This window comes from Kosakonia sp. (assembly GCF_032104925.1).
Taxonomy (GTDB): Bacteria; Pseudomonadota; Gammaproteobacteria; order Enterobacterales; family Enterobacteriaceae; genus Kosakonia.
This window is the reverse complement of record NZ_DAMCGF010000001.1, coordinates 532,387-590,057: the sequence shown is the minus strand read 5'-3', so window position 1 is coordinate 590,057 and position 57,671 is coordinate 532,387. Positions and strand designations below refer to the sequence as shown.

At 53.9% G+C, this 57,671-nt stretch carries 52 protein-coding genes and 1 pseudogene (2 of these 53 only partly in view); 28 read left to right on the top strand and 25 right to left on the bottom strand.

The features are described 5' to 3' along the window. Positions 1-441 carry the 3' portion of a transcriptional regulator TyrR gene (tyrR, locus tag RT644_RS02765; RefSeq protein ID WP_097405919.1) on the top strand. It extends 1,101 nt beyond the left edge of the window, so only the last 441 of its 1,542 coding nucleotides appear in the window; the start codon falls outside the window, past its left edge; the stop codon is at positions 439-441. Positions 442-490: 49 nt separating this feature from the next. Here the strand turns inward: tyrR and tpx are convergent, their stop codons facing one another. Then, positions 491-997, bottom strand: coding sequence for a thiol peroxidase (gene tpx, locus RT644_RS02760; protein ID WP_017457215.1), 507 nt, complete (start codon positions 995-997; stop codon positions 491-493). Between the two features lie 117 nt (positions 998-1,114). On the opposite strand from tpx, the gene ycjG reads away from it, so the two are divergent. Next, positions 1,115-2,080 carry an L-Ala-D/L-Glu epimerase gene (gene ycjG, locus RT644_RS02755; RefSeq protein WP_097405920.1) on the top strand — a complete coding sequence of 322 codons (966 nt, stop codon included), beginning with the start codon at positions 1,115-1,117 and terminating at the stop codon, positions 2,078-2,080. Here ycjG and mpaA read toward each other — a convergent pair. After that, positions 2,071-2,784, bottom strand: coding sequence for a murein tripeptide amidase MpaA (mpaA, locus tag RT644_RS02750; protein WP_160270072.1), 714 nt, complete (start codon positions 2,782-2,784; stop codon positions 2,071-2,073). The genes ycjG and mpaA overlap by 10 nt on opposite strands. 188 nt (positions 2,785-2,972) lie before the next feature. Between mpaA and RT644_RS02745 the strand changes: the two genes are divergently transcribed. Next, on the top strand, positions 2,973-4,589 hold the full coding sequence (locus tag RT644_RS02745) for a peptide ABC transporter substrate-binding protein (RefSeq protein WP_313625519.1): 1,617 nt from the start codon (positions 2,973-2,975) through the stop codon (positions 4,587-4,589). A gap of 410 nt (positions 4,590-4,999) precedes the next feature. After that, positions 5,000-5,188: a YdiH family protein gene (locus RT644_RS02740; RefSeq protein ID WP_044489640.1), complete on the top strand. Its 189-nt coding sequence runs from the start codon at positions 5,000-5,002 to the stop codon at positions 5,186-5,188. Positions 5,189-5,243: 55 nt separating this feature from the next. On the opposite strand, the gene RT644_RS02735 is transcribed toward RT644_RS02740, so the two are convergent. Both RT644_RS02735 and RT644_RS02730 read right to left on the bottom strand, forming a co-directional pair. Further along, the gene (locus RT644_RS02735) at positions 5,244-6,464 is read right to left on the bottom strand and encodes a sensor domain-containing diguanylate cyclase (RefSeq protein ID WP_045508101.1); all 1,221 of its coding nucleotides are present in this window, start codon (positions 6,462-6,464) and stop codon (positions 5,244-5,246) included. Positions 6,465-6,562: 98 nt separating this feature from the next. Then, positions 6,563-8,698: a putative bifunctional diguanylate cyclase/phosphodiesterase gene (locus RT644_RS02730; protein ID WP_313625590.1), complete on the bottom strand. Its 2,136-nt coding sequence runs from the start codon at positions 8,696-8,698 to the stop codon at positions 6,563-6,565. A gap of 457 nt (positions 8,699-9,155) precedes the next feature. Here RT644_RS02730 and RT644_RS02725 point away from each other — a divergent pair, with 457 nt between their 5' ends. From RT644_RS02725 to dbpA, 4 genes are all read left to right on the top strand, one after another. Further along, a complete protein-coding gene (locus tag RT644_RS02725) occupies positions 9,156-10,331 on the top strand; it encodes a methyl-accepting chemotaxis protein (RefSeq protein ID WP_313625515.1) in 1,176 nt (391 codons plus the stop codon). A gap of 145 nt (positions 10,332-10,476) precedes the next feature. After that, a complete protein-coding gene (gene zntB / locus RT644_RS02720; RefSeq protein WP_016495909.1) occupies positions 10,477-11,460 on the top strand; it encodes a zinc transporter ZntB in 984 nt (327 codons plus the stop codon). Between the two features lie 271 nt (positions 11,461-11,731). Continuing rightward, a complete protein-coding gene (locus tag RT644_RS02715) occupies positions 11,732-11,905 on the top strand; it encodes a hypothetical protein (RefSeq protein WP_016495910.1) in 174 nt (57 codons plus the stop codon). A 30-nt stretch (positions 11,906-11,935) separates the two neighbouring features. Then, positions 11,936-13,309, top strand: coding sequence for an ATP-dependent RNA helicase DbpA (dbpA, locus tag RT644_RS02710; protein WP_313625510.1), 1,374 nt, complete (start codon positions 11,936-11,938; stop codon positions 13,307-13,309). 38 nt (positions 13,310-13,347) lie between these two features. Here the strand turns inward: dbpA and ttcA are convergent, their stop codons facing one another. Further along, positions 13,348-14,283, bottom strand: coding sequence for a tRNA 2-thiocytidine(32) synthetase TtcA (gene ttcA, locus RT644_RS02705; protein ID WP_016495912.1), 936 nt, complete (start codon positions 14,281-14,283; stop codon positions 13,348-13,350). Then, a pseudogene (locus tag RT644_RS02700) lies at positions 14,283-14,539 on the bottom strand (hypothetical protein); the annotation flags it as partial. The pseudogene RT644_RS02700 and the gene ttcA, both read right to left, overlap by 1 nt. A gap of 173 nt (positions 14,540-14,712) precedes the next feature. Here RT644_RS02700 and RT644_RS02695 point away from each other — a divergent pair. Continuing rightward, the gene (locus tag RT644_RS02695; RefSeq protein WP_313625508.1) at positions 14,713-15,999 is read left to right on the top strand and encodes an AppA family phytase/histidine-type acid phosphatase; all 1,287 of its coding nucleotides are present in this window, start codon (positions 14,713-14,715) and stop codon (positions 15,997-15,999) included. A 124-nt stretch (positions 16,000-16,123) separates the two neighbouring features. Here the strand turns inward: RT644_RS02695 and RT644_RS02690 are convergent, their stop codons facing one another. From RT644_RS02690 to nifJ, 5 genes are all read right to left on the bottom strand, one after another. Next, entirely contained in the window at positions 16,124-16,966 is an 843-nt protein-coding gene (locus tag RT644_RS02690; protein ID WP_313625506.1) for a helix-turn-helix transcriptional regulator, read from the bottom strand. Positions 16,967-17,016: 50 nt separating this feature from the next. Continuing rightward, on the bottom strand, positions 17,017-17,880 hold the full coding sequence (locus RT644_RS02685) for an MBL fold metallo-hydrolase (protein WP_313625505.1): 864 nt from the start codon (positions 17,878-17,880) through the stop codon (positions 17,017-17,019). A gap of 123 nt (positions 17,881-18,003) precedes the next feature. Then, positions 18,004-18,330, bottom strand: a complete 327-nt coding sequence (locus tag RT644_RS02680; protein ID WP_313625504.1) for an antibiotic biosynthesis monooxygenase — start codon at positions 18,328-18,330, stop codon at positions 18,004-18,006. Between the two features lie 68 nt (positions 18,331-18,398). Continuing rightward, complete coding sequence (locus tag RT644_RS02675; protein ID WP_016495918.1) at positions 18,399-18,611, bottom strand: KTSC domain-containing protein; 213 nt, start codon at positions 18,609-18,611, stop codon at positions 18,399-18,401. A gap of 123 nt (positions 18,612-18,734) precedes the next feature. After that, positions 18,735-22,259, bottom strand: a complete 3,525-nt coding sequence (gene nifJ / locus RT644_RS02670) for a pyruvate:ferredoxin (flavodoxin) oxidoreductase (RefSeq protein WP_313625503.1) — start codon at positions 22,257-22,259, stop codon at positions 18,735-18,737. A gap of 235 nt (positions 22,260-22,494) precedes the next feature. Here nifJ and RT644_RS02665 point away from each other — a divergent pair, with 235 nt between their 5' ends. The 3 genes from RT644_RS02665 (at position 22,495) to RT644_RS02655 (ending at position 25,019) form a co-directional block, all read left to right on the top strand. After that, positions 22,495-22,689 carry a CPCC family cysteine-rich protein gene (locus RT644_RS02665; RefSeq protein WP_072051622.1) on the top strand — a complete coding sequence of 65 codons (195 nt, stop codon included), beginning with the start codon at positions 22,495-22,497 and terminating at the stop codon, positions 22,687-22,689. A 298-nt stretch (positions 22,690-22,987) separates the two neighbouring features. Further along, complete coding sequence (locus tag RT644_RS02660) at positions 22,988-24,505, top strand: sensor domain-containing diguanylate cyclase (protein WP_313625500.1); 1,518 nt, start codon at positions 22,988-22,990, stop codon at positions 24,503-24,505. A 247-nt stretch (positions 24,506-24,752) separates the two neighbouring features. Then, entirely contained in the window at positions 24,753-25,019 is a 267-nt protein-coding gene (locus tag RT644_RS02655) for a DUF333 domain-containing protein (RefSeq protein ID WP_313625498.1), read from the top strand. Here the strand turns inward: RT644_RS02655 and hslJ are convergent. The 3 genes from hslJ to RT644_RS02640 all read right to left on the bottom strand — a co-directional run bounded on the left by hslJ (position 25,013) and on the right by RT644_RS02640 (position 26,841). Further along, on the bottom strand, positions 25,013-25,435 hold the full coding sequence (hslJ, locus tag RT644_RS02650) for a heat shock protein HslJ (protein WP_313625496.1): 423 nt from the start codon (positions 25,433-25,435) through the stop codon (positions 25,013-25,015). The two genes, RT644_RS02655 and hslJ, sit on opposite strands and share 7 nt — an antisense overlap. Positions 25,436-25,545: 110 nt before the next feature. Then, positions 25,546-26,535: a 2-hydroxyacid dehydrogenase gene (locus tag RT644_RS02645; protein WP_313625494.1), complete on the bottom strand. Its 990-nt coding sequence runs from the start codon at positions 26,533-26,535 to the stop codon at positions 25,546-25,548. A gap of 120 nt (positions 26,536-26,655) precedes the next feature. Further along, complete coding sequence (locus RT644_RS02640; protein ID WP_016495924.1) at positions 26,656-26,841, bottom strand: hypothetical protein; 186 nt, start codon at positions 26,839-26,841, stop codon at positions 26,656-26,658. Positions 26,842-27,012: 171 nt separating this feature from the next. On the opposite strand from RT644_RS02640, the gene RT644_RS02635 reads away from it, so the two are divergent. Genes RT644_RS02635 through RT644_RS02625 form a run of 3 tightly spaced genes read left to right on the top strand, consistent with a single transcriptional unit; the run spans position 27,013 to position 30,174 of the window. Further along, on the top strand, positions 27,013-29,652 hold the full coding sequence (locus RT644_RS02635; RefSeq protein ID WP_313625492.1) for a YdbH family protein: 2,640 nt from the start codon (positions 27,013-27,015) through the stop codon (positions 29,650-29,652). Then, on the top strand, positions 29,649-29,840 hold the full coding sequence (locus RT644_RS02630) for a YnbE family lipoprotein (protein WP_045508132.1): 192 nt from the start codon (positions 29,649-29,651) through the stop codon (positions 29,838-29,840). The genes RT644_RS02635 and RT644_RS02630 overlap by 4 nt, the downstream gene beginning before the upstream one ends. 7 nt (positions 29,841-29,847) lie before the next feature. Beyond that, positions 29,848-30,174: a YdbL family protein gene (locus RT644_RS02625; protein ID WP_016495927.1), complete on the top strand. Its 327-nt coding sequence runs from the start codon at positions 29,848-29,850 to the stop codon at positions 30,172-30,174. A gap of 217 nt (positions 30,175-30,391) precedes the next feature. Here RT644_RS02625 and azoR read toward each other — a convergent pair whose 3' ends face one another. Then, a complete protein-coding gene (gene azoR, locus RT644_RS02620) occupies positions 30,392-30,997 on the bottom strand; it encodes an FMN-dependent NADH-azoreductase (RefSeq protein ID WP_313625489.1) in 606 nt (201 codons plus the stop codon). A gap of 201 nt (positions 30,998-31,198) precedes the next feature. Here azoR and hrpA point away from each other — a divergent pair, with 201 nt between their 5' ends. Further along, positions 31,199-35,101: an ATP-dependent RNA helicase HrpA gene (gene hrpA, locus RT644_RS02615; RefSeq protein ID WP_313625487.1), complete on the top strand. Its 3,903-nt coding sequence runs from the start codon at positions 31,199-31,201 to the stop codon at positions 35,099-35,101. A 105-nt stretch (positions 35,102-35,206) separates the two neighbouring features. Here the strand turns inward: hrpA and RT644_RS02610 are convergent, their stop codons facing one another. Genes RT644_RS02610 through RT644_RS02595 form a run of 4 tightly spaced genes read right to left on the bottom strand, consistent with a single transcriptional unit; the run spans position 35,207 to position 40,020 of the window. Further along, complete coding sequence (locus RT644_RS02610) at positions 35,207-35,866, bottom strand: O-methyltransferase (RefSeq protein ID WP_016495931.1); 660 nt, start codon at positions 35,864-35,866, stop codon at positions 35,207-35,209. A gap of 26 nt (positions 35,867-35,892) precedes the next feature. Next, on the bottom strand, positions 35,893-37,269 hold the full coding sequence (locus RT644_RS02605) for an efflux transporter outer membrane subunit (protein ID WP_313625485.1): 1,377 nt from the start codon (positions 37,267-37,269) through the stop codon (positions 35,893-35,895). Continuing rightward, the gene (locus RT644_RS02600; protein ID WP_016495933.1) at positions 37,266-38,348 is read right to left on the bottom strand and encodes an HlyD family secretion protein; all 1,083 of its coding nucleotides are present in this window, start codon (positions 38,346-38,348) and stop codon (positions 37,266-37,268) included. The genes RT644_RS02605 and RT644_RS02600 overlap by 4 nt, the downstream gene beginning before the upstream one ends. A 19-nt stretch (positions 38,349-38,367) precedes the next feature. Next, complete coding sequence (locus RT644_RS02595) at positions 38,368-40,020, bottom strand: MFS transporter (protein WP_016495934.1); 1,653 nt, start codon at positions 40,018-40,020, stop codon at positions 38,368-38,370. A 241-nt stretch (positions 40,021-40,261) separates the two neighbouring features. On the opposite strand from RT644_RS02595, the gene RT644_RS02590 reads away from it, so the two are divergent. The 3 genes from RT644_RS02590 (at position 40,262) to aldA (ending at position 43,406) form a co-directional block, all read left to right on the top strand. Continuing rightward, positions 40,262-40,711, top strand: coding sequence for a GNAT family N-acetyltransferase (locus RT644_RS02590; RefSeq protein ID WP_313625482.1), 450 nt, complete (start codon positions 40,262-40,264; stop codon positions 40,709-40,711). 254 nt (positions 40,712-40,965) lie between these two features. Continuing rightward, positions 40,966-41,766, top strand: a complete 801-nt coding sequence (locus RT644_RS02585) for a YdcF family protein (RefSeq protein WP_160270118.1) — start codon at positions 40,966-40,968, stop codon at positions 41,764-41,766. 200 nt (positions 41,767-41,966) lie between these two features. Continuing rightward, the gene (gene aldA / locus RT644_RS02580; RefSeq protein ID WP_313625479.1) at positions 41,967-43,406 is read left to right on the top strand and encodes an aldehyde dehydrogenase; all 1,440 of its coding nucleotides are present in this window, start codon (positions 41,967-41,969) and stop codon (positions 43,404-43,406) included. A gap of 34 nt (positions 43,407-43,440) precedes the next feature. Here the strand turns inward: aldA and RT644_RS02575 are convergent, their stop codons facing one another. Both RT644_RS02575 and gap read right to left on the bottom strand, forming a co-directional pair. After that, a complete protein-coding gene (locus tag RT644_RS02575) occupies positions 43,441-44,367 on the bottom strand; it encodes an alpha/beta hydrolase (protein WP_016495938.1) in 927 nt (308 codons plus the stop codon). Between the two features lie 51 nt (positions 44,368-44,418). Continuing rightward, entirely contained in the window at positions 44,419-45,420 is a 1,002-nt protein-coding gene (gap, locus tag RT644_RS02570) for a type I glyceraldehyde-3-phosphate dehydrogenase (RefSeq protein WP_045508149.1), read from the bottom strand. Between the two features lie 190 nt (positions 45,421-45,610). Between gap and cybB the strand changes: the two genes are divergently transcribed. Beyond that, complete coding sequence (cybB, locus tag RT644_RS02565) at positions 45,611-46,141, top strand: cytochrome b561 (protein WP_160270126.1); 531 nt, start codon at positions 45,611-45,613, stop codon at positions 46,139-46,141. Positions 46,142-46,333: 192 nt separating this feature from the next. Next, complete coding sequence (locus RT644_RS02560) at positions 46,334-47,659, top strand: MFS transporter (protein WP_370447795.1); 1,326 nt, start codon at positions 46,334-46,336, stop codon at positions 47,657-47,659. 179 nt (positions 47,660-47,838) lie between these two features. Here the strand turns inward: RT644_RS02560 and RT644_RS02555 are convergent, their stop codons facing one another. Beyond that, positions 47,839-48,180 carry an anti-adapter protein iraM gene (locus tag RT644_RS02555; protein ID WP_313625473.1) on the bottom strand — a complete coding sequence of 114 codons (342 nt, stop codon included), beginning with the start codon at positions 48,178-48,180 and terminating at the stop codon, positions 47,839-47,841. 273 nt (positions 48,181-48,453) lie between these two features. Here RT644_RS02555 and RT644_RS02550 point away from each other — a divergent pair, with 273 nt between their 5' ends. From RT644_RS02550 to RT644_RS02535, 4 genes are all read left to right on the top strand, one after another. Next, a complete protein-coding gene (locus RT644_RS02550) occupies positions 48,454-49,083 on the top strand; it encodes a LysE family translocator (protein WP_313625471.1) in 630 nt (209 codons plus the stop codon). Positions 49,084-50,126: 1,043 nt separating this feature from the next. Then, on the top strand, positions 50,127-50,402 hold the full coding sequence (locus RT644_RS02545; protein ID WP_016495945.1) for a metal/formaldehyde-sensitive transcriptional repressor: 276 nt from the start codon (positions 50,127-50,129) through the stop codon (positions 50,400-50,402). 32 nt (positions 50,403-50,434) lie between these two features. After that, on the top strand, positions 50,435-51,553 hold the full coding sequence (locus RT644_RS02540; RefSeq protein ID WP_016495946.1) for an S-(hydroxymethyl)glutathione dehydrogenase/class III alcohol dehydrogenase: 1,119 nt from the start codon (positions 50,435-50,437) through the stop codon (positions 51,551-51,553). A 154-nt stretch (positions 51,554-51,707) separates the two neighbouring features. Beyond that, positions 51,708-53,402 carry a methyl-accepting chemotaxis protein gene (locus tag RT644_RS02535; protein WP_044489349.1) on the top strand — a complete coding sequence of 565 codons (1,695 nt, stop codon included), beginning with the start codon at positions 51,708-51,710 and terminating at the stop codon, positions 53,400-53,402. Positions 53,403-53,456: 54 nt separating this feature from the next. On the opposite strand, the gene RT644_RS02530 is transcribed toward RT644_RS02535, so the two are convergent. Together RT644_RS02530 and RT644_RS02525 are read right to left on the bottom strand one after the other, a co-directional pair. After that, positions 53,457-54,419 (bottom strand): DUF3829 domain-containing protein, encoded by a 963-nt coding sequence (locus RT644_RS02530; protein ID WP_097406661.1) that lies wholly within the window; start codon positions 54,417-54,419, stop codon positions 53,457-53,459. Between the two features lie 176 nt (positions 54,420-54,595). Continuing rightward, positions 54,596-55,270 carry a DUF2076 domain-containing protein gene (locus RT644_RS02525; protein WP_269231052.1) on the bottom strand — a complete coding sequence of 225 codons (675 nt, stop codon included), beginning with the start codon at positions 55,268-55,270 and terminating at the stop codon, positions 54,596-54,598. Between the two features lie 214 nt (positions 55,271-55,484). Here RT644_RS02525 and RT644_RS02520 point away from each other — a divergent pair, with 214 nt between their 5' ends. Genes RT644_RS02520 through arsC form a run of 3 tightly spaced genes read left to right on the top strand, consistent with a single transcriptional unit; the run spans position 55,485 to position 57,577 of the window. Beyond that, the gene (locus tag RT644_RS02520; RefSeq protein WP_313625465.1) at positions 55,485-55,805 is read left to right on the top strand and encodes a metalloregulator ArsR/SmtB family transcription factor; all 321 of its coding nucleotides are present in this window, start codon (positions 55,485-55,487) and stop codon (positions 55,803-55,805) included. Positions 55,806-55,847: 42 nt separating this feature from the next. Continuing rightward, entirely contained in the window at positions 55,848-57,140 is a 1,293-nt protein-coding gene (locus RT644_RS02515) for an arsenic transporter (RefSeq protein ID WP_313625463.1), read from the top strand. Positions 57,141-57,148: 8 nt separating this feature from the next. Then, positions 57,149-57,577, top strand: coding sequence for a glutaredoxin-dependent arsenate reductase (gene arsC / locus RT644_RS02510; protein WP_313625461.1), 429 nt, complete (start codon positions 57,149-57,151; stop codon positions 57,575-57,577). 65 nt (positions 57,578-57,642) lie between these two features. Here arsC and RT644_RS02505 read toward each other — a convergent pair whose 3' ends face one another. Beyond that, on the bottom strand, positions 57,643-57,671 hold the end of the coding sequence (locus tag RT644_RS02505) for an FdhF/YdeP family oxidoreductase (protein ID WP_313625459.1). It continues 2,269 nt past the right edge of the window; 29 of the gene's 2,298 nt are visible here — the last part of the coding sequence; the start codon falls outside the window, past its right edge; its stop codon occupies positions 57,643-57,645.

Here is a 57,671-nt window from a genome sequence, read left to right as displayed (position 1 = left end):
CCGCCACTGCGCGATCGTCCGCAGGACATCATGCCGCTGACAGAGCTTTTTGTGGCCCGTTTTGCCGATGAGCAGGGCGTTCCACGACCAAAACTGTCGCAGGATGTGCATCAATTGCTCAACCGCTATGGCTGGCCGGGTAACGTGCGCCAGTTGAAAAACGCCATTTACCGGGCGCTAACGCAGCTGGAAGGCTACGAGCTGCGCGCTCAGGATATTCAACTGCCGGATTATGACGCCGCCACGGTGCCGGTGGGTGAAGATGTCATGGAGGGATCGCTGGATGAGATCACCAGCCGTTTTGAGCGCTCGGTGCTGATCCAGCTTTATCGCAACTATCCCAGCACGCGTAAACTGGCGAAGCGGCTCGGCGTTTCGCACACCGCGATTGCCAATAAACTGCGGGAATATGGCTTGAGCCAGAAGAAGGGCGACGAGTAGAAAAGAAAAAGCCTCCATTGCGGAGGCTTTTTTGTTGTAGTCAGGTTAATTAACCTTTCAGCACGTCCAGCGCGGCGGTGTAATCCGGCTCGTTGGTGATCTCATTCACCAGTTGGCTGAAAACAACAGTGTCGTTTTCGTCAATCACCACCACAGCACGCGCCGCAAGGCCTTTCAGTGCGCCATCAGAGATGCCAACACCGTAATTTTCGAGGAAGTCAGCACTGCGCAGCGTCGAAAGGGTAATGACATTGCTCAGACCTTCAGCACCGCAAAAACGGGACTGGGCAAACGGCAGGTCAGCAGAAATGCACAGCACCACGGTGTTGTTCATCTCAGTTGCTAACTGGTTAAATTTACGCACAGAAGCCGCGCAAACGCCGGTATCGATGCTTGGGAAAATGTTCAGCACTTTACGTTTACCCGCGAACTGGCTCAGTGCGACGTCGGACAGGTCTTTAGCCACGAGCGTGAACGGCTTGGCTTTTGCGCCAGCCTGCGGGATAGCGCCTGCAACCGGAACCGGATTGCCCTGAAAATGAACGAGTTGTGACATAATATCTTCCTGTTTACATATAGTTAACGTCGGCGCTAGTTTATGCCATCCACGGAGAGCACGGCAAACCAATTTTCATATCTATACTGGTTTAGACCTGCGGCAGAGGAGTGAGGAATGAGAAGCGTCAAAGTGTATGAGGAAACCTGGCCGCTGCATACGCCGTTTGTGATTTCGCGCGGTGCGCGCAACGAAGCGCGCGTGGTGGTGGTCGAGCTGGAAGAGGATGGCATAAAAGCCGCCGGGGAATGTACGCCTTACCCGCGTTATGGTGAAAGCGAGGCATCTGTCATGGCGCAAATCATGACAATTGTGCCGCAACTGGAAAACCGCCTGACGCGTGAAGAGCTGCAAACCATCCTGCCGCCGGGCGCTGCGCGAAACGCGGTTGACTGCGCCTTGTGGGATTTGCAGGCGCGCAAAGCGGCTATCTCGCTGGCCCAGTCCGCTGGTGTCAGTTTGCCGGAAACTATTATCACCGCTCAAACAGTGGTGATTGGCACACCGGAACAGATGGCGGCCAGCGCCGCCGCGCTCAGCGAAAAGGGCGCTCAGCTGCTGAAAATTAAGCTGGATGATCATTTGATCAGCGAAAGGCTGGTGGCAATTCGCGCTGCCGCGCCCGAAGCGACATTAATTGTGGATGCCAATGAGGCCTGGCACAGTGAAGGGCTTGCCGCGCGATGCCAGTTGCTGGCGGATCTCGGCGTTGCCATGCTGGAACAGCCGCTGCCAGCCGATGAGGACGATGCACTGGCGAATTTCATCCATCCGTTGCCGATTTGCGCGGATGAAAGCTGCCACACCCGAGAAAGCCTCGCTCACCTGCATGGGCGCTATGAAATGGTGAATATCAAGCTGGATAAAACCGGCGGATTAACCGAAGCGCTGGCGCTGGCGCATGAGGCGTCTCAACAAGGATTCACGCTAATGCTTGGTTGTATGATCTGTACGTCGCGCGCCATCGCGGCGGCGCTACCACTTGCCAGCCAGGTGCGTTTTGCCGATCTTGATGGCCCGACCTGGCTGGCGGTGGATGTTGAACCGGCGCTGCATTTCAGCACCGGTAAGCTTCATCTTTGAGGATCCCAGTGCAGTAGCGCCGTCATTGCCGCAAGGTATTTCTCGCTGGCTTCATCAGAGGAGATCGGCGGGAATTCGACGGTGATACAGTGCAAATTGATATCTGCACACCAGCTGCCAAACGATCCCGGCGTTTCGTAACCGACGCTGGTGACCAGCGGCAGGGAAAATTCATCCGCGAGCCATTTCCCAAGCGCGCTCTGGCGGGGATCTTCAACGCAGGCCAGCGGATCGTGGAATGTCACGACCCACGCCGGGTGAATGCGATGGATAAGCTGGCACAGCGCCTGCGTTTCCGGTTCTGAACCTGGCGCATCGCCTGTCAGCAAGACGACATCACGATCTTCAGCCGCACTGTTCCAGCGATACACCGTTTCACCGGGTTTCCAGTTGGCCGCCGGGAAATTACGGTTAAGATCAACCCCGTTCGCGTTTGCGCGCAGACCAAGCTGGCAACCATCCGGGTTGACCGCCAGCACCACGTGATGATGACGTAAATCTGCCTTAAGCGTGCGCAACGCGCAGGAGAGCGTCACCACGGACGAATTCTCGTCACCGTGCGTTCCGGCGATAATGAGCCCGCTTTCACGCGTGGCAATGGGGGCGGGAAACCAGATCAGCGGCGCGCCTAACAGCGAGCGACCAAACTCTTCACTGCCGGGGGCAAATGCGCCTCGTTGAGCACGCGGGCGTGTGGCTGGCATAGGCTTCCTTTTATTGTCGTTTATTTACAGCAAGTGTTGAGCATAAAGCGATGCGACGCAAATCATGCCATGAGGGTTAATTTGGCGTCCAGCCTCAATTTTCCGCTGTCCGCTGTTTGCATTCTCCCAAGTTAAAACAAATAATTACCTCATCTTTTGCCGGGAAGTTATACCAATGAGGGGATCCCATGAAGCATCGAATTTCAGCGCTGAGCTGCGCGCTCTGGCTGTGCGGTTTTTCTGTAAGTGCACTGGCGGCCGATGTGCCGCCGGGTACCCAACTCGCCGAGAAACAGGAAGTCGTTCGCCATGTTAAAGATGAACCTGCAACGTTAGATCCGGCGAAAGCCGTTGGCTTGCCGGAAATTCAGGTCATCCGCGATCTCTTTGAAGGGCTGGTGAATCAGAACGAGAAGGGCGAAATCGTTCCGGGCGTTGCCAGTAAATGGCAAAGCAGCGATAACCGCACCTGGGTATTTACGTTGCGGGACGATGCGCGCTGGTCCGATGGCTCGCCAGTAACGGCAGAGGATTTTGTCTATAGCTGGCAGCGACTCGTTGATCCGAAAACCACTTCACCCTTCGCCAGTTTTGCTGCGCTGGCGGGCATTGCGAATGCGAAAAGCATTACGGAGGGTAAAGAGGCGGTGGATAAACTCGGCGTCAGCGCCGTTGATGCGCGCACGTTGCGGGTGCAACTGGAGCGGCCATTGCCGTGGTTCCCCAGTTTGGCCGCCAGTTTTGCCTTTTACCCGGTGCAAAAAGCCAATGTGCAAAGCGGTGCTGATTGGACGCGCCCTGGCAAACTGGTGGGCAATGGCGCTTATGTACTTGCCGATCGCGTAGTGAACGAAAAGCTGGTGCTCGAACGTAACAAGCATTACTGGGACGATGCGAAAACGGTTATCCAGCAGGTCACGTTTGTACCGATCAATCAGGAGTCTGCGGCCACCAAACGCTATCTGGCGAACGGTATCGACATTACGGAATCTTTCCCGAAAAACCTCTATCAAAAGTTACTTAAAGATATCCCCGGACAGGTTTATACGCCGCCGCAGCTTGGCACCTATTACTATGCGTTTAACACCCAGAAAGGGCCGACTGCCGATGCGCGTGTGCGGCTTGCGCTGAGCATGACGATTGATCGGCGGGTGATCGCGCAGAAAGTACTGGGAACCGGTGAAAAACCGGCCTGGCGCTTCACGCCGGATGTTACCGCCGGATTTACGCCGCAGCCCTCGCAAATTGAACAGATGAGCCAGGACGAGTTGAACGCGCAGGCAAAAACGTTATTGCAGGCGGCAGGCTACGGCCCGCAACGTCCGCTGAAACTGACGCTGCTGTATAACTCTTCAGAAAACCATCAGAAAATCGCGATTGCGGTGGCATCAATGTGGAAAAAGAGCCTTGGCGCGGACGTTAAATTGCAGAATCAGGAGTGGAAAACCTATATCGACAGCCGTAACAGCGGCAACTTTGATGTTATCCGCGCGTCGTGGGTCGGGGATTATAATGAACCTTCCACTTTCCTGTCGGTGCTGAACTCGACGAACAGCGGCAACATTCCACGTTTCAACGATGCGGCGTACGACAAAGTGCTGGCGCAGGCGGCGCTGGAAACCAACGCCCAGGCGCGAAACGCTGATTATAACGAGGCGGAACATATTCTGGCGGAAAAAGCGCCGATTGCGCCGATTTATCAGTACACCAACGGGCGTTTGATTAAACCATGGCTGAAAGGTTATCCAATTAATAACCCCGAAGATGTGGCGTATAGCCGTACGCTTTATATTCTGAAGCACTGATAAAAAAATCCCCTTACGTCACGGGAAGTAAGGGGAAACTCATTGATTACGGAATGGTTCCTGTCTGAGCAGGAGTGGTGCGAATTTTACTTAGGGAATGTGAAGGGACAATGGAGGAAATAAGGAGACGCATTTTTACGCTTTCCCCTGACTTTTCAACAAATAAGCCCGCGTCGTTGAGCGGGCTAAAAAACTGGAAGTAATGTCATACGCAATACCTCTGAATCATTGACTCAACGATTCGTTATTAAGAAAGTTCATTTTATCATCTAAGTACGCAACCCATTTTTTAAATGGACTGGGACAAAATTATCTTCCCCCGCGAAATGCCGCCTTTTTACGATTTTGGTCAAAAAACAGACAATGCAGTGTGCTATAGTGGTCAGGTTTTCACCACGAAAGAGGATGCTATGGAGACTGAATTAGACCCAACCCAACTGGCAATTGAATATCTGCGTCGCGACAAAACCACGCTGACACCGGCGGAATACTTAAAAAAACTCAAACAATTGCGCCTGGAGTTTGCGGATTTGCTGACGCTGTCGCACAGCGAGCTGAAAGAAGAGATTGATTTTGCCTGGCGTCTGGGTATCCACTAACTCAGCAACATCACTGCAATGCGCCCGTCAGACGGGCGCTTTTTTTTGCTTGTTATCATGCGGCCAGTACCCGGTTTCGCCCGTTATTCTTCGCCAGGTATAACGCCTCATCTACGCGTTTAAAGAGGGCATCCAGGTCTTCATCAGGCAGATGGTGCGCCACACCAATACTCACCGTAAAGCCAGGCAGATCCGCGATGTTGATACTGGCCACGGCCTGACGTATCCGTTCCGCTACGTTTAGTGCCATATCCGTAGTGGTATGCGGCAGTAGTAACAGGAACTCTTCGCCGCCCCAGCGGAAAACATAATCGCCTGAGCGGCAGTTCGTCTCAAGCATTCGCGCCAGTTCAACCAGTACCTGGTCACCTTTTTGATGACCAAACTGATCATTGATACCTTTGAAATGATCGGCGTCTACCAGTAGCAAACTGAAATCAAGCCCCGTCGGCAGAATGTGTTCCGTCAGATGATAAAACTGGCGGCGGTTCAGCAGGCCGGTGAGCGCATCGCGATGCGCGGCGTATTCCAGTTCCTGCTCAAGGCGTTTTTGTTCGGTGATATCGTGAATAATGCACAACATCAAACGCTTGCCATAGATCTCAACCGGCCCGGCGTACGTTTGTACATGGCGGGTGGAACCATCCGCGAGTTGATGAATAAAATTTAATGGCTTATGCCCGCCAGGCAGGTTCGACACTTCCTGCATCACCGGTAATACGCTGCGCCCAAGCGTATTGATCTCCCAGGTGTGTTTCTGGCACATCTCTTCGTGGTCATAACCATAAAAACGTAGCGCAGCGAGGTTGGCATCGACAATCAACCCATCACGAATGGGATCGATAAGCAGCATTGGCGCGGATGTTGTGTAAAAAAAGCGGGCGTAAAAACCTTGCTTGTGTGGGCGATACGTTGGCGAGTGGTGCGCTTTTAACGCCGCCGCCGCGGCACCTGACACGCCTTCAAACAGCAGCACTTCACCGGCGTTTTCCAGCGTGCGCAACACGACACGGCAACTGATGGTGGTCTCTTCACCATCCGGACAAACACTCCAGATTTCGACCACATCTTCATGATTTTGTAAGCTGGGCAGGTACATAGCCAGGCTGAGTTGCGCATAAGCAGAGTATTTTCCGTTTCGCATCTCAGTGAGTGAGCGTCCTGCCGCGATTTTCAGCGCTTGCGCATTCGCGAACAGTAACGCTTCTGTGTCAGGAGCAACCACCCAAACCGGGGTGGAGAGCACATTCAACGCATCCAGGTGATGTTTAAGCATGGCGACTCCCCTTAATCATGTATGTTGCAACGCGGTCACAAGTGACACATCAGCGGCAATTTAATGACTTTCTTGCAACATACCTGAAAATTAGGGGTTTATGCGGGCTTTTTTTGTGACGAATCTGAACATTCCAGCGATAAAGTGAATCTTTTTTGCTGGAGCAGCACCGCCACTTTCTCGACCGGTAAAGGACGGGCAAAAAGAAACCCTTGCAGATAAGCGCAGCCCATATTGGTCAGCAACGCCTGCTGCTCGGCCGTTTCGATACCTTCCGCGACGACATGCATGTTCATGGAATGTGCAATATCAATGATCGTGGAGACAATTTTAACGTTGCGGCTGTTATCGCGAATGTCCTTCACAAAACTTCTGTCGATTTTAAGCTCTGTTGCCGGTAACCGTTTCAGCATCAGCATATTGGAGTAGCCCGTGCCAAAATCATCAATGGCGACCGTGATACCCATTTGCGCGAACTGGTTAAGCAACTGCACACTGCGCTCGATGTTTTTCAGCGCAGTGTTCTCCGTGATTTCAAGCGTCAACTGCATGGGATCGATATGGTAGCGTTGCAGTGAATCGGTGATTTGGTCGTAAATATCATGCTGCTCAAACTGGCTGGGTGAGAGGTTGATAGCAAGCGTCAGATGACGAAAACCCAGGTTGTTCCAGTGATGTAACTGCCTGCATGCTGCATCAATTACCCAGCGCCCGACAGAGATGATTAGCCCCGTTTTTTCCAGCATCGGTAAAAAGGTTGCGGGCAGCAAAACTCCCCGTGTCGGGTGACGCCAGCGCAGTAACGCTTCGAAACCTGCCAACGCATGCTCCGGCGCGTGGTACTGCGGTTGATACCAGAGTTCAAACTGATCGCGTGACAACGCCTGCGATAAATCCTGCAAAAATAGCGGATCGTCGACGGTTTTCTGCGCCATGCCGGCATGAAAAACAGCCCAGCTGTTTCGGCCTTCTTGTTTTACGCTGTACATTGCCGTGTCGGCTTTCAGTTTCAGCTCGTGCGCGGTATCGCCATGCTGCGGGTAGTAACTGATCCCGGCACTGAGTGAAACATTAATGACATGATTCAGTTCGCAGAAGGGCTGCTGAATGGTGGCTACAAGGTGTTTTACCAGCGCCTCAACTTCGTCTTCGTGGGTGTCCGGCACCAGCAGGGTAAATTCATCTCCGCCCAGGCGTGCCAGCGACATTTTTTCGCTGATACAGGCGGATAATCGCCCGGCAACCGCCACCAGCAGTTGGTCACCTATGTGATGTCCCCAGGCATCATTGACCAGTTTAAAGCGATCTAAGTCCATATAAATCAAGGCGAAAGTGCTGCGTGTCTCCGATGCCTTGCTAAGGCAAGCATCAAGAAGATTGTCGAGCTGGGAGCGGTTTGCCAGCCCCGTTAGTGGGTCATAATAGGCTTGTTTTTCAAGTTGTTGATTAAGCTGGCGCAGGCTGTCCGTCAAACGTGATGTACGCAGTTGGGAATCAATCATCGAAATGAACAGCATGATGCCGAAAATCACCAGTGTCGTCGTGGCAACCCACAATGACAGCCCCAATTCGCCGACGTCATGGCTCATCAGCGTTGTTGCATGGCCGCGGATCACAATGCCTGTGCCATCTTTGCTGAATGTGGCGGCACTCATGGCGGTATAATGCATCGCACTGATAGAAGCACCCATTACCAGGGCTGCAAAGACGCGATTAATAAAGACGCCATGGGTATTTTGCCGCAGGCTAAAGGCCAGCCAAAGGGCAACCCATGCACTGAAAAATGCAATCGCTACCGAAAGCGCAATCAGCGCAACGTTCCAGTAAATAGTAAGGAAACCCATCATCGACGCCATACCCAGATAATGCATGGATACAACGCCGGTACCGAGCAGTAAGGAAGCGAACAGTAGACGTTTTGTCGGCAGTGTTTTGCCCGCTACGGCAATATTGATAGCAAGTATGGATGTCAACATCGCGATAATAAATGACAGGAGGGTAAGTTCTAAATCGTAATGCATCATCACCGGCATTTTCATTGCCAGCATGCCGACATAATGCATCGACCAGATACCGATCCCCAGGGTGGCGCCACCCGAAAAACGCCAGAATATTGCGCTGCGCGGTTCAGACGTCGCAACTTTGCCTGCGCTATCCAGTGCGACAAATGAAGCAATGAAAGCGACCAGAAAAGAGATGCCAATCAGAATGGGGTCCCACGAAACGTAGAGCATCATGCAATCCACACAGGCAAAAAAAGATGATATGTAATCCTGGCACTAATTTTAGCAGCTAACCTAATGAATTTAATGGCTACGCTAATTTTATTATTGCAGGGGCGAATAAACTAATAATAGCTCTTTATTTATTCATCGGCTGTTATGGCAATAACTTAAATAAAGTGAATGATTTAACATATGATAAAATTATCTTAAGTCGCGAATGTTATTTCTCATTAGTATGGGATGCATCATTTCTTATATGATATATGTTAACAAGCAATTCTGCTTAATCAATGTATTGTTATATCAGTATCTGCTGAGAGGAAGTTAAACTTCTCATTTAAATCGACTTAAGTGAAATTAAAATTATTTAAAGGTGAACATTATTCGGCATCAATTTCGCCGTGTAAAAGTAGATTGCGGATGCTATAAGGATCTTACCGTCCCCGGTGTTCAGGTGGTTTTCCCTATGTTGCGAAATATTAGCGTAAGAACATTTATTATTTTATATCTTCTGGTCTCTTTTTTTATTCTTGATGTATTAGTGATCGTTGTCTCAAAAAATATCGCTCTATTTGCCATGACAAGTGTTGTTTCCCTCACATCATTGACGCTTCTCTGGTTTTATATGACGCAATATTTGGTGACGCCGATAAACACGGTAAAAAAAAGCATAGAAGAAGTCACATCGGGAAACCTTTCTATCGTTATTCCTGAGTTTGGTAATAATTGCGCGGGTCGGTTAATTCCGGGCATTAACAGCCTTTCTGCCAGTATCGCGAGCCTGGTGAAAGAAATTCGCGCCTCTTCCGATACCGCGCTGGAGCTTTCGGCGCAACTGGCCTCACGCAGCGCCGATCTGTCTGTTAAAACGGAAGAGCAATCTGCCGCGCTGGTGCAAACGGCGTCCAGTATGGAGCAGATGGCTTCCAGCACGAAGAACAACGCTGACAATACCCGCCTCGCAAGTACCCGGGCAAAAGATGCCACAACCTGCGCGCAAAAAGGGGGCAAGCTAATGGGGCAGGTGGCGAAAAATATGCAATCGATAACCGATTGTGCCGGTCAGATGACCGAAATTATCTCCATCATTGATGGTATTGCTTTTCAGACAAATATTCTGGCGCTGAACGCGGCAGTAGAAGCGGCACGCGCCGGGGATCATGGCAAAGGTTTTTCCGTCGTGGCGGGCGAAGTGCGCAGTCTCGCGCATCGCAGCGCGGAAGCGGCGAAAAACATTAAATCGCTGATTGCTGTTACCACCGATAACGTTAACCAGGGCGCGACCGTCGTTGGTGAAGCCGAGCAGAACATGCACGAGATTGTTTCTGGTGCGAGCGTGGTGAGTAAATTAATGGATGAAATCGCCGTCACGACGCTGCAGCAGGAAAAGGGGATCTCGCAGATCACACTGGCGCTGGCGGAGCTGGAAAAAGTGACGCAAAGCAACGTCACCATGGTGGATGAACTGGCGGGCTCGTCGGATGTTTTACAACACCAGGTGGAGGGCTTACTGCAACGTATTGGTAAATTCCGCCTGGCGGCGGTAAAAGCACAGGATGCGGTACTGCCAGAAAAAGTCTCCCCTCCACGCGTCAGTGCTCCGCTGCTGGGTAAGCAGGAAAATTACTGGCACTCGTTCTGATTGCGGTGATAGCCGTAAAGGCCCGGGAAACCGGGCCTTATTTTTTGCATTGTTTGTTAATTTGTTAATAAATTCAGCGTGATGATTGCTTAACGTTGCCATATGGCTAGACTTGCCAAAACACCATGCGGATTGTGGAGGTCCTGTGGAAGCAATTAAAGGAACTGATGTGAACGTTCCGGATGCGGTATTTGCCTGGCTGTTGGACGGAAAAGGCGGCGTGAAACCGCTGGAAGATAATGATGTTATCACTGCAAGCACCCCGTGCTGGGTGCATCTGAATTATACCAACCCGGAGAGCGCCCAGTGGCTGGAAACCACACCGGTGTTGCCGAACAGCGTACGCACGGCGCTTTCCGGGGAGAGCATGCGCCCCCGGGTAAGCCGCATGGGTGAGGGGACGTTAATTACCTTGCGCTGCATAAATGGCAGCACGGACGAGCGGCCGGATCAACTGGTAGCGGTGCGCGTTTATATGGATGAGCGCATGATTGTGTCAACACGCCAGCGCAAAGTGCTGGCGCTGGACGATGTGGTCAGCGATCTGGAGGAGGGAACCGGCCCGACGGATTGTGGCGGCTGGCTGGTGGATGTGTGCGATGCGCTGACCGATCACGCCAGCGAGTTTATCGAATCGCTGCACGACCGGATTATCGACCTTGAAGATAACCTGCTCGATCAGCAAATTCCGCCGCGCGGCATCCTGGCGTTGCTGCGTAAGCAATTGATTGTGATGCGCCGCTATATGGCGCCTCAGCGCGATGTCTTTGCCCGGCTGGCCAGCGAACGTTTGCCGTGGATGAGTGACGATCAGCGCCGCCGGATGCAGGATATCGCCGATCGCCTTGGTCGCGGGCTCGATGAGATTGATGCCTGTATCGCCCGTACCGGCGTGATGACCGATGAAATTACCCAGGTGATGCAGGAATCACTGGCGCGACGCACTTATACGATGTCTTTGATGGCAATGGTGTTTCTGCCGAGCACATTTTTAACCGGGTTGTTTGGCGTCAACCTTGGCGGTATCCCCGGCGGTGGCTGGCATTTTGGCTTTGCGCTGTTTTGCATGATGTTGGTGGTGCTGATCGGTGGTGTTACCTGGTGGTTGCATCGTAGTAACTGGCTGTAAAATTTCACTTTTTTAACAAAAATTGAACATAAAAACGCCGCATTAATTGAGCGAGGTCAATAAACGAAACACCTGTTCAGGGCAATATTCATCTCGCAGGTGAATGCAACGTCAAGCGATGGGCGTTGCGCTCCATATTGTCTTACTTCCTTTTTTGAATTACTGCATAGCACAATTGATTCGTACGACGCCGACTTAATAGTCGGCTTTTTTTTGCCTCCGTGTTCTCGCCGTCTACCCTTAACGAGAAGCCCACAAAAAGGAGGCAATGATGAACGCACTCTATTTTTCTTCCCCACAGTTGAGCGATCCGGTGCCAACCGATCCGGTTCCAATCCCCGACCCGATCCCACGCCCGCAACCAATGCCGGATCCGCCGCCGGATGAAGAGCCGATTAAAATGTCGCGTTATAAAGGCAGATCTGAGAGGATACGCGCCTGCTAAACGTAAGCCTTTTTATCGCGAGAAAACATTGTGACCGCTTTTTCAACCCTGAATACTTTGCCCGCAGCCCAGATCGAAAACCTCAACGAACTGGGCTATCTCACCATGACGCCCGTCCAGGCGGCGGCGCTGCCCGCGATTCTTGCGGGTAAGGATGTCCGGGTACAGGCGAAAACCGGCAGCGGTAAAACAGCGGCGTTTGGCTTAGGGGTGTTGCAGCACATTGATGCCAGCCGTTTTCAAACGCAGTCCCTCATTTTATGCCCCACGCGTGAGCTGGCGGATCAGGTGGCAAACGAGCTGCGTCGCCTGGCGCGTTATATGCCGAACATCAAAATATTGACCTTGTGCGGTGGGCAGCCTTTCGGGGCGCAGCGCGACTCGTTACAGCACGCGCCGCACATTATTGTTGCCACGCCGGGCCGCCTGCTGGATCACCTGCAAAAAAGCACCGTTGCTCTCGATAACCTGCAAACGCTGGTGATGGATGAAGCGGATCGTATGCTGGATATGGGATTCAGCGACGCCATCAATGAGGTTATCGCTTTTGCCCCGGCTTCGCGCCAGACGCTGCTGTTTTCTGCGACCTGGCCGGAAGCCATTGCCGCCATTAGCGGTCGTGTGCAGCGCAATCCGGAAACAATTGAAATCGACACCGTTGACGCACTGCCAGCAGTAGAACAGCAATTTTTTGAAGTTTCCCGCAGCGGCAAAGCCAGTTTGCTGCAAAAGCTGCTCAGCGAACACCGCCCGGCATCCTGTGTGGTGTTCTGCAACACCAAAAAAGATTGCCAGGAAGTGTGTGATGCACTGAACGCCGCCGGGCAGGATGCCCTGGCGCTGCATGGCGATCTGGAGCAGCGCGATCGCGATCAGACGCTGGTGCGTTTCACCAATGGCAGCGCCCGTGTGCTGGTCGCCACCGATGTTGCCGCGCGTGGGCTGGATATCAAATCACTGGAGCTGGTAGTGAACTACGAGCTGGCGTGGGACCCGGAAGTTCACGTACACCGCATCGGGCGTACCGCGCGTGCGGGTAACACCGGTCTGGCCATCAGTTTCTGTGCGCCGGAAGAAGCACAGCGCGCGAATATTCTGGCCGAGATGCTGCAACTGAAGCTGAACTGGCTCAATCCACCGGCTAACGTCAAAGTCGTTCCGCTGGAAGCCGAAATGGCAACGTTGTGCATTGATGGGGGCAAGAAAGCCAAAATGCGCGCCGGTGATGTGCTCGGGGCGTTAACGGGAGAAATGGGGCTGGATGGCGCGGATATCGGCAAAATCACCCTCCACCCGGCGCACGTTTATGTCGCTGTGCGTCAAAGCGTGGTGCGTCAGGCGTGGAAGCAATTGCAGAACGGGAAAATTAAGGGCAAGACCTGTCGTGTGCGGTTGCTGAAATAAAGTAAAAAGCCTCTCTGGCGCACCAGAGAGGCACAACGTTATTTCACTTCAATGACGTTGAGGCGCAGCTCATCGAGTTGCGAATCATCCTCTTCCGGCTGCCAGCCCGCCGGTTGCAGCGGGATCTCTTCCCGATCAAAGGCCAGATCGCCGCCGTTCACCACTTCAGAGCCGTGGGTGATGCCTTTAAAGTCGAACAAATTAATATCGCTCAGGTGCGAAGGCACCACGTTTTGCATCGCGCTGAACATGGTTTCGATACGTCCAGGATAGCGTTTGTCCCAGTCACGCAGCATATCGGCAATCACCTGGCGTTGCAGGTTCGGCTGGGAGCCACACAGGTTGCACGGAATAATGGGGAACCCTTTGGCTTCCGAGAAGCGCTCAATATCTTTTTCGCGGCAGTACGCCAGCGGGCGAATCACAATGTGTTTACCATCATCGCTCATCAGTTTTGGCGGCATTCCTTTCATTTTTCCGCCGTAGAACATGTTCAAAAACAGCGTTTGCAGGATGTCATCGCGGTGGTGACCAAGGGCGATCTTTGTCGCACCCAGTTCCGTCGCTGTGCGGTAAAGAATGCCGCGACGTAAGCGTGAGCAGAGCGAACAGGTGGTTTTGCCTTCCGGGATCTTCTCTTTAACGATACCGTACGTGTTTTCTTCCACAATTTTGTATTCCACGCCCAGCGTATCCAGATACTGCGGCAGAATATGTTCCGGGAAACCTGGCTGTTTCTGGTCGAGGTTAACGGCCACCAGCGAAAAGTTGACCGGCGCGCTCTGTTGCAGGTTGCGCAAAATTTCCAGCATGGTGTAACTATCTTTGCCGCCGGAAAGGCAAACCATAATGCGATCGCCTTCTTCAATCATGTTGAAGTCGGCAATGGCCTCGCCCACGTTACGGCGCAGACGCTTTTGCAGTTTGTTAAGGTTGTACTGTTCTTTCTTTGTAATCTCTTGCTTTTCAATCATTATTTTGTCTCTGGAAGCGTCAGGGGCACCGCAGTGGCAAACCACATCATGATAGGGCTGCTGCTGATGAGCATGCCTTTCTGATCCTGGTTCATTTCCTCTCGCCATGCACCGTAAATTTCGTAAACCCTTTGCCCTTTTCATGCACATTAACTGGCAATGAAAATGGGCTTGTGCCGGCAGTCAAACACCAGCAGGCAAAAGTATGTCGCGTATGGTACGGATTCCGGCGGCGAATACCAGCACGTTTTACGGCTGGTGCCAGGCGCAGGCAATAAATGAAAGGGGCATCGCTCATCTTTTTTCAGGTGCGGTATAAAACCTATTGATCAATAGAGGAGTAAAATCATTTTCGCCAGGATGTGTAATCAGCTTGTGAAGAAACAAGCCGTTATCTAATCATCGAGGGAGGTAAAAGTGATAAGAGCAATGATTGTTCGCGCAGGAGTGTTACTCCTTTTCTTTTTTTCATTTCAATTACAGGCAAAAGAAGACCCCGGAATGAAGCTGGAGCGCGTCGTGATCGTTAGTCGTCACGGGGTGCGCGCACCAACCAAGTTCACGCCACAAATGCGCGAAGTGACACCCTTTCAGTGGCCCCAGTGGGATGTGCCGCTGGGATGGCTCACGCCGAGCGGAGGACAACTTATAGCGGCACTGGGGCATTATCAGCGTCTGCGGCTGGCAGATACGGGGTTACTGACAGATAAAACCTGCCCGGACGAGAGGCATGTGGCAGTGATTGCCGATACCGATCAACGAACCCGCAAAACAGGTGAAGCATTCCTGGCGGGGCTGGCGCCTGGATGTCCTGTTCCTGTGCATTATCAGCAAGACAAATCGAAGACAGACCCGCTTTTTAACCCGATAAAAACGGGTAAATGTTCATTTAACACAGCGGCGGTGAAAGCGGCGATTTTAACGAAAGCGGGAGGAAGTATTGAGCAATTCACGCAGAAATATCAGCCAGCTTTTCAGACTCTGGAGCACGTTTTAAATTTCCCTGCCTCAGAGAAATGCAAAACCGCCGGGGATAACCGAGTGTGTTCATTCACCAAAAATATCCCCACCAGACTCAACATCAAGCCTGATAACGTCTCCTTGCCTGGCGCGTGGGGGCTTTCTTCAACGCTCACGGAAATCTTTCTCCTGCAGCAAGCCCAGGGAATGGCGGACGTGGCGTGGGGCAGGATCGCAGGAGAAAAAGAATGGCAATCGTTATTAAGCCTGCATAATGCCCAGTTTGATCTGTTACAAAGAACACCTGAAGTGGCGCGGAGCCGGGCGACCCCCTTACTTGATTTAATACGCACGGCATTAACCACCAACGGCGCTGATCAGCATTACTTCGGCATCACATTTCCTGTTTCTGTGTTGTTTATTGCCGGACATGATACCAATCTCGCCAATCTCAGCGGTGCGTTAGATCTTAACTGGTCGCTGCCGTCGCAACCCGATAATACCCCGCCGGGCGGAGAGTTGGTTTTCGAACGCTGGAAACGGGTAAGCGACAACACGGACTGGGTTCAGGTGTCGTTCGTTTATCAGACCCTGCAGGAGATGAGAGAGATGCGCGCTTTCTCGCTGGATAACCCGCCGGGGCGGGTGGATCTTGCGCTCAAGGCGTGCAGTGAGAAGAATGCGCAGGGAATGTGCTCCTTAAACAGTTTTGCAAAGCTGATTGAATCGGTGCGCGTTGCTGATTGTGGCTTATAAAAAAACACGGCTTTCGCCAGAAAACTGAATCTTACGACCCGCTGCGAAATCCTGTGCCCCGAACATTGCTAAAGAAACAGGGCGCAGGCGATTCGCGCTTAATATGCCATTGAGCCAGTTTGTTTTAGCGAAAAACGGAAGGTTCTGCGCCGTAGCGTTTACTGAACTGACGGCTGAAACTGGCGACCGACGCGTAGCCAACACGCGCGGCAACTGTTTTTATCGGTATGCGGGTTGTCATCAGTAACTGAAGCGCACCGGCAATGCGTGCATCGGTGATCACTGCGCTGAGCGTGGTATTTTCAGCCGCAAGACGGCGGCGAAGTGTGGCGCCGCTAATATTGAGCCGCTCTTCAATCTCACCGGTAGACCAGTGATGCGCCGGATCACTGCTTACCATGTTGCGTATCATCATGGCGATGCCCGGCGGCTGAAGACGCAACAAACCGTGATGTCCCATCTCAAACAATCTGATCACAAGCTCAAGCATTGCATGTATTGATAGTGCCCTGTTTCCGGCCCGCAGCGAGGCGACCCAGCGGGTCATCGGGGCGATAAATTGTGCCAGCGGTTCAGCGGCGACGTTCCCGGGCGTTGCCGGGGGTAAAACGCGCAGTAACAGCCGGGCGGCCTCCAGTTGCTCCTCGGCCATTAACACCGTCAGCGCGAGAAACTCGCCGCTGTCGGGATCGGGCGTACACTCAATATCAATGCTACGGGCGTTGGGGAATACCAGCATCTCGCCGGGCGGTACGCAGAGCCACTGATTCTGCTCGCGGTAACGAAACGTGCCGCGCAGGGGGAAGGAGAAGGTCGCACCGTCGACCTGAAACTTATTAACCTGCCAGCTTTGCATGGCGCGCAGGCAACAGCAGGGGAAGGCGAGTTCTGAACAGGCCAGCTCCAGTAATTCATTGAGCAGGATTTCTGTTTCGCGTGCATCGGCGTGTAAAGCGGGGCTTATCATTCGATCTTCTCTGCAAGGCCGGTTCCGGCAGGTTTTCCTGCCGGAGAAACTTACATCGCGTAATGCAACGCGTAGCTTTTACCGCTACGGCTAAGTTTTGCCGTGGTCGGGAGGTTAAAGTGCATACCGCAAACGACAATATTATCTGTCGCGACGCGATCCAGCAGGGCGCTGCGCGTTTTGGCTGCCAGCGCCGGGTCGCGGTCATAAGCAATCGAGACATCAGGCCGGGCTATCTGAATGTGCGGGAAATGGACAATATCTCCCCAGATAAGCAAAGCGTCGTTCTCATTGCCAAGCAGAAAACCGCTGTGACCTGGGGTATGACCAAAAAGCGGCACCGCCTGAATACCGGGCAGAATATCCTCTTGCTTAAAGGTCACCAGCCGGTCGTCGTACGCGCTGAATGCATTCCTTGCGATGTCATATGAGCGCTTGAGCCCCTCCGGTGCGCTGGCATACAGCGTTTCATCCCGCCAGAAGGCGAGCTCTTTCTCATGCACGAACAGGCGCTGCACGTTACTGAACAGCGGTGTCTGCTGCGGGCCGGCAAGACCGCCAATGTGATCGCGGTGACCGTGGGTTAACAGGACGGTATCGATACGGCGGGGATCAATGCCCGCTGTGGCGAGGGCAGCCGGTAACGCGCCGCTTGCGCCGTCGGGCGTACCGGTTCCACTATCGATGAGAATGGTGTGTCCGGCGGTTTCGACCACGCAGGCATTAATATTCATGCGCGGCAGGGGCGAAACGCCACTGGCGGTCAGTAACGCTTCGGCCTGGTCGGTTTCAATACCGTTCAACAGCGCAAAATTGCCTTCAAGGTAACCGTCACTGAGTATCGTGACGGTGATGTCCTGCAATTGCTGGCGTTTAATTACGGGCGTTGGCTCAAGCGTCCGGGATGTCATCATAATCCTCGCTTTGTTTTCATCACATTCCGTTGAATGTCGAATACAGCGTAACGAAAAAGCGTGCGCTTATTTGTTCAATGCGGTGCGTTTTGCGCTCATTGTGCGTGGTGCACGAGCACACTGTTACTCGTCCTGCGCCTGAAAAGAATACTCTTTTTCCACCAGGCAGATGCGGGTCGTGAACGAGTGATACCACTTTTCACGCCCGGTTTTCTGCGCAATCAGATGCCCGGCGTTCATCTTCCAGTTTTTGATAGCGTCAAGCGATGTCCAGTAAGAGACGGTAATACCAACCTCTTCACGGGCGGAATCTACGCCCAGGAAACCGGGTTGAGTCACCGCCAGTTCCATCATGCGATCGGACATGGCGCCGTAGCCATCATCAACGGCGGTGCGCACGGAGGTGAAAATCACTGCGTAATAGGGAGTGGGGTGGTTAAATGCTGGCATGGCGATTCCTGATGCGGGTTGTCTGCTCTCCATCCTGACAGGAATTTTACGCAGCGGTAGCTACCTGTTCAGGCGACTTTTCTTTCCGGATATTTGCCTTTTACCACGCCATCATAAAAACGGCCTTTGGACACCACGGTAAGAAACAGGGAAAAGATACGTTCCGGCACGCCCTGATACTGGTAGACACTTTTATCGTGAAAACAGATTTCCAGCGTGCGGGTGCGTTCGTCATAACCGACAGAAGCGATGCGTGATGAGGTAACTGAGTGATGATGCATAAATTCGCTCCTTGTCGTGCGGACTGAAATTGTGATTATCAGCGCGCTTCCTGCGGGTGTCATGCTAAATCGGTGCGTTAAAAAAGCCACCGGCGTTAACCGGTGGCTTTTTCAGCGGCTGGCTTACTCCGCTGCGTTTTTCTCCGCTTTCCCTGCCAACCGGGCCAGGAAGTCATAGCGTTTTTGCAGGTCGGCTGCGGCATCTTTCCATAATTGTTCCGCCACTTCCGGCTGCTGGGCATTGAGACGACGGAAACGCTGCTCATTAAGCAGGGTCTCCGCCAGCGCATCGGACGGCGGCCGCGAGTCCAGCGCCAGCGGAACTTTCCCTTCTTCCTCACGGCGCGGATCGTAGCGGTACAGCGGCCAGAAGCCGGTCGCGGTGAGCTGGCGCATCTGATCGTGGCTCAGCGCCAAATCATAGCCGTGCTCTTCACAGGGGCTGTAAGCAATAATCAACGACGGGCCGGGGTAGGCTTCTGCTTCCTGAATGGCTTTCACCGTCTGATTAAGCTGCGCGCCGAGCGAAATCTGCGCGACGTAAACGTGGCCGTACATCATCATGCTGACGCCCAAATCTTTGCGCGCCTTGCGTTTGCCATGCTCGCCAAATTTGGTCACCGCACCGAGCGGGGTGGCTTTTGAGGCCTGGCCGCCGGTGTTGGAGTAACACTGGGTATCCAGCACCAGAATATTGACGTTCTCGGTCAGGCTCAGCACATGATCGAGGCCGCCAAAGCCGATATCGTACGCCCAGCCGTCGCCGCCAATCAGCCAAATTGATTTTTCGACCAGCGCATCGGCATCGATCAACAGCTGTTGCGCACCTTCCACAGACGCCAGCGCGGTGCGCAGCTCTGCCACCTGTGCGCGGCGCGCTTCCGGGGTCGCTTCCGCGTGCAATGCCGCGTTCAGTTCCGCCGGAATATGTTCAGCGAATTGATCAACTAATCGCATAACACGCTGGCGGTGCTGATCCACACTTAAGCGGAACCCAAGGCCGAACTCGGCGTTATCTTCAAACAGCGAGTTCGCCCACGCCGGCCCGCGCCCGTTTTCATCGGTGGTGTAAGGCGTCGAAGGCAGGTTACCGCCATAAATCGATGAACAACCGGTGGCATTGGCGATCATCATGCGGTCGCCATACAGTTGCGTCAGCAGTTTGATATACGGCGTTTCGCCGCAGCCTGAGCACGCCCCGGAATACTCAAACAGCGGGGTAATCAACTGCGAGGTACGAATGTCGATGCGCTCCAGTTTGCTGCGGTCGATCTCCGGCAGGTCGAGGAAGAAGTCGTAATTCACTTTCTCTTCTTCAACGTGTTCAAGGCGCGACATCATGTTGATGGCTTTGATGTCCGGGTTCTGGCGATCTTTTGCCGGGCAAACTTCCACACACAGATTACAGCCGGTGCAATCTTCCGGCGCGACTTGCAGCACATATTTCTGCCCGCGCATATCGCGGGATTTCACATCCAGTGAATGCAGGCTCGACGGGGCGTTTTCCATCGCCTGCGGCGAGACCACTTTGGCGCGGATCGCCGAGTGCGGGCAGGCGGCAACGCAGTGGTTACACTGGGTACAAAGCTCCTCTTTCCAGACTGGGATCTCTTCGGCGATATTGCGTTTCTCCCAGCGCGTGGTGCCCACCGGCCAGGTGCCGTCCGGCGGCAGCGCGGAGACCGGCAATGCATCGCCAAGACCGGCCAGCATGGCCGCCGTCACGGTTTTGACAAAATCGGGTGCCGAATCAGAGACCACCGGCGGGCGATGGGCACTTTGCGGATTAACCGCTTCCAGCGGCACTTCGAACAGCGATTCGCGGGCCATCGCCAGCGCCTGCCAGTTTCGCTCCACCAGCTCCTGACCTTTACTGCTGTAGCTTTTGGCAATCGCACCCTGCAATTCAGCCAGCGCGCTGTCGCCCGGCAGAATATTTGTGAGATGGAAGAACGCCATTTGCATGACGGTGTTAATACGGGCGGCAAGTCCACATTCACGGGCGATTTTCGCGGCGTTAATCACATAGAGACGCGCTTTTTTCTGGTTGAGCACCGCCTGCACATCCTGCGGCAAACGTGACCAGACTTCATCGGCGCTGTAAGGCGTGTTGAGCAGGAAAATACCGCCCGGTTTCAGGCGCTCGGCCATTGGGTACTTATCGATAAACTGCAACTGGTGGCAACCGACAAAATCCGCCTGCGACACCAGATAAGCCGAGTTGATCGGTTTTTCACTGACGCGCAGGTGCGAAACCGTCAGGCCGCCAGCCTTTTTCGAGTCATAGACAAAATAACCCTGCGCATACCACGGCGTAGAGTTACCGATAATCTTGATATTGTTCTTGGTCGCAGACACGCTACCGTCACTGCCAAGCCCATAGAACAGCGCTTCTAATTTCGCATGCGACGGCAGGGTGTTTTCCGGTAGCGGCAGAGAAAGGTTGGTCACATCGTCGTAAATACCGACGGTAAAACGCGGTTTGGGCTTCGCCGCGCGCAGCTCGTTAAAAATGGCCAGCACGCATTCGGGGCCAAACTCTTTTGACGAAAGACCGTAACGCCCGCCAATCACCCGCGGCAGAGTTTCCCGCTCGCCGTTATTAAACGCCTCTGCCAGCGCGGTCATCACATCCAGATACAGCGGTTCGGCCAGGGCGCCCGGTTCTTTGGTGCGATCCAGCACGGCCACGGTTTTCGCGCTTTCCGGCAACACGGACAACAGATGCGCGGCGCTGAACGGGCGATAGAGGCGCACTTTCAACACGCCGACTTTTTCCCCGCGCGTCAGCAGCTCATCGACCACCTCTTCGCAGGTACCGATCGCCGAGCCCATCAGCACGATCACGCGATCGGCTTGCGGGTGACCATAATATTCAAAAGGTTTGTACTGCCGCCCGGTGGCGGTAGCGAAATCGTCCATCGCCTGCGCAACGTGCGCGTACACCGCGTTGTACCACGGGTTGGTCGCTTCGCGAGACTGGAAATAGGTGTCCGGGTTGGCAGAAGTACCACGGATCACCGGATGTTCCGGGTTGAGCGCGCGGGCACGATGCGCATCAATTTCCGCCTGAGGAAGCAGGTTGCGAATGGTGTCATCCGCCAGCGGCACGATTTTGTTAATTTCGTGCGAGGTGCGAAAACCATCAAAGAAATGAATGAATGGCACCCGGCTTTTCAGGGTTGCCATGTGCGAAATGAGCGCGAAATCTTGTGCTTCCTGCACGCTACCGGCAGCGAGCATCGCACAACCGGTCTGGCGAACCGCCATCACGTCGGAATGATCGCCAAAAATAGAGAGCGCGTGGGTGGCAACGGTACGCGCGGCGACGTGCAGAACAAATGGCATTAACTGGCCCGCCAGCTTGTAAAGCGTGGGGATCATCAGCAGCAAACCCTGCGATGAGGTAAACGAGGTGGAGAGCGCACCGGTCTGCAAAGCTCCGTGTACGGCGGCAATCGCCCCCGCTTCCGACTGCATTTCCACGACGCGCGGCGTGTCGCCCCAGATATTTTTCAGGCCGTTTCCGGCCCAGGCATCGGCCTGTTCAGCCATCGTCGAGCTGGGAGTAATGGGGTATATGGCGATAACTTCACTGGTGCGGAAAGCGACTGACGCGACCGCGCCATTACCGTCAATAGTAATCATATGGCACCCTTGCATTGCTCAATAGAAAGGGGCTTGTGAAACGGCGGCAAGCCCTGTAGTTATCCTGTTATTTTAGCAAACCGCTGCGCGCGCAATTTTCGCTTTTGTGTCCTGAGGTATAACGGGAATCAATGAATTGCGATTTAATGGCAGGTGATGGCGAGACCTGGTGACATGTGTGCAGGCGTTGCCTGTTACTCTCGCGCCGGAATGCATTTAATGAGGGAGAAAATCAATGACAAGACAGCTTCTGCGCTGCCCTTGCTGCGGTGGCGAAACGCTTACAGAAAGCGGTGCGTGGGAGATCTGCCCTGTTTGCCACTGGGAAGATGATCCGCTGCAGGCAGACAACCCCGATTTGGCTGGTGGGGCTAATGCGCAGAGTCTTAATGACGCTAAAAAAGCGTATCGTCGACAATTTCCCGCATAAATTGGGCGTGTAAAGCAGCAACGATCGTCGCGCTGCACGATAATAGAACGTGGAATCATCGCAATAACCATGTACGGTAAATGATGGCGGTGGGTAATCGCACCTTGTTTAAAAGAGAATGGTCATCTGTTCTTAACAAACAAGGATTTGCAATCCTGCTATTATCGGCCGTTGCGTTTGAGTACAGTAAATAACTTAATGAATTAAATGCTCTCAAACCTTTAGATGTGTGTTTTTGATACTTAAGATTTACAGTTACAGTCGTGCTTGTGAAGGAGTCGTAGCGGGTAAAAATAAGATGAAAAAAGAGATCTTTTTTGCGGCAAGTTTCATTACTGTTGTCTTTTTCGCGATATCCATCACGCTGATTGTTCAGATCCTGAGTACCAAAAACCATACGCGGAATGAACTTAATACGAATATATCCAACCTGAGCCATACCCTCGATACCTATTCAGAGGGAATTATCCGGCAAAGCGAGATGTTGATAAAAAACATTTCTGACATAACGGAAATATATGGCATGGATCCCGCGCAGTTAGTGAATATTAAGAAAATACTCGCCGACCAGAACCTGCTTCTCACCCAGTTAAATAACATTATTATTTATGATGATAAAGGAAATAAAGTTATCGCTTTGCAGGAGAATTTTTGGGGCAGGAGTAATAGCGCTGACCGCTTTTTCTTCATCCATCACAGGGATAATAATTCAAAGGACATCTTTATCGGCCCGCCCGTGGTGAGCAGAACAAATGGCCAGTGGGTGATCACCGTGAGTCGACGGCTGGAGGATAACGAAGGGAATTTTAAAGGGGTTGCTGTATTGACGCTGAACATCGCCAATTTTTTGCAAACCTATGGAAAGCTGGACATTGGAAAGCAGGGCGCGATTGCGTTAACCAGCGACGCGGGGATCGTGCTTTTACGTTATCCTTTTGATGATAAATATATGGGTAAGGAAATTTCGGACTCGCCATTATTTACGGATTATTTAAAAAGAGAGAATTCCGGGATCGCAACGTCAGTGTCGCGTTTCGATAAAATAGAGCGCATTTATTCATTTCAAAAAAATAAACGCTATGGTTTGGTGACAACCGTTGCCGTTAGCATCGATGAAGCCATGGCTTCATGGCGTCGTCAGTCTGAAATTCTTGCTGCGATCATTCTGTTTCTTATCGGCTGCGTCAGTTTCTCCAGCTATTACCTTATTCAGGATGTTCGCAACCGTATCCGCATCGGCAAAGAGCTGTCGGCAGCAAAAGAGTCTCTGGCGTCTGAGAATGCCGAGTTGCAAGTGATGGCCACTGAAGATGGCTTAACCGGGCTGGCGAATCGGCGCAAATTCGATGAGGCTTTAGTGGACGAAGTGGCAAAATGTACCAGCAACAAACAGCAGATTGCACTGCTATTAATTGATGTCGATTACTTTAAAAAATATAACGACAATTACGGGCATATTGCCGGTGACGGCTGTTTACAGGCAGTCGCCGAAAATTTGAAAAAGACCATTAGCGAAACTTCTTTTCTGGCCGCCCGATATGGCGGAGAAGAGTTTGTGGTCATTCTGCCTGAAACGGATGCGAATTCCGCCGGAAATATTGCCAGAAAGATAGGCCATAATATTAAGCTTGCGAATATTCCCCACCAGCAAAGCCCGCTTGGCGTCGTGAGTGTGAGCATTGGTGTTGCCGCTGGATCTGCCGCCGCATTGAAGGGGCGCGAGGCGATGCTCATTGAATTCGCCGATGAGGCGCTTTACGCAGCGAAATCTTCAGGACGCGACCGTGTTGTTACCTCAAACCGCCAAATTGCGTGATGCGCCCAAAGCGTGCCATTCGTGGCGATGTAGCCTGCGGAACGCCTGCCACTGAACCTGAGCTGACGAACCCGCTGAATCGCGGTTTGCGACGAAATGTGTTCACCCGCCCAAAAAAACGCAAAAAAATGTTTCCAGGTCGCATAAAGATGCTTTTCAGCTCTCGACGTATTGCGTCTTGCTGCCTATGATGCTTGGGTTTCGCTTTTTTAAATTATCCTGAGGACACAGGGGCAGGGGGAGAGAAATGCGCGCAGCGTTTTTAGTAGGATGTGCCGCTTTATTATTATCGGCATGCAGCAGGGAACCCGTTCAGCAAGCGACTGCAGCACACGTAGCGCCGGGGCTTAAAGCCGCAATGTCAAATGGTGGTCAGGCGAACTGTGCGATGATTGGTGGTTCGTTGTCTGTTGCCCGGCAACTCGATGGTTCAATGGTGGGAATGTGCGCCTTACCAAATGGCAAACGCTGCAGTGAACAGTCGCTTGCCACCGGAAGCTGCGGCAGTTACTGAGCCTTCGCCGCGCGCGTGTAAATCAGGGTTTGCGTCGCCGTCGCCAGCGTCAGCTGGTTGTCAGTAAGATCAACCTGCGCGCCTTCGCTGAGCATCGCATTAATGGTGTGGTCCAGTTCATTACGCTGCTGGTCAGGGCAGAGCATCATGGTCATGCCCATCTGTTTGACGGTCAATTTGCCTTCAGAGAGTTTTCCCTGGCCCATAAAGCCGTTGCACATTTTGCCGGACACGCGCAGGTCTTTATCAAAACGGATTTCCGGGGCCGGGCCATTACCCTGCACGGCCTGGCCGTTCACGGTGGTCAGCACAAATCGTTGGTCTGCCAGTTGCTGTGGCTTCAATGTGTCGGTGCGGGAACTCACGCAGCCAGAAAGCACTACGCTCAACGCAACCAAAGTCATCATTTTCTTCATCTCGTCCTCTAAGGGGTTATCCATCACGTGGGGGATTCTAACAGGCTTAGCCTGGGCGTCATCGGGGTTTGTCCGAAAGGGTTCCGTGCAGGCAGGGGAACCCCGGACAATCAGGCCAGCACGTTCGGGCAGGTTTCGCCGTCGCGTAACTGGCGCAGGTTTTCCAGCGTTGTTTCGGAAATGCTAATCAACGCCTCGGCCGTCAGGAATGCCTGATGACCGGTAAACAGCACGTTGTGACAGGCTGATAAGCGACGGAACACGTCGTCCTGAATAACATCGTTGGATTTATCTTCAAAGAACAGATCGCGTTCGTTTTCATATACATCCATTCCCAGCGCGCCGATTTTTTGCGTTTTCAGCGCTTCTATCGCCGCTTGTGAATCCACTAATCCACCGCGGCTGGTATTGATGATCATTACGCCATCTTTCATCTGAGCAAAGGCGTCGCGGTTAAGCAGGTGGAAGTTTTCTGGGGTGAGCGGGCAGTGCAGGGAGATAACATCCGCCTGCGAAAACAGCGTCGGCAGATCAACATACTCCACGCCAAGCTCCAGCGCCGCTGCGCTCGGGTACGGGTCGAACGCCAGCAGGCGCATGCCAAACCCTTTCAGAATGCGCAGGGCGGCAACGCCAATTTTACCGGTGCCGATAACGCCCGCCGTTTTACCGTACATGGTGAAACCGGTCAGCCCTTCCAGGGAGAAGTTAGCATCGCGGGTACGCTGATACGCGCGGTGAATGCGACGGTTCAGGGTCATCATCATGCCAATGGCATGCTCTGCCACCGCTTCCGGTGAGTAGGCCGGAACACGCACGACCTGCAACCCCAGCTCTTTTGCCGCGTCGAGATCAACGTTGTTGAACCCGGCACAGCGCAGGGCGATAAACTTCACGCCGAGCTTTTTCAGCTCTTCCAGCACCGGGCGGCTGCCATCGTCGTTAACAAAAATACAGACCCCATCACAGCCGTTCGCGGTTTTGGCAGTCTTTTCGGTTAACAGAAAGTCGAAAAATTCAAGATCGTAGCCATATTTCTCGTTTACCTGCTGCAAATACTTTTTATCGTATTGCTTTGTGCTGTATATCGCGAGTTTCATAAGACTTTCTCCAATGGTTTTCTACCCACATTATCACGTTTTAAAATTATTATGTAAACGTTCAAATTTTATTGACAACCATGGGCGCGGTGAATGTGTCCAGTTTCAGTATATCCGCTGCTAGCGCAATTGTTTCAACGAGCCAATGGCGCTCCAGTTGATCGCCAGAGCGGTGAATACGCCGATAAGCCATGGAATTTTGGAGTCGTGAAAGTAGTTAGCACTGAGATAATCGCTGAAGGTAAAGCAGGTGAAAACGGTGGTACCGATAAACCAGCCGCGAATTAAAGAGCCTTTCGTGAACATACGCTGAATCCATAAGTAAATGATATTAAAGCACTATTTTCCGTAACTACTGAAAATGCACTCGCCAGACTATGATTAAAACGACTCGCGCCTTCAAAGGGGCGGTCAAACATGCCACAATAACCGCCAGAATCGGCTTAATCATATGCAAAATCAGGATATTAGCTACCCATGAAGGGTAAATACAAAGCCGCCATCGCACTGGTGTTACTGTTCCTTCTGTTGCCGCTTACGCTGCTGCTGACGCTTGCGCAATGGGTGCCGACGCTGGTCGGGATCTGGTTGCCAGCCGGCACGCGTATCGCGATGGAGGAGAGCCCGCGATTCACCCGACATGCGTTAAACATCCCCGATCTGCGCTATCTGGTCGGTGATTGTCAACTGGCATCATTACAGAACGCCGAACTCACACACCCCAGCCGCTGGCAGCTTCATATTGGCGCGCTGGATATTAACACCGCCTGCCTGAATAAACTGCCACAAAGTGAAACTGTTTCTGCCGCGCCGCGTACGCTGGCCGAATGGCAAGCCATGCTGCCTTATAGCTGGCTGACGGTGGAGCGTTTTACAGTTTCGCCATGGAAAACGTGGGCAGGTAAATTATCCGCCTCGTTGACACCGGATGTGCAGCAACTTACTTATTCTGGCGAGCGCGTTGATCTCCATGCCCGTTTGCGCGGGCAGACGCTGACGGTTAGCCGCATGGCGCTGCGTCTTGTCGATGATCAGCCGCCGTTTACGCTCGGTGGCGAATTTACCCTGCCGGATGTTCCAGACAGCGTACCCGTTAACGGACATATGGAAAGCACCTTAACCCTGTCGCAGCAGCCGGGCGTGGTGGATGTCGATCTCGACTGGCGCGATAACGAAGGGCAACTGGTGGTTATGGCGCGCGATCAGGGCGATCCGCTGCTCGATCTGCCGTGGCAGCTTACGCCCGAACAATTGACCATCAGCGATGGGCGCTGGAACTGGCCTTATCAGGGTTTTCCGCTAAGCGGTCGTGTTGGCTTGAAAGTGGATAACTGGCAGCAGGGGCTGGAAAAGGCGCAGTTCAGTGGCCGGTTAAACGTGCTGACGCAGGGCGACGCCGGGAAAGGCAATGCGGTGCTGACCATTGGCCCTGGTCGTCTTGGTATCGACAAGAATGATATGCCGCTGCAGCTGACCGGCGAAGCAAAGCAGGGCGATCTGGTGTTTTATGCGGTACTTCCCGCCCATCTGAGCGGCAGCGCTGACGATCCGCAACTGGCTTTTACGCCTGGCGCGCTGCTGCGCTCGCGCGGTCGGGTGATTGATTCGTTAAATATTGATGAAGTGCGCTGGCCGCTGGCGGGCGTTAAGTTGACTCAGCATGGTATTGACGGGCGTTTGCAGGCGATCCTTCGCGCGCATGAAAATGCGATGGGGGATTTCCGTCTGCATCTTGATGGTCAGGCGCAGGATTTTCTGCCGGATAACGGCCTGTGGCGCTGGCGCTACTGGGGCGACGGCAATTTCACGCCGATGAACGCACGCTGGGATGTCGCGGGTCGCGGCGAATGGAATAACAACACGATCACACTTAACGATCTCTCGACCGGCTTTGACCAGTTGCAATATGGCGCGATGCACATGGCTGCGCCCCGGTTAGTGCTGGATGCACCAGTAAAGTGGGTGCGTGACGCGGCAAATCCGCAATTCACCGGCGCACTGACGCTGGATGCCGGGCAAACCAGCTTCAGCGCGGGAAGTGTCTTACCGCCTTCGACCTTGACATTCAGCGTCGAAGGCAACGATCCAACCATGTTCCAGTTTAAGGGGGCGTTGCAGGCCGACACGATTGGCCCGGTACAGGTTAATGGCCGCTGGGACGGTGAGCGTTTACGCGGGCAGGCATGGTGGCCGCGCCAGGCGCTCTCGGTATTCCAGCCGCTTATTCCCCCGGACTGGAAAATGAAGCTGCTCAATGGCGCACTGTATGCGCAGGTCGCCTTTTCCGCCGCAGCGGACCAGGGTTTTGAAGCGGGCGGTCACGGTGTGCTAAAAAGCGGCAGTGTCTGGACGCCGGACAACCAAATCAGCGGCGTCGATTTTGTGCTGCCATTCCGCTACCGAGAAGGGCGCTGGCAACTGGGAACCCACAGACCGGTTTCATTGCGCATCGGTGAGATAACAAACCAGGTGACGGCGAAAAACATCACCGCTGATTTGCAGGGCGCGTGGCCGTGGAGCGAGGATAATCCGCTCGTTTTAAGTGATGTCAGCGTCGATGTACTGGGCGGAAAAGTGACCATGCAGCAGCTACGTATGCCGCAGCACGACCCGGCACTGCTGCGTCTGAAGCACATTTCCGCCAGTGAGTTGATAAGCGCAGTGAATCCGAAGCAGTTCGCGCTTTCCGGGCCGTTTGACGGCGCGCTGCCGCTGTGGCTGGATAACCCGCAATGGATCATTAAAGATGGCTGGCTGCATAACCCTGGCCCGATGACGCTGCGGATCGATAAAGATACCGCTGATGCGGTGGTGAAGGACAACATGGCTGCGGGCGCGGCGATTAACTGGCTGCGCTATATGGAAATTTCCCGCTCATGGACGAAGATCAATCTGGATAATTTGGGGCTGCTGACGCTGCAGGCCACCCTGCGCGGCACCAGTTTTGTCGATGGCAAAAGCAGTACCGTGAATTTGAACTATACCCATGAGGAGAATGTATTCACCTTATGGCGCAGTTTACGTTTTGGCGACAATTTGCAGTCATGGCTTGAGCAACACGCGGCGCTACCGCAAGCCCGCTGCGCGAAGGGCGAAGAATGTGAGGATAAAAAATGAGAACCCTGAAAGCCGTGCCCGTAGTGATGGCGACAATGCTGCTGGCTGCCTGCACGCCGCGTATTGAGGTGGCGGCGCCGAAGGAGCCGATCACCATCAATATGAACGTGAAGATCGAGCATGAAATTCACATCAAAGTGGATAAAGACGTCGAAACCCTGCTGAAAACCCGCAGCGACTTGTTCTGAGGCGATGATGAAAAAACGTGTCATAAGCGCGCTGCTGGCCGTTGGTCTTTTCAGCGCAACCGCTCAGGCGCTGACGCTTGATGAGGCCCGCACCCAGGGGCGCGTCGGTGAAACACTCAATGGCTATGTCGCGCCGATAAGCCAGGATAAAGAGACGCTGGCGCTGGTGGAGCGCATTAACAAAGCGCGCACTGAGAGCTACCAGCAACTGGCCGATCGCAACAACATCGCGGTGGATGACGTGGCCAGAATGGCCGGACAGAAACTGGTGGAACGCGCGAAGCCCGGCGACTACGTGCAGGGCATTAACGGTAAATGGATGAAGAAACCGTAAGCGGCGCGTTACCTTCCTGAGCAAGGTGCTGGGGCAACCTGCCAGCGCTTTCGCACTCCGGTGAATCAGCCACCGCGTCATGGGTTTGATAAAAAAGCGGGATGTGTCGTAACCACAGGCGGCGCGGGTAAGCATCCAGCCGATAATATTGCGGAAGGTGAATAGCCGGAAAAGCGGGGAAAAGCACCCTCCCACCAGGAGGTGAGAGGGGGAAATCTTAAGCAGCCACCAGGCTGTCGATTGCGGCTTTGGCGTCGGTCTGCGCTTTGGTCGCCACTTCCGGACCGTAAGCAATGCCTTCTGCGAAGACAAAGTTCACATCGGTAATGCCGATAAAGCCGAGGAACAATTTCAGGTACGGCGCAACCAGATCGGACGGGGTGTCTTTATGGATACCGCCACGGCTGGAAACCACGATGACGCGTTTACCTTTCACCAGACCTTCCGGACCCGCTTCAGTATAACGGAACGTCACGCCAGCACGCGCCACCAGATCGAAGTAGTTTTTCAGTTGCGTCGGGATGTTGAAGTTGTACATCGGGGCGTTAATGACAATCACGTCATGCGCTTGCAGCTCAGCAATCAGCTCGTCGGAGAGTGCCAGTGCTTCCTGCTGACGCGGTGTCAGCGGGGCATCGCTCGGGCGCAGCGCGCCAACCAGTTCGCCATCCAGCACCGGGATCGGATTAGCGGCCAGGTCACGCACGGTAATGGGATCCGCCGCGTGTTTTTCACGCCACTGTTCAACGAAATAATCGGCTAACTGACCAGACTGTGAGTACCCTGCCAGAATACTGGATTTAAGAACTAAAACTTTGCTCATTGGGTGTTTCCTTTATTGTATTTGCAATGGGTTGCCCCGTGACGTCATGACACTCTATTCACAAAATCTCTACATGAATAGCGCAATATATCGAATCCTATGTTCGAATTTCTTGAACAAGAAAAGGATTGCGGCGATGTGCTATCCTACTGCGATTGCGAACTTAAGATGTTTCCCGGCAGTGCTCTGCCCAATAACGCTATGACAGAACAACAGAAATTGACGATTACCGATCTCAGCGCGCAGCTCAGCACCCTGATGCTACGCGACCAGCAGCGCTTCGCCCGCCGCCTGCATGGCAGCAAGAAAGTTAAAAATCCTGAATCTCAGCAAGCACTGCTGCAGACGCTGGCGCAAGAGATAAACGAAGCCGCCGGAAAAGTGGCGCAGCGCGAAGCTGCGCGCCCGACCATTGATTACCCGGACAACCTGCCGGTCAGCCAGAAAAAACAGGCGATCCTGGAAGCTATCCGCGATAACCAGGTGGTGATTGTGGCGGGCGAAACCGGCTCCGGTAAAACCACGCAATTACCGAAAATTTGCATGGAGCTGGGGCGCGGCATTAAAGGGTTGATTGGTCACACTCAGCCGCGTCGTCTGGCGGCGCGCACCGTTGCCAACCGTATTGCCGAAGAGCTGAAAACCGAACCGGGCGGTTGCATTGGCTATAAAGTGCGTTTCAGCGATCACGTTAGCGACAACACCATGGTCAAGCTGATGACCGACGGTATTCTGCTGGCGGAAATCCAGCAGGATCGCTTGCTGATGCAGTACGACACCATCATTATCGATGAGGCGCACGAACGCAGCCTGAACATCGATTTTCTGCTGGGTTATCTGCGTGAATTACTGCCGCGCCGCCCGGATCTGAAAATTATCATCACCTCCGCCACCATTGATCCGCAACGTTTCTCGCGCCATTTCAATAATGCGCCGATTATCGAAGTCTCCGGGCGCACTTACCCGGTGGAAGTGCGCTATCGGCCGATTGTTGAAGAAGCGGATGACACGGAACGCGACCAGCTTCAGGCGATATTCGATGCGGTGGATGAGCTTGGGCGCGAAAGTGCAGGCGATATTCTGATCTTTATGAGCGGCGAGCGGGAAATCCGCGACACCGCTGATGCCCTGAGCAAGCGCGATCTGCGCCACACGGAGATCCTGCCGCTGTATGCGCGTTTATCAAACAGTGAGCAAAACCGCGTATTCCAGCCGCACAGCGGGCGGCGCATCGTGCTGGCGACCAACGTGGCGGAAACGTCGCTGACCGTACCGGGCATCAAATATGTCATTGATCCGGGTACGGCGCGCATCAGCCGCTACAGCTATCGCACCAAAGTGCAGCGTTTGCCGATTGAGCCGATTTCACAAGCCTCTGCCAACCAGCGTAAAGGGCGCTGCGGCCGCGTGTCGGAAGGGATCTGTATTCGTCTCTATTCAGAAGATGATTTCCTGTCACGCCCGGAATTTACCGATCCGGAAATTCTGCGCACCAACCTGGCATCGGTCATTCTGCAAATGACGGCTTTAGGGCTCGGTGATATCGCCGCCTTCCCGTTTGTTGAAGCGCCGGATAAACGCAATATTCAGGACGGTGTTCGCCTGCTGGAAGAGTTGGGCGCGATCACCACCGACGAGCAGCAGACCGCCTACAAACTGACGCCGCTGGGCCGCCAGCTATCGCAACTGCCGGTCGATCCGCGCTTAGCGCGTATGGTACTGGAAGCGCAAAAACATGGCTGCGTGCGCGAAGCAATGATCATTACCTCGGCGCTGTCGATTCAGGATCCGCGCGAAAGACCGCTGGATAAAAAGCAGGCTTCAGACGAGAAGCACCAGCGCTTTCATGATAAAGAGTCTGACTTCCTCGCTTTTGTGAACCTGTGGAATTACCTGGGCGAGCAGCAAAAAGCGCTCTCGTCAAACCAGTTCCGTCGTCAGTGCCGGGTGGATTACCTGAACTATCTGCGCGTGCGCGAATGGCAGGATATCTACACCCAACTGCGCCAGGTGGTGAAAGAGTTAGGGATCCCGGTCAACAGTGAGCCTGCGGAATATCGCGAAATTCATATCGCGCTGTTAACCGGTTTGCTGTCGCACATTGGTATGAAAGATGCCGATAAACAGGAATTTACCGGCGCGCGGAATGCCCGTTTTTCCATCTTCCCGGGCTCGGGTTTATTCAAAAAACCGCCGAAATGGACAATGGTTGCGGAACTGGTGGAAACCAGCCGTTTGTGGGGGCGCATCGCCGCGCGCATCGATCCGGAATGGGTTGAACCGGTAGCGCAGCACCTGATTAAACGTTCGTACAGTGAACCGCACTGGGAGCGGGCGCAGGGCGCGGTAATGGCAACGGAAAAAGTGACGGTTTATGGTCTGCCAATCGTTGCGGCGCGCAAAGTGAACTACAGCCAGATCGACCCGATGCTGTGTCGTGAGCTCTTTATTCGCCACGCGCTGGTCGAGGGTGACTGGCAAACCCGGCATGCTTTCTTTCGCGACAACCTGAAACTGCGCGCGGAAGTGGAAGAACTGGAGCACAAATCCCGCCGCCGCGACATTCTGGTGGACGACGAAACGCTGTTTGAGTTTTATGACCAGCGCATCAGCCACGAGGTGATTTCCGCCCGCCATTTCGACAGCTGGTGGAAAAAGGCCAGCCGTGAAGCCCCCGATCTGCTCAACTTCGAAAAGAGCATGCTGATTAAAGAGGGCGCAGAGGGCGTCAGTAAGCTCGATTACCCCAACTTCTGGCATCAGGGCAACCTGAAGCTGCGTCTGAGTTATCAGTTTGAACCGGGCGCGGATGCCGACGGCGTCACGGTACATATCCCGCTGCCGTTATTAAACCAGGTCGAAGAGAGCGGGTTTGAGTGGCAAATCCCCGGCCTGCGCCGCGAACTGGTGATTGCGCTGATCAAATCACTGCCGAAACCGACGCGGCGCAACTTCGTTCCCGCGCCAAACTACGCCGAAGCGTTTCTGGGGCGCGTTACACCGCTGGAACTGCCATTGCTGGATGCCCTTGAGCGCGAACTGCGCCGGATGACGGGGGTTACCGTCGATCGCGACGACTGGCACTGGGATCAGGTGCCCGATCACCTGAAAATCAGCTTCCGCGTAGTGGATGACAAGAACAAGAAGCTGCTGGAAGGGCGCTCGCTGGCCGAACTGAAAGAGCGCCTGAAAGGCAAAGTGCAGGAAACTCTTTCTGCGGTGGCCGATGACGGCATCGAGCAGAGCGGTTTGCATATCTGGAGTTTCGGCCAGTTGCCGGAAAGCTACGAGCAAAAACGCGGTAACTACAAGGTAAAAGCCTGGCCTGCGCTGGTCGATGAACGTGACAGTGTCGCGATCAAGCTGTTCGATAACCCGCAGGCGCAGCAACAGGCGATGTGGCGCGGTATCCGCCGCCTGCTGCTGCTAAATATTCCGTCGCCGATTAAATACCTGCACGAAAAATTGCCAAACAAAGCCAAGCTGGGGCTCTATTTCAACCCGTACGGCAAAGTGCTGGATTTGATTGATGACTGCATTTCCTGCGGCGTGGACAAACTGATTGATGACGCGGGCGGCCCGGTGTGGACGGAAGAGAGCTTCGCCGCGCTGCATGAAAAAGTGCGCGCCGAACTGAACGAAACGGTGGTGGAGATCGCCAAACAGGTCGAACAGATCCTGACGGCGGTGTTCAATATCAACAAGCGGCTGAAAGGGCGCGTGGATATGACCATGGCGCTCGGGCTGTCGGATATCAAAACGCAAATGAGCGGGCTGGTGTATCGCGGGTTTGTTACCGGCAACGGTTTCCGCCGTCTGGGCGACACGTTGCGTTACCTGCAAGCCATCGAGAAGCGGCTGGAAAAACTGGCCGTCGATCCACACCGCGACCGCGCGCAGATGCTGAAAGTGGAGCAGACGCAGCAAGCCTGGCAGCAGTGGCTGAATAAACTGCCGCCGGCACGCCGGGAAGATGAGGATGTCAAAGCGATCCGCTGGATGATCGAAGAGCTGCGCGTCAGCTACTTTGCGCAGCAACTGGGGACACCGTATCCCATCTCCGATAAGCGTATCCTGCAGGCAATGGAGCAGATTAGCGCCTGATGACAGATAGTCGCCCGGTTGCGATGCTTACCGGGCGACTATCATCGCTTTCGCGTGTTGCCAGCTAAGCGAGTTTCCCATCCGCAATGATTTGCACCGGTAACCTTACGCATTCACCCAGGCAAGCGTAAAGCCGTCCCATCCCTTGACGCCGACCGTTTGCATGGCAGTGGCCGTCAGGCGCGGGTCGGCGCCAATCATCTCGATGAATTTACGCACGCCCTGCACACTGGCATCGGTGGTCGTCGGGTTAGTCACTGCGCCGTCGCGCACCACATTATCGCCAATAATCAGCGTACCTGGACGGGCATAGTGCATCGCCCATTTCAGGTAGTTCGGGTTATTGGGTTTGTCGGCATCGATAAAAATCAGATCGAACGGCGGGCGTTCGCCGAGGTTTTCCAGCGTCTGCAGCGCCGGGCCTTCGGCAACGGTGACCTGATGCGCCACCCCGGCAAGCTGCAGGTTTTCACGCGCTATCGCCGCGTGTAGCGGATCGGCTTCCAGCGTCAGCAGTTCGCCGCCGGTTGGCAGCTCGCGCGCCATCCACACCGTGCTGTAACCGCCGAGCGTACCGATTTCAAGAATGCGCTTCGCCCGCACCATGCGCACAAACAGCGCCAGTAATTGCCCCTGAGCGGGCGAAACATCAATGGCCGGAAGCCCTGCGCGCTGGTTATTTGCCAGCACCTGCGTCAGGATTTCATCTTCCGGAATCAGCTGTTTTACTAAGTATTCGTCAACCGCGGACCACTTCTGCTGCATAGCATTACTCCTGGTTTATTAGAAACTTAATTCAGCCCGGACCAGCCACCTCCCAGTGCGCGATAGAGATCCACCTGCGCCAGTAACAGATTGTTTTTAACCTGCACCGCGCTCAGTTGAGCGGAAAACAGCGTGCGCTGGGCGTCCAGCACATCCAGATAAGAGGAATAACCGTTGTGATAACGGTTTTGCGCAATGCGTAACGTCTCCTGCGCAACATCGACCTGCCCGGCAAGCTCGGTGAGTTGCTCGCCCAGACGGGTGATGGCATCAAGGCTATCGTTCACCTCTTTGAACGCGTTGCGCACGGTTTTTTCATAGGTGTAAAGCGCCTGATTACGCTGCGACATCGAGACATCGACCTGCGCATTCAGCGCCTGGCGGTTAAGCAACGGGGCAAGAATGCTGCCGCCAATGCTCCACAACCGTAGCGGATTATCCAGCAAACCGGGCAGCGTATCGTCCTGCATACTGCCGGTTGTCGTCAGGTTAATCGACGGCAGTAATTTCGCCTGCGACGCGGCGAGTGTCGCATCGGCGGCAACCAACTGACGCTGCGCCTGCACAATGTCCGGCCGCCGGTTAAGCAAACTTGACGGTAACTGCGAGGGCAATGTCAGCGGTGTTAACGCCGCAAATTCGCCACGATTCACCGTCCCCGGATTATTACCCAGCAGCACACTCAATGCGTTTTCCTGCTGGCTTATCTGATGTTGCAGCACCGGGATCTGCGCGCGCGTGCTGCGCAACGCGGAATCCGCTTGCATCAGCTCCAGCCGGGAAGTATAGCCGGTCTCATACTGTCGCCGGGCAAGTTTGAGCGCATCTTCCCGCGCTGCCAGCGTGGATTGCGTGACCTGTAATTGTGCATCCAGCGACAGCAGCGTGAGATAACCGGAAGCGACATTGGTCGCCACCGTTAAATCGGCCGCCGCTGCCGCTGCTTTCTGGGCTTCCAGCGAGGCGTCTGCCGCACGAGAGGCGCTGCGGCTGGCTCCCCAGATATCGACGTTATAACTGGCCGTCAGATTGCCTTTGTACAAGGTACTGTAAACGGGTAAACCCGTCGCGGCAGATTGCGACCGGGCGCGGGTGCCGGAAATTCCGGCGTCCAGTTCGGGGAACAGGGCGCTGTCGGCGGCGTAAACCCGCGCCTGATATTCATTGACCCGCTCCCGGGCGATCAGCACGTCGCTGTTGTGGCGTAGTGCCTGGTCGACATAGCGGTTTAGCTGGCTGTCGTGAAAGTTACGCCACCAGACGCTATCCGTCTTGCTGACCGGACCCGCCTCGCTGCGCCAGGCCGCCGGGATCTGCAGCGACGGTTGGGCTTGCTGAACATCGGCAGACTGGCAAGCGGCAAGGGTGAGACTCAACGCGACAACGGTGAGACGCCGCTTCATTGCTCTGCCTCCCGCGTATCAATATGTACCTGCACCGACATTCCAGGGCGCAGCCTTGCCAGTTCGTCGGGTTTCGCCTCCACCTGGATACGCACCGGAATGCGCTGGGCGATTTTGACAAAATTACCGGTGGCGTTATCCGGGCTGATAGCGCTAAATTCCACGCCGGTAGCCGGTGAGATGCTCTCCACGCGCCCGTGGTAGCTGCGCCCGTCCAGCGCATCGACGGTAAAGCGCACTGGCTGCCCGACAACCACATTTGCCAGTTGCGTCTCCTTCAGGTTGGCGATCACCCAGCGTTGCGACGGCACCAGCGAGGTCAGGTGCGTTCCGGCGGTGACATACGCGCCAAGGCGCACGCTGATTTGCCCAAGTTGCCCGTCGCGAGGGGCGACGATACGGGTGTTTTGCAGATCGATTTGCGCCAGTTCAAGCGCCGCTTTGGCATTTTCCACATCTGCCTGTAGCGACCCGCGATTAACGATGGTGGTTTGCAAATCCTGGCGCGACATCTCAAGCGTCGCTTGTGCCTGGGCAATACTGGCGGTGTTCTGCGCGGCGGTGGCGAGGGCGGCGTCGCGTTCACGAATGGAGAGCGAGCCGTCTGCGGTCAGTGCTTTCACGCGTTTTAAATCTGCCTGGGATTTCAAATCCTGCGCTTTGGCGCTGGCAAGCGCGGCTTCGTTGCGGGCAATGACGGCCTGCGCGCTTTTTCGCTGCTGGAGGTTGTTATCCAGCGCAGCCAGCTTCATCGCCAGCGTGGCTTTCGCCTGATCGACGCGCTGGCGGTAGATTCGGTCATCGATCTGCATAATCAGATCGCCTTTTTTCACGACGGCGAAATCCTGTACCGGCACGTCGGTGATGTAGCCGTTCACCTGCGGGCTGATAAATGTTGTCTGGCCACGTACATAGGCGTTATCAGTAAACTGGGTATGGCGCGTAAACGGCGGCAACTGCCAGGCGTAAAGGATCACCAGTACGCCCACCAGGCCAATCGCGGCGGCGGAAAAAAGAGAAACCACACGTAAGTTGCTGCGGGTATTGGCCCGCTCTTTGGCGGCATCCTGCTGGCTCATAGACACTCCAGTAACATTATTATTTGCTCCCAGTGGCCCGCTTCAACACAAGGCGGGCAGTAATACGCAGGCGCAACAAGCGCCATAAAATCCAAATCAGCGTGGCGGCGGCGATGCTCGCCGTCAGCAGATAAGTATCGTTGTAAGCCAGAATATTCGCTTCCAGCGTCGACACCGTTTGCAGCTGCGTCACCGCCTGCGCGCTAAGCAATGTGCTGTCGCCAAGCTGGCTTTGAAACATCTGGCTGTAATATTGCAAACGCTCATTGACCAGTGGGTTTAAGGTAGTGAGCTGGTCCGCTAACAGGCTGGAGTGATACTTTTCCCGCCATGTCTGAAACGTGCCGAGGATCGCCGAACCCAGCAGCCCGCCAATATTCTGGCTCATGCCAAACAGCACCGAGAAACTGACCAGGTTGCGCGGCTCTGCCACCACGCCGCCAATCCCTGCCAGCATCGCTGGTGCGATAAAAAACGCACTGGCAAAACCGAGTAAAAACTGGCTTACCATCAACTGATTGGGGCGCGTCAAACTGGTGGACTGGCTATCAAGCAGCGAGGCGATAATCATCAATGCCAGCGAGGTGACAATCGGCCATGCCAGTCGTTGGGGTTTAATCGTCAGGCAACTGGCGGTAATACCGCAGATGATCCCCGCCAGGATCGACCACGCCAGGCTGGTCATTTGCTCGTTTTGCAGGCCAACATATTGCAGCCAGCCAAACACGCCGGTGTTCTGCTCGGCGAGCACAATGCGGATCAGCAGCATAATCAGCCCAAGACGCACAATGCTGCCGCTGGAGAGCCAGCGGGTGTTGAGCAGCGGGTTACTGCGGTTGTGTTCAAAGGCTATCGCCGAGACGATCAGCACCACGGCACCTGCCAGCGCCCAGCCGATCCAGGGCGCTTCAAACCACCAGTCCAGCCGACCCAGCGACAGCACCGCGCACAGCAGCGCCATGCCTGGTGCGAGCAGAAAGAAAGTGATGAAATCTTTCTTTTCAAACACTTTTTTACGATCTCCCGGCGGTAATTTTAAGGCGATCACGCAGCCAAGCGAGAGCAGCGCCAGCCCAAGTTCGAACAGGTACAGCCCGCGCCATTCATCCAGTTGCAGCAGCTCGGTAGAAAAAAGGCGGGCAATCGGAATCGCCAGCGTCGAACCGGTAATACCAATGGTCAGCGCTTTTAAGCGATGTTTCGCCGGCCAGGCCTGAATCTGATAGTAAATGCCGAGCGAACTGAGTGCCGCCGCCACCATGCCGTGCGCGGCGCGGACAAACAGGGCAGAACTGAGATCGTTGATAAACAGGTGGAAGAAGGTCACCAGTACATACAGCACCAGAAACCCTTCGGTAAACGCGCGCAGACCGTATTGCTGGCGAAACTTTACCAGCAGCAGGTTAATTGACACATTGGTCATCACATACACCGCGGGCAGCCAGGCGATCTCCGTCGACCAGGCGGCAAACGTGCCTTGCAGGTTTTGCAAATTAGCTGTCACCATCGCGTTGCCGAGCGCGCCGGTCATGCAAACCAGCAGGCCAACGACACCATAGGCGATACGGCGCGGAGTGCTGTGATAAGGGGTGGAAGGCGAACCCAGCAGCATCGGTTTTTCATGCGGCTGCCATTCGCGTGGGCTATACGGGTCGCTTTTCGGCAAACGCATTACATTTTCCTGACCGGGCTAAGGGTGATCGTTCGCGACGGTAAGTTGTGCGCGCATGAAGATGTCGGGGACAGCTGTAATCCATAGAGAAACAAAGATTGTTAATGTGAATGGTTAGCGGGCTAATGATTCTACTTGTGCCGTCAAAGGCAATGCAAGCGCATAAGAAAAATATAGGTTACTGACGTTAAGTGATCTGCTTTATTGATAAAAATAAACAACTATAGGTGACAACGTCACAATGAGTACACTAACCATTACGCTTACCGGGGCAAGCGATCCTGCGTGCCTGCAACTTCAGGACGCGCTTTCCGATTACCTGCAACACCTCACAGGCAGCAGCGGCAGAGCCTCGTTTGACGCCGCAGCCTTAGGTGAGCGGGGCTTCTTTTTGCTGGCACAAGAAAACGCGGTGGCGGTGGGCTGCGTTGCGGTTCGTGAATTGTCCGCCGGGATCGGTGAAATCAAGCGCATGTATGCGCGCCCCGGCACGCGCGGCGTAGGCGCTCGGTTGCTACGCGCGCTTGAGCAGCATGCGCGGGAGCGCGGTTTTCATGCGCTGTGGCTGGAGACGCGCAAAATCAACCAGCGTGCCGTTGATTTCTATCAGCGCAACGGCTTTCGGATCCGTGAAAACTACGGCACCTATATTGGCAGGCCGGAAGCGGTATGTTTCGAAAAAGCGTTGTGACCGGTAGGTGCGGTTTCGTTAGTGCGCGAATGCGTGCAGCATAAAAGTATGCCGTTTTGCCTGCTTAACGCCGGGTTACAGGCGCTATCTTCAATGGGGCAGATACAGCGGTAATCCCTGCATCGCGGGTTATTGCACATGTTTCAAAAAAGGCTACAGAAACTTACCTGCACCGCTGCGAACAGGATTCGGAGTGATCCCCTGTTCTGCGGGTGTTGACGCGGTAGGCTGTAAGTTAAAGCGAAGGAGGTTCTATGCTGATGACGACTTTTCCTGCCGTATCAGAGCGCACGCTGGCGGCGGCAAATACGCTGGGTGCATGGCTGGCGCAAAATGATTTTGTCGGTAAGCCCACGCCCGTGCGGGCTGATGTGGTGATCCTCGCGGGTAATGCTGTCATTCCTGCGATCGATGCCGCCTGCGCGCTGGCGGCGGCGCAGCAAACGCCGCTTCTGATAAGCGGTGGCGTCGGGCACTCCACCACGTTTCTTTATTCGGCTGTCGCCCGGCATCCACGCTATAACGTCGTGCGTACCACCGGGCGCGGCGAAGCGGCTATTCTGGCCGATATCGCGCGCCAGTTCTGGCAGATTGATGCGAAACAGATCCTGATTGAGGACAAATCCACCAACTGCGGCGAGAACGCCAGGTTCAGCATCGATATGCTGATGTCGCAGGGGGTAAAACCGAAAACCGTGATGGTGGTGCAGGATCCCACCATGCAGCGCCGCACAATGGCGACGTTTGCCCGCGTCAGCCAGCAGTGTCACGATGCGCCGCACTGGCTGAGCTGGCCCGGCTTTACTCCGCAGTTAACCAACACGGCTGAGGGGCTGGCATTCCAGCCGCAGCAGCGAGGTTTATGGTCGGTTGAGCGTTATTTGTCGTTGCTGCTGGGGGAAGTGCCGCGTCTGCGCGATGATGCCAGTGGCTACGGACCAAACGGCCGTGATTTTATCGTTCATATTGATTTCCCGGAGGAAGTCGACGCTGCCTGGCAGGTTTTAATGGCCGATACCACGCTTACTGCGGCGCTCGGCAGCCGCGCTTTGTAACCCCAATGCCCGTTTGCGCAGACGTTGCCGCAAACGGGCATTTCCTCCGCTGTACTTGTCACGGTTTTGTTGCTTTTTAGCGCCCCTTTTATGCGTTCTCTCACAAAAGTTGCCCCTGTCTGTAGGAAAAATGTCGTGCGCGGATAGATTTTTAACAACGAATTCACTTGTTAAAAACAATGTTATTACAGGAGCGAGGCATGACAGCACCGGTACAGCACCCTATGTTTATCGATGGTCAATTCGTGAGCTGGCAAGGCGATACGTGGTTGGATGTTATCAACCCGGCAACCGAAGCGATCCTGGCGCGTATTCCCGATGGCACCGCCGAAGACGCGCGTAAGGCCATTGACGCCGCCGAACGGGCGCAGCCAGGCTGGGAAGCGCTGCCCGCTATTGAGCGCGCGGGCTGGTTACGCAAAATCGCGGCGGGTATTCGTGAAAAAGCGTCTGAGATTAGCGCGCTGATTGTCGCCGAAGGGGGAAAAATTCAGCAACTGGCGGACGTGGAAGTCTCTTTTACCGCCGATTACATCGACTATATGGCCGAGTGGGCGCGGCGCTATGAGGGCGAAATTCTGCAAAGCGACCGTCCGGGCGAAAATATCTTTGTCTTTAAACGCCCGTTGGGTGTCACCACTGGCATTTTGCCGTGGAATTTTCCGTTCTTCCTGATTGCCCGCAAAATGGCGCCTGCGTTGATTACCGGCAACACCATCGTGATTAAACCGAGCGAATTCACACCGAACAACGCGATCGCCTTCGCGAAAATCGTCCATGATGTCGGCTTACCAAAAGGCGTTTTTAACCTGGTGCTCGGGCGCGGGGAAACCGTTGGGCAGGAGCTGGCGGGGAATCCGAAAGTGGCGATGGTCAGCATGACCGGCAGCGTTGGCGCGGGTGAGAAAATCATGGCGGCAGCGGCGAAAAACATCACCAAAGTGTGTCTTGAACTGGGCGGCAAAGCGCCGGCAATTGTTTTTGATGATGCCGATCTTGAGCTGGCCGTGAAAGCGATTGTTGATTCCCGCGTCATCAACACCGGGCAGGTGTGTAACTGCGCCGAACGCGTGTATGTGCAAAAAGGCATTTATGACCGCTTTGTCAATCGACTTGGCGAAGCCATGAAAGCGGTACAGTTTGGCGATCCGGCGCAGCGCAACGATATAGCAATGGGGCCGCTTATCAATGCGGCGGCACTGCAACGCGTTGCAGAGAAGGTCGAGCGCGCCGTGTCTGAAGGCGCGCGCGTGGTACTCGGCGGCAAGGCGGTCGCCGGCAAAGGCTATTTTTACCCGCCGACATTGCTGCTCGATGTGCGCCAGGAGATGGCCATCATGCATGAAGAGACGTTTGGTCCGGTGCTGCCGGTGGTTGCGTTCGACACGCTGGAAGAGGCGCTGGCGATGGCCAACGACAGCGATTATGGCCTCACGTCGTCGGTATATACCCGCGATCTGACGACAGCAATGAAAGCCGTGCGGGGGCTGAAGTTTGGTGAAACCTACATTAACCGCGAGAATTTCGAAGCGATGCAGGGTTTCCATGCTGGCTGGCGCAAATCGGGCATTGGTGGGGCGGATGGACGCCACGGCCTGAACGAGTATCTGCAAACGCAAATGGTCTATCTGCAGTCCTGATATCCGTAGCCCCCGCGCATGGCGGGGGCACGTTTCATACTTTGGTTGCTATCCACGCCATCATCAGTTCCGGCCATATTGCCACCGGTAAGCCCAGCGCATCGCGAATGCCAAAACCGTGTTTCCCCTGTTCGAACAGATGCATCTCAACCGGCACGCCAAGGCGGCGCAGGGCGCTGAACATAACCACGCTGTTTTCCACTTTCACTGCCGGGTCATCGACCGCGTGCAACAGAAAGGTCGGCGGCGTGTTTTCATCGGCCATTTGCTCTGCGGAGTAGCGACGGATCTGTTCGTCGCCCGGCGTATCGCCAATCAACTGCTGGCGCGACATCGGGTGGTCAATCTCCTGGTGCATGGTAATAACCGGATAGACCAGCGCCATAAACGCCGGGCGGGCGTGTTGCTTATCCATCTCATCAACGGGGTGATAGACGTTTTCGTTGTAGCGTGTGCCAAGGCTGGCTGCGGCGTGGCCGCCGGCGGAAAAACCCATAATGCCAATACGTTCAGGATCGAGTCGCCACTCCTGCGCACGGGCGCGAATGACGCGTATCGCGCGTTGCACATCGGCCAGCGGCGCGTCCGCACCTTCCTCATGCCCGTCGCCGGGCAGGCGGTAGGTCATGACAAACAGGGTGTAACCTTTGGCATTAAAGCAGGGGGCCAGCGCGCTGCCTTCTTTATCCAGCACCACGCGGCGATAAGAACCGCCAGGCGTGACCAGAATACCGACACCGTTCGGGTTTTGTGGCGCGTAGACAGTAATGTGCGGAGCGCGTACGCCGGTGACTGATCGGTCAAAAGGCGAGGGGCCGGTATGATGCTCTTCAAGCTGAAACTTCACCGGGCTTACCGCGGCACCCGGAGCTTCGCCGGTTGGCCAGACGGGGAACGTCGTGGCGTGTTGTACCGCCACTTTCATCAGGGTGAGTAAATCTTCCGGGCTGATATTTCTCATGTGCTGCCTGGTTTGAATACGCCGGGTTATTACCCGGCGTGGATGGAGAGATTACAGTGCGCGATATTTTTCCAGTACGCGAACCAGCTGAGTGACAAAACCGTATTCGTTGTCGTACCAGGAGACGGTTTTGACCAGTTGCACACCGCCAGCTTCGGTGATCTCGGTTTGCGTGGCGTCAAAAACGGAACCGAAATGGCTGCCGATAACATCAGAAGAGACGATCTCATCGTCGGTATAGCCGAAAGATTCATTATTTTCGGTGGCTTTTTTCAGCGCCTGATGGATCTCATCGACCGTCACTTTCTTCTCTAATATGGATACCAGTTCGGTAACGGAGCCGGTTTTCACCGGTACGCGCTGCGCGTGGCCTTTCAGCTTGCCGCTCAATGCCGGGATCACCAGACCGATGGCTTTCGCCGCACCGGTAGTGTGCGGAATGATGTTTTCCGCGGCGGCGCGGGAGGCGCGCAGATCTTTCCCGCGCGGGCCATCGACCAGCGCCTGCGTACCGGTGTAGGCGTGGATGGTGGTCATGGTGCCGACTTTAATGCCGAAATTATCCTGCAATGCTTTGGCCATCGGCGCGAGACAGTTGGTGGTGCAGGAAGCCACGGAAATAATGGTGTCCTGCGCATTAATCGTGTCGTCGTTAACGTTGTAGACGATAGTTTTCATCTCGCCTGCCGGAGCGGAAATAAGCACTTTTTTGGCCCCGGCATCGATGTGCGCCTGCGATTTTTCGCTTGATGTATAAAAACCGGTACACTCAACGATGATCTCCGCACCGGCGCTGCGCCACGGAATATTTTTCGCCTCTTTTTCTGCATATACCGTGATGGTTTTGCCGTTAACGATCAGCGCGTCTTCGGTAAAATCCACGCTCCAGCCGAACGGGCCGTAGTTGGAGTCATGCTTTAACAAATAGGCCAGCACTTTGGGTGAGGTCAGATCGTTGATCGCCACCACCTCTGCGCCGCTGTTGGTTTCCAGCAGGCGACGTAACACCAGGCGCCCAATGCGCCCGAATCCATTAATGCCAATTTTGCTCATCGATCTTCTCCATCAGAATGTAATGAATCACCGTTTTGCACTTATTTAGTGATAACCTGGCGGGCGTTATTGGGCAAATGAATCCCATTCAGGCTGTGGTAAGTCCCTGAAAAATGATAAGGAAAAGTTAATGAATTTTTAAGGAAAGCCCGGTATGTTGAACGCCGGTTCGTTCGTTTTGGGGTTCCTTATGCGTAGCAAATATTCCGGATTACAAATCGCCATTCACTGGCTGGTGTTCCTGCTGGTTATTGGCGCTTATTGCGCCATGGAACTACGCGGATTCTTCCCGCGCAGCTATCGTCCTTATTTCAATCTGGTACACGTTTCATGTGGCATTTCAATTCTGGTGCTGATGGTGGCGCGTCTGCTGGTGCGGCTGAAAAGCCCGACGCCGCCGATTGAGCCGAAACCGTCAGCAATGATGACCGGGCTGGCGCACCTTGGGCATCTGGTCATTTACCTGCTGTTTATTGCCTTGCCCGTTATTGGACTGCTGATGATGTATAACCGCGGTGGTCCGTGGATTGCTTTCGGTATTACGATGCCGTATGCCGCCGAAGCGAATTATGATTTGGTGGATACGCTTAAAGAGTTCCACGAGCTGTTGGCCAATGTCGGCTATTTTGTCATTGCGTTGCATGCCGGTGCGGCGCTGGCGCATCACTACTATTTTAAAGACAACACGCTGCTGCGTATGATGCCAAAAAAACGCGGCTAACGCTTCCTCGCTGCTGGCCCCGCATCCTGCGGGGCTTTTTCATTTCTGCGCGTCTAAAATGTGATCCTGTCGGGTTTTCCACATTGAAAAGCAGGGCGGAAATCACATTTTACGCCATCCGTGCTGTGCGCAATTCGTACAAGCAGTGTAGATAGTATATCTATTATAGAAACACTATCGGGCGGAGGGGATATGACACAGCCAGTACAGGAGTCTCTCGATCGGATGGCAACACAAGAACACGCTGCCGGATCGCGCAAATTACGCAAAGTGCTGCTCGCCACCGGCATTGGTCACTTTGTCGAATGGTTTGACTTTGGCCTGTATGGCACGCTCGCCGCCATTATCGGCCTGCAGTTTTTCCAGGCGGGCGATCCGAGCGTTGCACTGCTTTCGTCGTTCGCGGTCTTTGGCGCGGGTTTTATTATGCGCCCGCTTGGCGGGCTGTTTTTCGGTTCGCTGGGCGACAGAAAAGGGCGGCAAAAAGTGCTGGCAACGGTGATCCTGCTCACCTCCGGTGCCACCTTCGTAATGGGGCTGCTACCGACTTATCATCAGATTGGTATTACCGCGACGGTGCTGCTGGTGATAACGCGCCTGATTCAGGGCTTTGCCGCAGGGGGCGAAAGCTCGGGCGCGACAACCTACCTGGCGGAATATGCCCCCACGGAGCGCCGTGGCTACTTCACCTGCTGGATCGACAACTTTGGTTTTATGGCGTTTGTCGTCGGCTCCGGGCTGGTCTTTCTGCTGACGGCAACGCTCGGTGAAAGCACAATGAGCGACTGGGGCTGGCGCATTCCCTTTTTAATTGCCGGGCCGCTGGGCTGGGTCGGTCTGTATTTACGAAAACATCTGGAAGATTCGCCAGAATTTCTCGACGCCATGAAGAACGGGCAAACCGAATCCGCGCCGCTGCGTAAAGCGGTAACCACCGCGTGGGGCGCGTTGCTGTTCTGCGTCGGTTTTGTGGTGATCAAAGCGGTCGGGCACTGGACGCTGCAAACCTTTATGCCGAGCTATCTCTCCACCGAGTTGCACTTCTCGAAACTTAACGCTTACGCCATCACCACGATTGGTCTCTTTTCCGTGGCGGTGCTGGTGCCGTTTATGGGCTATCTGTCGGATAAATATGGCCGTAAACCGTTAATGCTGACCGGGTGCGCCGGGTTTATTCTGCTGAGTTACCCGGCCATGATGGTGATGGCGAACGGTGATGTGCTCTCTGCTGTGCTGGCAATGGTGATGCTGGGGGCGTTTATCGCCGCGTTTGATGGCGCCTGTACCGCCGCAATGGCGGAACTTTTCCCCACCAGCGTGCGCTATGGTGGCTTGTCTATCGCCTATAACTTTGCCGTCGCCTTCTTTGGCGGCATCACACCCTGGTTTTCCGCCTGGCTCATTACCAGCACCGGCGATAAATTTTCGCCCGCCTTCTATGTGATGGGCGCGGCGCTCATCACCTTCCTGACAGTGCTCCGCGCCCGCGAAACCGCAGGGCAGCCGTTAAAACGCTGACGTTTTGCCCGGAGGAGCCCTCCGGGCTATCAGGTAAATCTTAAACAGGATATTGCGCGTATCCGTCACGGAGCAGGACGTGGCGGGTGCGCGCAATGGCCGATGATTTTCTTTCGCTTTCATCTACAGGGGAATATTTATTTGTCCTTCCGGGGAATAAATATCAACGTGATATTAACCTAGGAAAGCATTTTTATTCCATAGGGACAAAGTTCGAATAAACACGTCTGCTGCTTTTCACAATTCCGTAATGAAACGTTATCATTACCAGGACAATGACAACTGGTTTTTAAAGTCCGCCAGATAGCAGGGAAAAAGGGCATGGTATGAATAACGCGAAAATTCTGTGGTTTTCCATCAATGGATACCCGTGCGCCATCAGTATGTAAGTAGTTGTTTGGTCGCAAAAAATAGTTGCCGCGATACCAGACAATAACCGAAAGATGCTCGCTATTCCTGGCGACAGCAAACGCCGTACCGGTCGTTGGGGAAAGCAGCATATCCGTAATATCCCAGCGCATAAGTTCTCCTTGCTAATAGCATAATGTCTCACTAAGAAAAATCTTATCAAATAATTCGCGCCAGTCCTAAGTTAAATTTTATATTTAATATTGCACTGATTAACCTACGATATATTTAATTAAATTTACTTAGGATTTTGATATCAGACAAAAATGGTGGGGTTTTGTACAATATATTTTTACGATTGTTATCCTTTCCCGGTGAATACATTATGTTTTTCCTCTGTTAGAGTCATCACGTCACTTTAGTCTCGCCTTGTCAGGAGGTTTCCCGTGCTGTTGTCCAGTCTGATTGCGATCGCCGCCGTGCTAATGATGGGGGTAATGAGCCCAGGTCCGAGTTTTATTTACGTTGCGCGTAATTCACTGGCGCATTCACGTGTGCATGGTTTAGTCACCTCGCTGGGAATGGGGGTTGGCGCGGCAACTTTTGCGCTGATGGCGATGCTGGGATTGCAAAGGGTGCTGAATGCGGTGCCGGAACTCTATATGGCGCTAAAGATAGCAGGGGGCGCGTATCTGATCTGGATGGCGGTGAAGATTTTTCGCGGCGCGTCACAACCATTGACGCTCTCAGTGAACCATAACGACGCACCCAAAGGGCTGCGGAAGACGTTTCGTGATGGGTTGTTTATTCAGTTAAGCAACCCGAAAACGGCTATCGTATTCGCGTCTATTTTCACCGCGCTGCTGCCAGCCTCTATTCCAGTGGTCTTCTATTATGTGATCCCGCTGATGAGCTTTGTGATTGATGCGGGCTGGTATTCGCTGGTGGCGCTGCTGCTTTCATCCGAGAAACCGCGCCGCGTGTATTTGCGCATCAAAACAGCGGTGGACAGAACCTCGGCCACGGTGCTGAGTATTTTAGGGATCAAGCTGATTTATTCGTCGCTGGTGAAGTAAAACTGAGGCTGAGTTCCGCAAGGGGTGGCAACCTGGGAAATATTGTCGATCAAAACGCTGGCCGACAATAGTTGCTTGTATTAAGAACGCGAGTTAACTCTTCTTTGTGCGAAGAATTAATTTAACGATCACGAACATAATCGATGCATAAACACATAGCATAATGACAAATGCAAAGAATGAGGTGGGATCAGCATCGGCTTCATAAGGCGTGGAAATCAACGGGCGAAAGGTTGCATAAGCCCAGTCTGAAACGCCAACGGTTAAGCTATTGAGCGGCATTCCATATATTGATAAACAAAATGCAGTCACGAGGCAGATAAAAAAGAGCCCCGTGTTTTTAATGATTAAAATGACTCTCTCCCATAACATCGATGCGTTCATACGCTGAGAAGGGCATATTACTTTTGCGTACCTAATCATTTCTGCCTGACCAGTCGAAAGTCAGCAGGGCAGAAAAATGGAATTTATCCCTGGCTAATTCCTGAACCATTATCATTGCCGTCAGTAAGAGGGCAAATTTAGACGTATCATTTTTTTAACTTGCGAATAGCAAGCATCGTGGTTTTATAAATGACGATTGCAAACAGAAATGAACAGACAATCCAGGTAATAACCCACAAATCGTCGACATTCTCCTGGCTAACATTGCCATGCATCCATGAAGCAAAAACTTCTTGAAAGGAATAAATCATAGCTCTGCTGTAGATAAAAACAGCGATTGACAAGGTGAGACACTATACAACTCATCAAACTGGCAAACTTTCTCGTGATCTTGTTTTTAAGTAACCTTGTTCAATGCAGACTGTCCGGCCTGGCAGTGGGATATCTGCTCTTAATGGGGGGCTGGTGCAACCTACCAGTGCACATTTATCTTCATTGAAGAGACTCTTTCAAACAAATTTGGGGCCACTCAATAGTCTCGTATCTCGTAGTGTCGTTGTACTGAAACGCCTAACCTTCTGATACCCATACAAAACATAATGTTTACATCGTACTAAAATAAAAGTTACCATACCCCCCTATAGTATCAAGGAGGTCGCATGCCCCATTCACCAGAAGATAAAAAACGCGTGCTTACGCGGGTTCGTCGCATTCGTGGCCAGGTTGATGCATTAGAGCGTGCGCTGGAAAGCGGTGAGCCCTGCATCGCGATTTTGCAGCAAATCGCCGCCGTACGCGGCGCAGCCAATGGTCTGATGGGCGAAATGGTTGAAATTCACCTCAAAGATGAGCTGGTCACCGGCGAAACCACTGCCGATCAACGCGCGGTGCGCATGGCGGAAGTCGGTCATCTTCTGCGCTCTTATCTAAAATAAGCAATAAGCCATATACAAAAAGGAAGCGACTTATGAAATCACGTGCAGCTGTGGCCTTTGGGCCGGGTCAACCGCTCAAAATCGTCGAGATAGACGTAGCGCCGCCAAAAAAGGGTGAAGTGCTGGTGCGCATCACACACACCGGCGTTTGCCACACCGATGCATTTACGCTTTCTGGCGACGATCCGGAAGGCGTGTTCCCTGCGGTACTCGGCCATGAAGGCGGCGGCATCGTTGTGGAAGTCGGCGAAGGGGTGACCAGCCTGAAACCGGGCGACCACGTTATTCCCCTCTACACGGCGGAGTGCGGCGAGTGTAAGTTCTGTAAATCCGGGAAAACCAACCTCTGTCAGGCCGTTCGCGCCACGCAGGGCAAAGGCCTGATGCCGGATGGTACAACCCGTTTCTCATATAACGGCGAACCGATTTATCACTACATGGGCACCAGCACGTTCAGCGAATACACCGTTTGCGCGGAAATCTCGCTGGCGAAAGTTAACGAACAAGCGCCGCTGGATAAAGTCTGTCTGCTGGGTTGCGGTGTAACCACCGGCATTGGCGCGGTGCATAACACGGCGAAAGTCAAAGAGGGCGATACGGTCGCAATCTTTGGCCTCGGCGGTATCGGTCTGGCGGCTATCCAGGGCGCAGTTCAGGCGAAAGCGGGACGCATTCTGGCGATCGATACCAATCCGGACAAATTCCCTCTCGCCAAAGAGATGGGCGCAACCGACTTTATTAACCCGAAAGATCACGACCGGCCAATACAGGACGTGATTGTCGAAATGACGGACGGCGGTGTGGACTTCAGTTTTGAGTGCATCGGCAATGTGAACGTCATGCGTGCCGCGCTTGAGTGCTGCCACAAAGGATGGGGCGAGAGCGTCATCATCGGCGTGGCGGGCGCAGGACAGGAGATCAGCACCCGTCCATTCCAGCTGGTGACGGGGCGTGTATGGCGCGGTTCCGCCTTCGGCGGTGTGAAAGGTCGTACACAGCTGCCAGGTATGGTAGAAGATGCGATGGCGGGCAAAATTCGCCTCGATCCCTTCATTACACATCGTATGCCACTGGAGCAGATCAACGATGCCTTTGAGCTGATGCATCAGGGGAAATCTATCCGCACCGTTATCCATTTCGGCGAAAAGTAACGCTCCCTCACGCCAGCGGTGTCACCGCTGGCGCAACCAAACTCCAAATCTGTGACCGCTGACGCGCTTTTCGCCATAAGAATAATCCAATTATTGCCGATGCCTATATATCATTCCTGTTGTACGTATCAGACATATATGAGAGTCGATAGCCATGGATAAAAAAGCAGCGATGCAAAGAACACAAGGCATTGGTTTTATGCACAATATTCGATTGGTTCCCCTGTTTTCTTCCATTCTCGGCGGCATCTTAGTGCTATTTGCATTAAGTTCCGGTCTGGCGGGTTACTTCCTGATGCAAGCGGATCGCGATCAGCAGGATGTCACACAGGAAATCCAGGTGCGCATGGGATTATCCAACAGTTCGAATAACTTACGCATAGCGCGTATCAGCCTGATCCACGCCGGCGCGGCCAGTCGCATCGCCGAAATGGAAGATATGAAAAACAACGTGGCTGAAGCAGAAAAACGCATGAAGCAGTCACAGGACGGTTTTAATCAATATATGGAACGCCCGGTCAAAACTCCGGCGGACCTTGCCCTGGATGGCGATCTCACCACCCGTTTTAATGCCTACATCGCGGGCATGCAGCCGATGCTGAAATATGCCAAAAACGGCATGTTTGAAGCGATCATTAACCACGAAAGTGAGCAGGCGCGCCAGCTGGATGCGTCTTATAACGAAGTGTTGTTAAAAGCCATTGATATCCGTACCGCACGTGCGCAGCGCCTGACCGAAGAGGCTCACAGCCGCACCCAGCTTGGGCTGATGTTTATGGCTGCCGCCTTTGCGTTAGCGCTGGTGCTGACGGTTATCACCTTTACCGTATTGCGCAGCGTAGTGATTAACCCGCTGCAACGTGCGGCTCAGCGTATTTCTCGCATCGCGACCGGGGATTTAACGGTAGCCGATGAGCCTGCCGGGCGTAGCGAAATTGGTCGTCTGAGTAGCGATCTGCAAGCGATGCAGCATTCACTGGTCACCACGGTCGCGACGGTGCGTCAGGGCGCGGAAGAGATCTATCGCGGCACCAGCGAGATCTCCGCCGGTAACACCGATCTCTCTTCCCGTACTGAGCAACAGGCTGCGGCCATTGAACAAACGGCTGCCAGCATGGAGCAATTAACCGCGACCGTGAAGCAGAACGCCGACAACGCGCACCATGCCAGCGGGCTGGCACGCGATGCCTCCGGCAAAGCGACCAAAGGTGGGCAGATTGTTTCTGGCGTCGTGCAAACGATGGGCAATATCACCAACAGTTCGCGCAAAATTTCCGAAATCACAGCGGTTATCAACAGCATCGCCTTCCAGACCAATATTCTGGCGCTTAACGCGGCGGTAGAAGCGGCGCGCGCTGGCGAACAGGGGCGTGGTTTTGCGGTGGTGGCAAGCGAGGTTCGTACGCTGGCAAGCCGCAGTGCGCAGGCAGCGAAAGAGATTGAAGCGCTGATCAGCGAATCCGTGAGCTTAATTGAACAAGGTTCCGGAGAAGTGGTTTCCGCCGGTGAAACCATGGGTGAGATCGTCACAGCCGTTAAGCGCGTGACCGATATCATGCTGGAGATCGCCGCCGCTTCTGATGAGCAGAGTAAAGGCATCACTCAGGTGAGCCAGGCGATCACGGAAATGGATAACGTCACCCAGCAGAACGCCTCACTGGTAGAAGAAGCCTCGGCGGCGGCGGCTTCGCTGGAAGAGCAGGCGGCTCGTCTGACCGAAGCCGTGGGGGCATTCCGTTTAACTGACGCGGCACCGCAGCGTCAGAATAATGCGGCATCGCCAACCAGCAAAACCTTCAAGCCACAGCGCCCGGCGCTGGCGCAGGGTGATAACTGGGAAACGTTCTGAGTATGCAGAAAACAAAAAAGAGGCCGGATGGCCTCTTTTTTTATGCGCAAAATCTTAACACTGGTTGGTGTTTAGGGCGCTGACCATATTGTTGTAGTTTTGCAGCAGGGACTGGGCGTCCTGTGTCTGCTGCGATTGCATCAGCTGAAACTGCGTTGACTGTTTGGCATCTTTTTCGTACTCGCCATTTTCGGTGCGCTCAATAATGTCACGGCCGGTGGAGAGATAGTCATTGGCTTTAGACAGAAGACTCGAACAGCCCGTTTTGTTGCTTTCGCGTACTTTGGCATCGTAAGCGGTAGCCATGCTGTTGAACTGATCGAGCGCCTCTTTGAATGCCGCCTTCTTATCGCCCAGTCCTTTGCCATCCAGCACGCCACCGGCGGCATCCAGGCTCTCTTTCAGGTAGTAGACCATCCCCATTTGCGCATGCTCAAGCGTGCCTTTTTGCGTACGTTCGAATTCCGCTTTAATGCGCGCACGATCTTTTGCCTCGATACCTTCAAAGAAATTCGCCTGCGCAACGACCAGCATCTGCATGCTGCTCAACAACGCGGGCTGGATCTCACGACCGTGAGCGCCATTATCGCTTTTGTATGTTTTTGCGCTGATGTAGTTGTACATATCGCGGCTTACCGGTTCGGCTTTTGCCAGCGCTTCGCTGTAAAGACGCCCCGGTTCATCCAGTTCCGGCATATCCGGCTTCATGCCGTGCGCTTTATCCAGATGTTCTTTAATACGCCCCATAGAGAGCGGTTCAGTAAAAAACAGATCATCCATTTTCTTTTTGCCATCGAAAGCGGGCTGAGTGTACTTCTGGTATTCAGCAAGTTGTTTACCGAAGTTGGCCGAGGTCATGTTAGCCGCGGCAATATATTCGTTGTACTTCAGCACTTCGGCCTGTTCGGCTGACGGCTGCGCTTCTTGCGTTTTGGTGGTTTTGTCGTCACAGGCTGACAGTGCCAGCAGGCAGGCGGCAACCGCCAGCGTACGTGCGACAGGTTTGGCGATGAACATCCCATTCTCCTTGTCCGAAAAAAGAAAAAACCGACTCATTTTTGCTGAGCGCCGCACAGGTTAGCATCAATGCCCGACTGGCAAGGGGCATGCCACCTGAATTGGTAGGTTTAAAAAAGGGGGGAGAAATTGCCCGGCAGACAGCGCCACCGGGCCAGGTTCAGGCGTGGGCAGCGTTAAATAAAGCTGTCGTCATCGTTGCTGTAATCGGTGTCATCAAAATCATCGTTCTGGTAAGAATCATTGCCGAACGAATCGTTCTGATCGAGAAAACGGGTGTCTGAGGCATTACTAAAGTTGTCGTTCTGCGTGTTTTCAAACGACGAATTACCCGCCGCCGTCGCCGGTTCTTCAATAATATTCACAATCTCTTCCGGGCGGGACTGATGGAACATGCTGGTCAGCATTTCGGCCAGCACCACACCACCGGCAACGCCCGCCGCGGTTTGTAAGGCCCCGGCCATAAAACCGCTCCCGCGTGGCGCAGGTGCCGCCGAACGGGAATAGTCCTGCTGCGGCTGCTGAGGTGCATTCCAGTTATTTTCCGGCTGTGGACTCTGGCTTCTCCCGCCGCCAAACAGGCCGCCGAGGAAACTGCCACCGCCGGTTTGCGGTTTGCTTTTTTGCGCCGCCAGCTCGCTTTCCAGCTGCTGGACTTTGCTCTGGAGCTGTTTTAGCGCCGCTTCCTGAATCAGGATCGATTGCGCCATATAGTACGGCGCGGCAGGTTGCTGACGCACAAATTCCGCTATCTGACGCTCAGCCTCGGCGTCGCGCTGGCCGTTCTGTTGCTCGGTCTGTTTCAGGCGCTGGAAAAGGCCGTTGATAAGCTGCTGTTCTTCATATTGCATGGCAATAACCTTCCGATCGCTGTGATAGATACTGTTGAGTTTATCAGTGCCATGAATACGTGTCCGATGAGTGAAATGTTTGTTTAACATTGGTTGCAGCTGGGCAAAAAAAATGATGTGAAAGGCCAGATGTTCCGGTGATTCTCGTTGTCTCTTCAAAAAGCAATACATATGAATTACCATATATGTTATTTGGCGTCATTCAGGTAAAGGCATGCTGCAACCCGTTCAGCTTTTTAAAATTCTCGCCGATGAAACGCGATTAACCATCCTGCTGTTGCTCAGAGAGTCCGGCGAACTTTGCGTATGTGATATTTGCGCAGCGGCGGGGGAGTCGCAACCTAAAATTTCCAGGCACATTGCGATGTTACGTGAATATGGTCTGGTCGTTGATCGACGGGCAGGAAAATGGATCCATTATCGGCTGTCACCTCATATGCCCGCCTGGGCGGCAGCAACCATCGATACAGCATGGGTTTGCTTGCGTGAAGAGACGCGAGCCAAACTGCAATCAGTGTCTTTGGGTTCGTGCTGATAACAAAACATATGCATAAATCCGTATATCATGGAGTCTGAAATGTTACTGGCTGGAAGCATCTTTATTTTCACCCTCGTGCTGGTTATCTGGCAGCCCAAAGGGTTGAGTATTGGCTGGAGCGCAACGCTTGGCGCGGTGCTGGCGCTGGCCTGCGGTGTGATTCATATGAGCGATATTCCGGTGGTGTGGAATATTGTCTGGAACGCAACGGCGACGTTTATTGCCGTCATTCTCATCAGCTTACTGTTAGATGAGTCCGGTTTTTTTGAATGGGCAGCGCTGCATGTTGCACGTTGGGGCAACGGGCGCGGGCGGTTGCTGTTCACTTATATTGTGTTGTTAGGAGCGGCGGTTGCAGCCCTCTTTGCCAACGATGGTGCCGCGCTGATCCTGACACCGATTGTCATTGCCATGTTGCTGGCGCTTGGTTTCAGCCCGCGAGCCACACTGGCGTTTGTGATGGCCGCAGGCTTTATTGCCGATACCGCCAGTCTGCCGCTGATTGTCTCGAATCTGGTTAATATCGTATCGGCAGACTTTTTCCACCTGGGATTCACCGCCTACGCTTCCATCATGGTGCCGGTGGACATCTCGGCAATCGCGGCGACACTTACCATGCTCCACCTCTTTTTTCGCCGCGACATTCCGCAAAATTATGCCGCAGATAAACTTTCAGCACCTGCCCGCGCAATTAAAGACCCGGCGACATTTCGCACCGGCTGGGTAGTGCTGATCCTGCTACTGACAGGCTTTTTTGTGCTGGAACCGCTCGGTATTCCGGTGAGTGCGATTGCGGCTGTTGGTGCGCTTATTCTGTTTGCCGTCGCCAAAAAAGGTGCAGCGATTGATACAAACAAAGTGCTGCGTGGTGCACCGTGGCAAATCGTTGTCTTTTCGCTGGGCATGTATTTGGTGGTCTATGGGCTGCGAAACGCGGGGCTCACCGAATACCTTTCAGGGGTTCTGAATCTGCTGGCCAATAAGGGCTTATGGGCGACCACCATCGGCACAGGTTTTATTACCGCATTCCTCTCGTCGGTAATGAACAATATGCCAACAGTGCTGATTGGTGCGCTGTCGATTGATGGCAGCAGCGCAACGGGCGTGCTTAAAGAGGCGATGATTTTTGCCAATGTGATTGGCTGCGATCTGGGGCCGAAAATCACGCCTATTGGCAGCCTGGCGACACTGCTCTGGTTGCATGTGCTGGCGCAGAAGAAGATCGCAGTGAGCTGGGGGTATTACTTCCGAACCGGTATCGTGATGACATTGCCGGTTCTTTTTGTCACGCTGGCGGCGCTGGCATTGCGCCTCTCTTTTCCTTTGTCGTGAGAGTACTTATGAGCAACATTACGATTTATCACAACCCTGACTGCGGCACCTCGCGCAACACACTGGCGCTGATCCGCAACAGCGGTGTGGAGCCGACGATTATTCACTACCTTGAGACACCGCCTTCGCGCGACGAACTCACAACACTGATTGGCGCTATGGGCATTTCAGTGCGTGAGTTGTTGCGCAAAAATGTTGCGCCGTACGAACAACTGGGGCTGGCAGAAGATCGCTTCACCGATGCGCAGCTGATCAATTTTATGCTTGAGCATCCGATTTTGATTAACCGCCCGATTGTTGTTACCTCACGCGGTACGCGCCTTTGTCGCCCGTCGGAAGTGGTGCTGGAGATCCTGCCTGAAGCGCAGAAAGGCGCGTTTACGAAAGAGGATGGGGAGCAGGTTGTTGATTGCAACGGTAAGCGGATCGCGCCGTAATGCATCCGTAAACCGGTTAAACAGGAAGCGCTTTTGAGAACGCCCGCTGAACGCGGGCGTTGTGATCAGGCAATACGCAGCGTTTCGCGTGTTT

Coding starts and splice junctions, on each gene's coding strand:
- tpx (WP_017457215.1), bottom strand. CDS start 997: ATGTCACAACTCGTTCATTTTCAGGGCAATCCGGTTCCGGTTGCAGGC.
- ycjG (WP_097405920.1), top strand. CDS start 1,115: ATGAGAAGCGTCAAAGTGTATGAGGAAACCTGGCCGCTGCATACGCCG.
- mpaA (WP_160270072.1), bottom strand. CDS start 2,784: ATGCCAGCCACACGCCCGCGTGCTCAACGAGGCGCATTTGCCCCCGGC.
- RT644_RS02745 (WP_313625519.1), top strand. CDS start 2,973: ATGAAGCATCGAATTTCAGCGCTGAGCTGCGCGCTCTGGCTGTGCGGT.
- RT644_RS02740 (WP_044489640.1), top strand. CDS start 5,000: ATGGAGACTGAATTAGACCCAACCCAACTGGCAATTGAATATCTGCGT.
- RT644_RS02735 (WP_045508101.1), bottom strand. CDS start 6,464: ATGCTTAAACATCACCTGGATGCGTTGAATGTGCTCTCCACCCCGGTT.
- RT644_RS02730 (WP_313625590.1), bottom strand. CDS start 8,698: ATGCTCTACGTTTCGTGGGACCCCATTCTGATTGGCATCTCTTTTCTG.
- RT644_RS02725 (WP_313625515.1), top strand. CDS start 9,156: ATGTTGCGAAATATTAGCGTAAGAACATTTATTATTTTATATCTTCTG.
- RT644_RS02715 (WP_016495910.1), top strand. CDS start 11,732: ATGAACGCACTCTATTTTTCTTCCCCACAGTTGAGCGATCCGGTGCCA.
- ttcA (WP_016495912.1), bottom strand. CDS start 14,283: ATGATTGAAAAGCAAGAGATTACAAAGAAAGAACAGTACAACCTTAAC.
- RT644_RS02695 (WP_313625508.1), top strand. CDS start 14,713: ATGATTGTTCGCGCAGGAGTGTTACTCCTTTTCTTTTTTTCATTTCAA.
- RT644_RS02690 (WP_313625506.1), bottom strand. CDS start 16,966: ATGATAAGCCCCGCTTTACACGCCGATGCACGCGAAACAGAAATCCTG.
- RT644_RS02685 (WP_313625505.1), bottom strand. CDS start 17,880: ATGATGACATCCCGGACGCTTGAGCCAACGCCCGTAATTAAACGCCAG.
- RT644_RS02680 (WP_313625504.1), bottom strand. CDS start 18,330: ATGCCAGCATTTAACCACCCCACTCCCTATTACGCAGTGATTTTCACC.
- RT644_RS02675 (WP_016495918.1), bottom strand. CDS start 18,611: ATGCATCATCACTCAGTTACCTCATCACGCATCGCTTCTGTCGGTTAT.
- nifJ (WP_313625503.1), bottom strand. CDS start 22,259: ATGATTACTATTGACGGTAATGGCGCGGTCGCGTCAGTCGCTTTCCGC.
- RT644_RS02665 (WP_072051622.1), top strand. CDS start 22,495: ATGACAAGACAGCTTCTGCGCTGCCCTTGCTGCGGTGGCGAAACGCTT.
- RT644_RS02660 (WP_313625500.1), top strand. CDS start 22,988: ATGAAAAAAGAGATCTTTTTTGCGGCAAGTTTCATTACTGTTGTCTTT.
- RT644_RS02655 (WP_313625498.1), top strand. CDS start 24,753: ATGCGCGCAGCGTTTTTAGTAGGATGTGCCGCTTTATTATTATCGGCA.
- hslJ (WP_313625496.1), bottom strand. CDS start 25,435: ATGAAGAAAATGATGACTTTGGTTGCGTTGAGCGTAGTGCTTTCTGGC.
- RT644_RS02645 (WP_313625494.1), bottom strand. CDS start 26,535: ATGAAACTCGCGATATACAGCACAAAGCAATACGATAAAAAGTATTTG.
- RT644_RS02640 (WP_016495924.1), bottom strand. CDS start 26,841: ATGTTCACGAAAGGCTCTTTAATTCGCGGCTGGTTTATCGGTACCACC.
- RT644_RS02635 (WP_313625492.1), top strand. CDS start 27,013: ATGAAGGGTAAATACAAAGCCGCCATCGCACTGGTGTTACTGTTCCTT.
- RT644_RS02630 (WP_045508132.1), top strand. CDS start 29,649: ATGAGAACCCTGAAAGCCGTGCCCGTAGTGATGGCGACAATGCTGCTG.
- RT644_RS02625 (WP_016495927.1), top strand. CDS start 29,848: ATGAAAAAACGTGTCATAAGCGCGCTGCTGGCCGTTGGTCTTTTCAGC.
- azoR (WP_313625489.1), bottom strand. CDS start 30,997: ATGAGCAAAGTTTTAGTTCTTAAATCCAGTATTCTGGCAGGGTACTCA.
- hrpA (WP_313625487.1), top strand. CDS start 31,199: ATGACAGAACAACAGAAATTGACGATTACCGATCTCAGCGCGCAGCTC.
- RT644_RS02610 (WP_016495931.1), bottom strand. CDS start 35,866: ATGCAGCAGAAGTGGTCCGCGGTTGACGAATACTTAGTAAAACAGCTG.
- RT644_RS02605 (WP_313625485.1), bottom strand. CDS start 37,269: ATGAAGCGGCGTCTCACCGTTGTCGCGTTGAGTCTCACCCTTGCCGCT.
- RT644_RS02600 (WP_016495933.1), bottom strand. CDS start 38,348: ATGAGCCAGCAGGATGCCGCCAAAGAGCGGGCCAATACCCGCAGCAAC.
- RT644_RS02595 (WP_016495934.1), bottom strand. CDS start 40,020: ATGCGTTTGCCGAAAAGCGACCCGTATAGCCCACGCGAATGGCAGCCG.
- RT644_RS02590 (WP_313625482.1), top strand. CDS start 40,262: ATGAGTACACTAACCATTACGCTTACCGGGGCAAGCGATCCTGCGTGC.
- RT644_RS02585 (WP_160270118.1), top strand. CDS start 40,966: ATGCTGATGACGACTTTTCCTGCCGTATCAGAGCGCACGCTGGCGGCG.
- aldA (WP_313625479.1), top strand. CDS start 41,967: ATGACAGCACCGGTACAGCACCCTATGTTTATCGATGGTCAATTCGTG.
- RT644_RS02575 (WP_016495938.1), bottom strand. CDS start 44,367: ATGAGAAATATCAGCCCGGAAGATTTACTCACCCTGATGAAAGTGGCG.
- gap (WP_045508149.1), bottom strand. CDS start 45,420: ATGAGCAAAATTGGCATTAATGGATTCGGGCGCATTGGGCGCCTGGTG.
- cybB (WP_160270126.1), top strand. CDS start 45,611: ATGCGTAGCAAATATTCCGGATTACAAATCGCCATTCACTGGCTGGTG.
- RT644_RS02560 (WP_370447795.1), top strand. CDS start 46,334: ATGACACAGCCAGTACAGGAGTCTCTCGATCGGATGGCAACACAAGAA.
- RT644_RS02555 (WP_313625473.1), bottom strand. CDS start 48,180: ATGCGCTGGGATATTACGGATATGCTGCTTTCCCCAACGACCGGTACG.
- RT644_RS02545 (WP_016495945.1), top strand. CDS start 50,127: ATGCCCCATTCACCAGAAGATAAAAAACGCGTGCTTACGCGGGTTCGT.
- RT644_RS02540 (WP_016495946.1), top strand. CDS start 50,435: ATGAAATCACGTGCAGCTGTGGCCTTTGGGCCGGGTCAACCGCTCAAA.
- RT644_RS02535 (WP_044489349.1), top strand. CDS start 51,708: ATGGATAAAAAAGCAGCGATGCAAAGAACACAAGGCATTGGTTTTATG.
- RT644_RS02530 (WP_097406661.1), bottom strand. CDS start 54,419: ATGTTCATCGCCAAACCTGTCGCACGTACGCTGGCGGTTGCCGCCTGC.
- RT644_RS02525 (WP_269231052.1), bottom strand. CDS start 55,270: ATGCAATATGAAGAACAGCAGCTTATCAACGGCCTTTTCCAGCGCCTG.
- RT644_RS02520 (WP_313625465.1), top strand. CDS start 55,485: ATGCTGCAACCCGTTCAGCTTTTTAAAATTCTCGCCGATGAAACGCGA.
- RT644_RS02515 (WP_313625463.1), top strand. CDS start 55,848: ATGTTACTGGCTGGAAGCATCTTTATTTTCACCCTCGTGCTGGTTATC.
- arsC (WP_313625461.1), top strand. CDS start 57,149: ATGAGCAACATTACGATTTATCACAACCCTGACTGCGGCACCTCGCGC.